Below are 57,671 nucleotides of genomic sequence, written 5' to 3' on the forward strand. Positions count from 1 at the left end.
AAGAGCTCAATCATCTGAATAAATGGTTGGAGTCAAAAAGTTCTCATCTTAAGTTTGTTCTGCACGATGAATTAAACAAATATTATGTGCAAGTAATAAACGATAGCACCAATGAAGTGATCAAGGAAATTCCTTCGAAAAAAATTATGGACATTGTCGCTAATTTTTACGAAAAACTAGGATTCATTGTAGATAGAAAAATTTAAAAATCCCCCAATGGGGGTTTTTCTTTCTCCAGATCAAGAAAGGGATTGATCCTGTGCACGTACTCTTTCGGGTTGATGCTTCTGTACAGATCGGAAGCGGACATGTCATGCGGTGTTTAACTCTGGCTGACGAGTTGAGACGGAAAGGTGCCTCCATCCGGATTATAAGCCGTGAACATCCAGGGCACCTGTGTGAATTCATTGAGCAAAAGGGGTTTCTTGTTAATAGGTTGCCTGACATGCCGGAACGTTCTTCGGACGAATGGTGGGAAATCGATGTTGATCAGACGAATGATCAGTTGAGAAACCAAAAGGTGGATTGGTTGATCGTCGATCATTATGGGATTGATTACAGATGGGAAAAAAAAGCACGCAGGTTCGCAGCCAATATTATGGTGATTGATGATTTGGCAGACCGTGCGCATGATTGCGATATTTTACTGGATCAAAACTTGTATGAAAAGATGGAAACACGTTACGATGGTTTAGTGCCTCATCAGTGCCTGCAATTGATAGGGCCGCGCTATGCGATGTTACGGGAGGAGTTTCGAGAGGCACGCAAGCTTGTTCGAAAAAGAGGTGGACGGGTTCGTCGGGTTCTACTCTTTTTTGGCGGGAGTGATCCGACGAATGAAACAATAAAAGCCATCGAGGCGATTAAGATTCTAAGGCTGAAGGATGTAATGGTTGATGTCGTAGTCGGCACATCAAATCCGTACCGAGGACAGATTGCCGAGCTGTGTGCAAACATGCCAAACACGAGGTTTCATTGCCAAATAACTTATATGGCGGAATTGATGTTACAGGCCGACTTGGCTATTGGTGCGGGCGGCTCCACAACATGGGAACGATGTGCGCTCGGTTTGCCCGCGATTACGGTGACTACTGCTGAAAACCAGATTCAAGTAACCCGAACGGTCGCTAAAACCGGGTGTATCATAGATGTGGGAACACATCAGGATGTATCCTCGGAAAAATTGGCGAGTGTACTTCAGACGCTGCAGCAGAACCCCGAAATGATTGCATCGATGAGTGAGGCATGTATCAGGGTCATGGGGGACATTGAGTCTGAAGGAGTGACTTCTGTCGCACAGGCCATTTTGAAGGGAGTAAACTACTAATGCCGCGTTTATCGGAATATAGCCTTCGAGCTTTCGTAGAAGCGGATCTGGAGCAGGTGTTACTGTGGAGAAACTCGGATAGAGTCAGACAGCATATGTATTCCGATCATCTGATCTCCTGGGAAGAACATGTCAATTGGTTTCACAGGATGCGCAATGACCACACGCATGAATGTTTGATCTTTGAATATCAGAATCGCCCGGTTGGAGTGGTTAGTTTTTCGAATATAGATACGAAACATATGAGGTGTACGTGGGGTTTTTATTTGGGAGAGACGGATATTCCCAAAGGCTCCGGACTGGCGATGGGGTTACTCGGTTTAAGCTACGGATTTGAAACGATAGGCTCAAGAAAAATTTGTGGAGAAGTGCTTGCAAGCAACGATGCCAGTATCAGATTTCATCAGAAGCTGGGTTTCGTTCAAGAAGGCCATTTTGTGAATCATATTTACAAGAATGGACATTTTGAAGATGTCTTGTCATTCGCCTGTTTTTCCGAAGACTGGGGAAAACACAGAGAAAATATCATGCAAAGATACTTTGTTGAAGAAAAGTAATGTTTCAATACTTTTGAAAAGGGGTCCCAGCATGCGAGAAATCAATGTAGCGCATAGGAGAATTGGTTCTGCGTATCCCCCCTTCATCATTGCCGAGATGTCCGGCAACCACAACCAGTCTCTGGAACGAGCATTGGAAATTGTGGAGGCGGCTGCCAAAGCGGGAGCACACGCCTTGAAAATTCAAACGTACACGGCGGATACGATGACAATCGACTACCAAAAAGGAGAGTTCTTTATTAACGACCCGAACAGCTTGTGGAAAGGAAAGTCCCTCTACGAGCTGTATCAGGAAGCCTACACCCCATGGGAATGGCACAAGCCAATTTTCGATCGGTGTCGTGAACTGGGGATGATCGGATTCAGTACGCCGTTTGACGAGTCTGCGGTAGATTTTTTGGAAAGTCTGGACGTGCCGCTTTATAAAATTGCCTCTTTTGAAAACATTGACATTCCGTTGATACGCAGAGTGGCTCGAACCGGAAAACCAATCATTATCTCCACGGGAATGGCGACAATCGCGGAAATCGACGAAGCGGTGCGGGCAGCAAGAGAAGAGGGGTGCGAAGATCTTGTCTTGTTAAAGTGCACCAGTACCTATCCGGCGTCTCCCGAAAACTCGAACCTCCTCACGATTCCGCACATGCGTCAGTTGTTCGATGTAGAAGTTGGCTTGTCCGATCATACGATGGGAGTGGGCGTTGCTGTTGCCAGCGTAGCGCTCGGAGCAACTGTGATTGAAAAGCACTTTACCTTGCGGAGAGCGGATGGAGGGGTTGACTCCGCGTTTTCTTTGGAACCGGAAGAGTTTCACAGTCTGGTCGTTGAAACAGAGAGAGCATGGCAAGGCTTGGGTAGAGTGAGCTACGGGCCGACTGAAAAAGAGAAGAACTCGCTTGTGTTTCGTCGATCCTTGTATGTGGTGGAAGACGTGAAGGCAGGCGAACCGCTGACGAAACAAAATCTTCGGGCCATTCGTCCGGGGCATGGGCTTCCGCCCAAGTACTATGATGTCCTGTTGGGAAAAAGAGTGAAGAGAGATATTCCGAAAGGTACGCCGGCAAGCTGGGATTTGTTCGACGAATAGGGAAAGGATGAAGAATGATGAACGTACTCGTTACAGGTGGAGCAGGGTTTATTGGACGATGGGTGGTAAAGCGATTGCTTGAGGACGGGCATCAGGTCTGGGTGTTGGATGATCTCTCAAATGGTCGTCGTGAAAATATTGCCGATCTGGAATCCCATCCCGGTTTTCGAGCATTCGTGCATGGTGACATAAAAGACGAGGGAACATTGGAAGAGCTTTTCCGGAACCAGTTCTCCATTTGCTATCACTTGGGAGCCAGCATCAATGTCCAAGACAGTATCGATGATCCACGTACCGCGTTTAACAATGATACGGTGGGGACGTTTTACGTATTGGAACAATGCCGCAAACACAACGTAAAAATGGTCTTCATGAGTACGTGCATGGTGTATGACCGCTGCACCGATGAAAAAGGCATTACGGAAGAGCATCCGATCAAACCTGCTTCGCCTTATGCCGGGGCGAAAATTGCGGGTGAAAATATGGTTCTCTCCTACTACTTTGCTTATGGCTTGCCAACGGTAGTGATTCGCCCGTTTAATACATACGGCCCGTTTCAAAAGACTGGTGGCGAAGGTGGGGTTGTCGCCGTTTTCCTCAAACGGAAATTAAGTGGGGAAACACTGAATATTTACGGAGACGGTACGCAAACTCGCGACCTGTTGTATGTGGAAGACTGCGCCCGGTTCGTTGTACAAGCGGGGTATTCTGACGCCGTTAACGGTCACATTGTCAACGCGGGGCTTGGGCGTGACATCAGTATCAATGATCTGGCGCTCATGATTGTGCAAGACCCCAAGAGCATTCAGCATGTGGAACATATCCACCCGCAGTCGGAAATTCAGAAACTGCTGTGCAACTATGAGAAAGCAACGCGGTTGCTCGGATGGAAACCGGAAGTTACCCTGGAAGAGGGAATTCGCCGGACGGAAGAATGGATTGCGTCTACCAACTTAATCTAGGGGGACGACCAGATGCTTAAGCAAGGGACTTTAGCCATTCACGGAGGAAAGCCGGTCCGAGACAGCTATCTGTCGTACGGGAGACAATGGATTGACGAAGAAGATATCCATGCGGTGGTAGAGACGCTCCGTTCTCCGTTTTTAACGCAAGGCCCCAAAATCAAGGAGTTCGAAGATCAGATAGCGAAGTCGACCGGAGCCAAGTACGCGGTTGCCTTTTCCAATGGAACTGCCGCTTTACATGCTGCTTGCTATGCAGCGGGAATCCGGCAGGGCGACGAGGTAATTACGTCTCCGATGACGTTTTCTGCGAGTGCGAACTGTGTGCGGTATTGTGGCGGGACGGTTGTTTTTGCGGATATTCACCCGGACACGTACAATATCGATCCCGCAAAGGTCCGCTCCCTGATCACCGAACGAACAAAAGCGATTATTCCTGTTGACTATACAGGGCAGCCGGCTGACCTGGATGAAATCATGGCAATGGCCAAGGAACATCATTTGGTGGTCATTGAAGATGCCGCCCATTCGCTTGGGGCCAGCTACAAGGGAAAACCCGTGGGAAGCATCGCCGATATGACCATGTTCAGCTTCCATCCGGTCAAGCACGTAACAACGGGAGAGGGCGGAGTCATTACTACGAATTCTGACGAATACTATCAGCGTTTGCTCTTGTTTCGAAGTCATGGAATTACGCGTGATCAGGCTCTCATGCAACATTCGCTTGAGGGACCATGGTATTATGAAATGGTAGACCTCGGCTACAATTACCGGATGACGGACATGCAAGCCGCACTCGGAATAACGCAACTGCAAAAGCTGGACAAGTTTGTCGCCCGGCGCAGGGAAATCGCAGAACGGTATAACAGCCAGTTCAACCGTCACCCTTTGACTACGATTCCATATCAAGCCGATGATCGGAACTCCAGTTGGCATCTCTACGTGATTCAACTGGAGTTGGAAAAGCTGAACGCGACCCGGAAAGAGATCTTTGATGCATTGGTTGCAGAAAACATTGGGGTAAACGTTCACTATATTCCCGTCCACTTCCATCCGTACTATCAAGCACAGGGATATCGGAAAGGGTTGGCACCGGAAGCTGAACGACTGTATGATCGAATTCTGACCTTGCCTCTCTTTCCGGCAATGAGCGATGATGACGTCAATGACGTTGTGGAAGCAGTTGAAAAGGTCCTTGCAGCTTACTCCTGATGTTCGTAAGAGAAAAGACGGCCTAGCACTCCACTAGACCGTCTTTCTTCTTCCTCTTTCACTCTACACCCTCACATCCAACCGCTGCCCCAGCGTCGGATGCGGAGCCCCCTGCACACCTGCCTGAGCCTTGGCGAAGTCCTCCAGCATGACCGTTGCCCCTGCCGCCTGGGTGGTCTGTGCCATATTCATGACACTGAGACTGACGGCGTGCTGAAGCGACGCCAGCTGAGCCCCCATGTAATTGCTGATATTCATCCACAACACCTCCTCCCAAATGATTCCTTATTCTTATCGGATTGGAATCACTTTTCTATGATTCAAGATTTTTTTGCCCCACTCCCCCTGCTATAATGAAAAGACAAAGGGAAGGTGTGGTCGGATGCAGGACGAAATTCTTTCATTGCTGTACGCCATTCGGGAAAATCAGGAAGTGACGAACTCCAAGCTGGATGCGTTGACATTGGATGTGCGTCGGTTGGAGGGGGAAGTTCTACAGCTGAAGGCAGATGTCGCCGAGCTGAAGCAGGACGTGGCAGTACTGAAGGCAGATGTAGCCGAACTGAAGCAAGACGTAGCGATTCTGAAACAAGACGTTGCGTCCTTTCAAACAGACATGGCTGAAACGAAAGAGGAACTCATCAGATTCAGTAATCGTTTTGAACGTTTCGAAAAACGCTTTGATGACATGGAAGCTGACTTCAAGGTATTGTATCAGGACTACCGCTTTCAAAAGCGGGACATCCAAAAATGGAAGGACGTGCAAGGAATCCTGTAACCGCCTGATCAGATAGTTTAGATACGATTGAAACGAGGAGAAGCATGTTTCCAGGCGGAGCGACTAGCGAAGCCCAGCCTAGCGGAACGGCGATTTCACGGGAAAAAGAAGCGCCACCTCTGAATAAAATGCGTAGCGAAGCGGCTTTGGCGCTTCCCCGTGAATCGTTGAGGAGCGAACCGTGTGCGCATCTTTGCAGGGCGTAGACCGGAGCGAAGATCGGGAACATGTTTCTTCCCACTGCATCAAATTTATCCACCCCTTGACGGTCGAGCAATCGGCCGTTTTTTTCTGTTTTCACTCTGTTATAATAAAGAACATTGGAACTTTTAAACATTTTTGTGGTGGTGAAAAAGAATTCATGCAGCTTTCAACAAACCGTCGTTCCCTCTTGCTGATCGGAGCCGTGCTGCTCATCTTTGTGCACGCCGTCTACCTGAACGGCAGCTTGACTGACTTGCTAAACATCACGGCCATCGAGTTGGTGGCGCTCTCCATCATCATTTCCTATGCGATCAAACGAAAGCACATCGACCTGCGCTCCCTGGCCCGCCTGCTGATCCACGGCCGGGAGGGCAATGTGGAGGAGACGATCAAGCGTTTCTACTACTACGCGCTCGTGCAGAAAGAGCAGGGCTATCTGGCGCTGGAGAAGGAGCTGCAGAACGAGAAAGACTCGTTCGTGCGTCGGGGCAGTCTGCTGGCAATCGAAGGGATGCAGGAGGACGAGCTTCGTCTCGTGCTGGAAAATGAGCTGAAGGGAGAGCAGTACCGCTACCAGCAGGCCGCAGGCTTTTTCCGCCTGATCAGCCTGTTGGCTCCGGGCATGGGGCTGGTGGGGACGCTGCTGGGGATGACGGGGGTGCTGGAGACGCTGTCCGACTTCACACGGACGGGGCACAGCCTGAGCTCGGCCGTCGTCGCGACGCTGTACGGGGCGCTTTTGGCCAACCTGTTTGCGCTTCCTTGCTACTACCGGCTGATGGACATCTTCGACCAGGAGATGTTCGAAAAGCGGCTGTATATCGAAGGCTGCATCAGCCTGCAGCGGATGGAGACGCCGCGCTTGCTCTTTGAAAAACTGAATTCGTTCCTGCCGGGGGACCAAAAAATGGTGCTGATCCGGGAACCGGGCAGCATGAAGGGGACGATCGAAAGGCAGAGCGAGTATGCAGGATGAACGCCTTTACGACGAGAAGGAACTGGAGAAAAGCTGGCTGATCAGCTACAGCGACTTGTTTACCTTGTTGTTTGTCATCATCGTGATCATTGCGGCGGCCCACTCGGCCAAGATCCAGGTGAAGCTGGACGAGGTGAAAAAGGCGGAGGCGGACCAGCAGGCCACCCTGGAAGAAAGCCACAAGACGGTGGATCTTCTTACGCTGCAAAAGCTGCAGCTGGAGCGGGAGATTCACCTGCTGGAAGCGAAGCGGAGGGAGCTGGTTTCCTCTATCGAGGCCATCGGGAACCGCCCGGACGAAGCCCAGCGCGACATGGATACGGTGAAGACGCAGCTGTCTTCCGCCCTGCAGGAATTGAACATCGACTTTGAGGAAACAGGTGAGGGCCTGATGGTTCGGCTGCCGGAGAGCGTGCTGTTTGCAAGCGGTTCGGCCGAACTCGAAGAAAAGGGGAAGAGCATCGTCGGCACGATCGCCGGAGTTCTTGAGCGATTCTCCCATCGGGTGCGCATCGAAGGCTACACCGACGACGTACCGGTCGTGCACAGCCCGTACCGTTCCAACTGGGAGTTGTCCTCGGCCCGGGCGATTGCGGTGATGCGTGAGATGGTAGACGGCCACGGTTTGCCTGCCTCCCGCTTTACGGTTGCCGGCATGGGGGAGTATAACCCGCTGTTGGACAATTCAAACGAACAAAACCGGGCACGCAACCGACGGGTGGAGATCGTGATTTTGGCTGACAAGGTGGAATAACCAGAATTTTTATCCTATAAAAACTTTTTTGGCGGAAGGATTCTTTCAGGATAGAGGAGAACTATCTCAGTTAGGATCTTTCCTTTTTCTTTTCGGGCATACTGGTTCCACTACTGCTAAAATTTACCATGATAGGCAAGGAACGGACCCGGTGTGACGAATAAGAAAAGTTATTCCCAGCTTGTGCACAAGCGCCTGTGGATAATGTGGACAACTTTGTGGAGAACGCAATTCACATGCTGTTTCCGTGTGGACAGGTCTGGGGAAAATGAACTACAAAACAAACACAGAAAGAAGTAAGGGGGTTTTTGCAAAGATGAAATTGGGTAAAAAGTGGTTTACCTCTTTGGTGCTTACCGTAGGGATCGGTTTGGTGGTCTCCGCTTGCGGAACATCTGGCGGTCAACAGTCCTCGGTAGGCGGAGCAGCTGGCCAAGGCGCCTCTGACAAGGTATACGTAGTGGGTACCGACGCGGCATATCCTCCTTTCCAGATGATGGAGGCGGATAAAATTTCCGGTCATGACATCGATGTAATGAACGCCATCGCGGAAGCCGCAGGCATCAAAATCGAATGGAAAAACACCGGCTGGGATCCGCTTTTTGACGGACTGGACAAAGGAACCGTGGATATCGGAATTTCCTCCATCACGATCACCGAGAAGCGCAAGGAAAAATACGACTTTTCTGAACCGTACTTTGAGGCAAACCAGCTGATCCTGGTTGCGGAAGACTCCCCGGTGAACAAGCTGGCTGATCTGCAGGGCAAGAAAATCGGCGTACAGTCGGCTACTACCGGTGAAGAAGTGGTGAAAAAGGCCTTCGGTGATACCTATGAGGGCATCAAGGGTTATGACGACATGCCGTCTGCTGTGGACGACTTCTTCAACGGCCGAGTGGATGCGGTGGTAGCGGACAACGGCGTGCTGCAGTACTACGCTAAAAAGATGACCGGCAAAAAGTACAAGCTGATCAAGGACGATTCCTTTGAGAAGGAATTCTACGGCATCATGCTCAAGAAAGGGAATACCGAGCTGCTGAACAAAATCAACCAAGGCCTGAAGACCATCAAGGACAACGGAAAACTGCAGGAAATCTACAAACAGTACTTCGGTCAACAATAGTCACTCGTCCAGTGCGGGTACGTCGAAGGACGTACCCGTTTCAATTACCAGCAGGAGTAAGGGGGAATCGTTCTGGATTGGAGTGTAATCTACGAATATCGGGAATTATTTATTCGAGGCATTATTAATACCATCCTATTGACCAGTGTCGCTACAATCTGCGGTACCATATTGGGCTTGTTCATCGGGCTGGGCAAGTTGTCCAGCAACAAGCTTCTCAGCATCCCCAGCGCGATTTACGTGGAGCTGTTCCGGGGAACCCCGATGTTTGTCCAAATCCTTTTGATACACTTTGCCGTGATTCCATCCATTTGGCAAACGTTTTTTCCGCAAGCGGAAATCCCTTCCGCCATCTTTTCCGGTTTTGTCGCCCTGTCGCTCAACGCAGCGGCGTACATTGCCGAGATTTTCCGCGCCGGAATCCAGTCGATTGATCCAGGGCAAATGGAAGCGGCTCGCTCCCTCGGGATGACCAAAGGACTGGCGATGCGCTTGATCGTGATCCCGCAGGCGTTTTTGCGCATGCTCCCGGCACTCGGGAACGAGTTCATCGCGCTCCTGAAGGACTCTTCGCTGCTGGCGGTGATTGCCACGCCAGAGCTGGGGTATGCGGCTTTCAGCGTGGCCAAGAACACGTTTGAACGCTATCCTCCATACCTGACGTCCGCGGCCGTCTATCTCATTCTCACCCTGTTCCTTTCCCGAGTGGTGGTCAGAGGTCTGGAGAAGAGATATTCACCCAAATAAGGGTAAATTTGACTTTGCGTGAAATGTAGTGATATATTCGATTCATGGGACGTCTATCTCAAGTTTGTGAATAGAAAGGGATGTATGTTACATGCAAGGAAAAGTGAAATGGTTTAACGCAGAAAAAGGCTATGGCTTCATCGAGCGCGAGGACGGCGGCGACGTATTCGTGCACTACTCCGCTATTAAATCAGAGGGCTTCAAAACGCTCGACGAAGGACAAGCGGTTGAGTTCGACATCGTCGATGGCGATCGTGGTCCTCAAGCAGCAAACGTCGTCAAGATGTAAACGCTTTCTCTCCCGATAAAACAAACACCCCCTGCGGATTTGAAAAAACGCAGGGGGTTTTCTTAGGGCCCCGCCCGGCGAAGCGTTAGCTAATGCCGGGTGGGTTTTCTTATTTAGCCGATCATTCTTTCGATAGACAACGAACGGTGCTGGCGCAAATCGATATATTCCTCGCCCATATGCACCAAAGGCCGCATGGGTTCGTCCGTGTGGATCAGCACGACTTTCACATGCTGTCCGCTGTTTAAGACGGCTGTCGCCCCTACAAACAACAGGGCGATGTAGTGGACGAGGCGTGTTACGATTTCCGCATTCAACTTTCCATCACAAGCTGACTCCCACAGTACTCTGGCAGCATCAAACGGAGAGGTGCCCCTTTTATACACACGATCTGTACAAATGGCGTCAAACACATCAGCTACGCTCAAGATCTGGCATTCGAGCGGAATTGTGTCCCACTTGCGTCCTTCCGGGTACCCGGAACCATCCAAACGCTCATGGTGCAGAAGCGCTCCCAGGGTGAAAAGGTCGTGACTGTCTTCTGCCTTAAGCAACAGGTCCGCACCGAACACCGTGTGCTGTTTCATGATCTCAAATTCGTGACTCGTCAGCTTGTCCGGTTTCATCAAGATGTCGTACGGTACGACCATCTTCCCGACGTCGTGCAATAGACCGGCTTGTCCCAACAGAATCACTTGCTCAGGGGAGTAGTTCATAAGTTTGCCGATGATGGCTGCGAGAATTCCGACATTGATGGAATGCCGGTAAGTATAATCCGTCGAACCTTCCCGTAGATACATATACTGGAGGATACCGTTGCGATTCAGTACCTTGTCAAGAATCGGAAAAAAAGCTTCCTGAAACTGGTTGAGTGGAGGGATATACACCTCGGTAATCTTCCGGAAGAGATCTCGCGTTTGATCGAGAGTGGCGAGATACTGTCTGGCCGCTTCCCGATCGTTCCAGCTGTCGAACGGTTTTTCCAGCGGGGAAACCTCGGCCGGCTTTGAGACAGACACCGATTCAACCCGATGTTTTTGCAGCAAGATAATATCTTCATACTGAAGCATTTTCTGAGCCGGCAGCAGAAAAAGCCCGTATGGATTAAAGACGTCCCGTTCCAGAACGGTTCCGACCAGCGAGAAAGAGGGTTTGCTCTCAGCCATTCATATTCCTCCACTGTCAATGTAAAACGATCATTGAAACAACTGGGTAATTATGCCTATTATAACACGGCAATGAACAATCTTTTTGAGATCTATTGTCGGAAGCTGACGAATTGTAAAGTTTTTGTAAATTATTTATCAGTACGCGGGAAGGATTTTTTACGGAAGAACGGAATAGTTATAGCATAGACGGAAGGAGGTTATGAACCATGAAGTTTAACATTCGTGGTGAGAACATTCATGTTACTGCAGCACTTCGCGAGTATGTGGAGAAAAAAGTAGGCCGTCTTGAAAAATACTTCGACACTCCTCAACCCACGGACGTACATGTGACGTTGCGTGTTCTGCGGGGTGAAGGAACGATTGAGGTGACAATCCCGCTAACCGGCGTGATTATCCGGGCGGAGGAGACACATGAAGACATGTACGCAGCAATCGACCTCGTTGTCGAAAAACTGGAACGTCAAATCCGCAAGCATAAAACCAAACTGATGCGCAAGATTCGCATTGAACCCAACAACCGGGCGTTGGTCCGCGACGCAGCACCGGTTGCCGTTCTTGCCGATGATGAAGAAATTGACATTAGCATCGTGCGCAACAAGCGATTTGATTTAAAACCGATGGATGCGGAAGAAGCCGTTCTGCAAATGGATATGCTGGGCCACAGCTTCTTCGTCTTCCAGAACAGTGAAACCAATGACGTCAATGTCGTGTATCGCCGCAACGACGGCCGATACGGCTTGATTGAACCGAAATAAAATCGTAACCGGTTATTGTAAGGGAGTTGTCTTCTTCTGGCAACTCCCTTTGCTTGTGTTTGTTTACAATCATTTGTTAAAATAGTTTGTTAGAGAATGTCGAGGTAGATTCAACCTGCGGGGACCTGGGTGTGGCTTTTGCAAAGAAGTAGATTGGGGTGGTTTTGCCACTAGGAAGGGGTGTCCTTATGTTAGGACTTGTAAAAAAGATATTTGGTGACAGCAGCGAACGCGAAGTAAAAAAGATGTTTAAACGCGTGGAAAAGATCAATGCGCTGGAGCCGCAGATTTCCGCTCTCTCCGACGAGCAGTTGAAACAAAAGACAGAGGAGTTCAAGTCTCGCCTGGCTCAGGGAGAGACGCTGGACGACATTTTGAACGAGGCGTTTGCGGTTGTCCGTGAAGCATCCAAGCGGGTGCTGGGCATGCGCCACTTTGACGTGCAGCTGATTGGCGGTATGGTGCTGCAGGAAGGCCGCATCGCCGAGATGAAAACCGGGGAAGGGAAGACCCTGGTGGCCACATTGGCTACCTATCTGAACGCACTGCTGGGAAAAGGCGTTCACGTCGTTACCGTGAACGAATACCTTGCTGAACGCGACTCGACGACCATGGGCAAGCTGTACAACTTCCTCGGACTGACCGTAGGGCTCAACAAGCACGGTATGAGCTCGGAGGAAAAGCGGGCTGCGTACCAATGCGACATTACCTACGGAACGAACAACGAGTTTGGCTTCGATTATTTGCGCGACAACATGGTGCTGTACAAAGAGCAGATGGTGCAGCGTCCGCTGTTCTACGCGATTATTGACGAGGTGGACAGCATCCTGATTGACGAAGCGCGTACGCCGTTGATCATTTCCGGTGCGGCGAACCGCTCCACCGAGCTCTATTATATCTGTGCCCATTTTGTCAAGCGCCTGGAAGCGGAAAAAGACTACACCGTGGACGAGAAGCTGAAAATCGTGACCCTCACGGACGAGGGCGTCGCCAAGGTGGAGAAGGCGTTCAACATCGACAACCTGTACGATACGGCGCACATGACGCTCAACCATCACATCAATGCGGCGTTGAAGGCGCAAGTGCTGTTTCACCGCGATGTGGACTACGTCGTTCAGGACGGCGAGGTCGTGATCGTCGACGAATTTACCGGCCGTCTGATGGTGGGCCGCCGCTACAGTGAGGGCCTGCACCAGGCCATCGAAGCGAAGGAAGGCCTGCGCGTGCAAAGCGAGAGCATGACGCTCGCTACCATCACCCTGCAAAACTACTTCCGGATGTATCAGAAGCTGGCCGGCATGACCGGTACCGCAAAGACGGAAGAAGAAGAGTTCAAAAAAATCTACGGCATGGACGTGGTCGTCATTCCGACGAACCGCCCGGTTATCCGCAAAGACCTGCCGGACTTGATCTTCAAAACGGAAGCGGCGAAGTACCGAGCCGTTGTGAACGACATTGTAGAACGCCACAAAAAAGGGCAGCCGGTGCTGGTGGGAACCATCTCCATCGAAAACTCCGAGCGCCTGTCTCACATGCTGAAACAAAAAGGCGTGCCGCATAACGTATTGAATGCAAAGCACCATGAACGGGAAGCGGAAATCGTAGCGCGTGCCGGCCAATACGGAGCGGTTACCATCGCGACCAACATGGCGGGCCGCGGTACCGACATCCAGCTGGGCGAAGGCGTAGCGGAAGTGGGCGGCTTGCACATTCTCGGTACGGAGCGCCATGAGAGCCGACGGATTGACAACCAGCTGCGCGGTCGTGCCGGACGTCAAGGGGACCCGGGTTCTTCCCAGTTCTTCCTTTCCCTGCAGGATGAGCTGATGCGTCGTTTTGGCGCAGAGAACATCATGAACATGATGGATCGTCTGGGTATGGAAGAAGACATGCCGATCGAGAGCCGCCTGGTCACACGCGCCGTCGAGTCTGCGCAGAAGCGGGTTGAGGGGGCGAACTTCGACGCCCGTAAAGTGGTTCTGCAGTACGACGACGTCATGAACCAGCAGCGCGAAGTCATCTACAAGCAGCGCCGCGATATTCTGGAGAAAGACAATCTTCGTGAGGTTGTGCTGGGCATGCTGTACAGCGTGATTGAACGCAATGTGGAAGCGCACTGCCCGAAGGAAGAGGTTCCGGAGGAGTGGAACCTGCAGGGTCTCCTGGAAGTGGCGAACAACACCTTCCTGCACGACGAGACACTGACCTTGCAGGATCTGAAAGGCAAGGAAGCCGAGGAGATTGTGGAACTCCTGAAAAACGAAGTGGAGAAGCAGTATGCGAAGCGCGAAGAAGAAATCGGCGAAATGATGCGCGAGTTCGAAAAAGTGGTCGTCCTGCGTGCGGTCGACAGCAAATGGATGGACCACATCGACGCGATGGAGCAGCTGCGCCAGGGTATTCACCTCCGGGCCTACGGCCAGAACGACCCGCTGCGTGAGTACCAGTTCGAAGGCTTCGAGATGTTCCAGGCGATGATTGCCGCCATCGAGGAAGAAGTGGCCATGTACGTCATGAAGGCGGAAGTAAGCCAGAACCTGGAGCGTCAGGAGGTGATCCGCGGTCAGGCTGCCGACCAGTCCCAATTGCAGACCTCCGGACCGTCGGAGCGCCCCAACAGCGCAACCTCCGGCGATGCCGAGCCGAAAAACCGCGCACAGCGCCGCGCCGAAGAGCAGGAGCGTAAACGACAACTGAAGCGGACCTAGTCAATTTGAATCAACATTACCAGGACACCATCTTCCCCCGAGCCAGGGGAGGATGGTGTTATTTTTTTGTAGGACAACATTCCGTCCCCTTCAACAAGGTTCGTCGAGTCCAGCGCGTGTCAATAGGAAAATCACTGACCAATCTGTCTATCTCTATCATTTTGAATCGAACGGTTTTGCTAGCAAAAATTTACCAATTCGATAGAATCGGAAGTGAAGGTGATTCTTAACTAATCATAACGGGGGATTGACGATGAAAAAAACGTTTACCTTGATGGGGATCAGCACTACCTTGGTTCTGACGATTATGGCTGGGGTTCTTTCCGGCGTTCAGGCGCCGTCGGCTATCGCTAAGGAAAAAGAAACGTCCTATCTCATCGCTTTCAAAGGAAAAGATCTCCCGAATGATTTTGAAGAGATCATTGAAGAAGCAGGCGGTGAAGTGGAGCGGGCCATTGAGGAAGTCGGCATTGTGTCTGCCACTTCCAACGAGCCTGATTTTCTTGACAAGATACTGGAAAACAATGAAATACAGGTGGCGGAAGAGGAGCTGGAGATCTTTCTGGAGGAAGATCCGGGCGGGGCTGACGGCCAACCGATCACCGATGTTCCCGAGCCGGATTGGGACGATCCGGATCAAAACTACCACGATCTGCAGTGGGATATTCATAAGGTAACGAATCACTTTAAATCCCATGAAATCAGCAAGGGGAATCACAACACCGTCGTCGGCGTGATTGATACGGGATTGGACTTCGACCATCCGGATTTAAAGGACAACGCCGATGAGGCAGGCAGCAGGACGTTCGTTCCCGGAACCTCTGATGCCTGGGATGAAAACGGACATGGCACCCACGTCGCCGGTTCCATTGCCGCCAACGGCAAAGTGCTGGGCGTCGGGCCCAATTTGACAGTGCGGGCGTACCGCGTATTCGGCGCAACCGGCGGGGCCTATCAGTCCTGGATTACGGACGCTCTGGTAGCGGCGGCAAACGATGAGGTGGACGTCGTTAACATGAGTATCGGCGGCTGGCGCTGGATGGCGCAAAACTACGGGGAAAAAGGCGATTCCGCTTCCATGGTGGCGTACCATCGCGCCGTGCAGTACGCCATTCAAAAAGGAGTAACCGTCGTGGTTTCCGCCGGCAACGACTCGAAAAACCTGGGAAGCCTCCACGACATGCAGCAGTACTGGAAGGATACCTACGGTCTGGATATCAAGGGACCTTCCCGGGTCGTACCCGCACAAATTCCTGGTGTCATCACCGTATCGTCCTCCAACGAGTGGTCGGACGATCTGATCGCCTTTTACTCCAACTACGGCAATCCGATCGATGTGGCGGGGCCGGGCGGAGACAACGGACCGGTTTACGACGCGCTCTATCGTGAAGATCCGAAAGGCAATTATCTGGACAAGCGGGACTTCAAATACCGTGCGCTGTCTACCTGGCCGACCTACCTGCCCCCGTATTTTACCTCCAACCTGACGGGCTATGCATGGCTGCACGGCACATCCATGGCTGCTCCAAAGGTAGCGGGCATCGCAGCCGTGATCAAGTCTGAGCACCCGGACTACAGCCCGTCCCAGGTGGCCGCGCTGATCAGGAAAACGGCCGAAGACCTCGGGAAAAACGGGCAGGACAAATTGTTTGGCGCAGGCGAAGCCAACATCTACAACGCCCTTACCGATTAAATAATCAGACCTCCTGGAGCCGGAAAAAGGACCAGGGGGTGTTCGGGGCCCCGCCCGGCGCAGCGCTAGCAATTGCCGGGTGGGTTTTCTTAGTTGCGCGATATCTATTTTTCGTTACAATGAAACTTACAGGACACAATGAGAAAGGTGATTTGGCTCATGGCTTTAATTGATATTGCCGACATCAAGCAAGAGATGTCCAGTATGGCTAAACGTTTAGCGGATATCAGGGGGTCTCTTTGACCTCCCTGTGAAGCAGGAGCGGATCGGAGAACTGGAAGAGCGCATGCTGGCGCCGGACTTCTGGGATGACAACGATGCCGCCCAAAAGACCATCAGCGAGTTGAACGCATTAAAATCACTGGTGGAAACCATGTCCAGACTGGACTCGCAGTACGAAGACCTGCAGGTGATGCTTGAACTGATTATCGAAGAGGGCGACGAGTCGCTGATATCCGATCTTTACGACAGCACGCAGGAATTGAAAAAAGAGTTTGAGAGCTTTGAGCTCCAACTCCTTCTGAGTGATCAATATGACAAAAACAACGCCATTCTCGAGCTCCACCCGGGGGCCGGCGGAACGGAGTCGCAGGACTGGGCGTCGATGCTCTTGCGCATGTATACGCGCTGGGCGGAAGCCAAAGGCTTTAAAGTGGAAACGCTTGACTATCTTCCGGGTGACGAAGCCGGTGTGAAGAGTGTGACGCTGTTGATTAAAGGGCACAACGCATACGGTTATCTCAAATCGGAAAAAGGCGTTCACCGCTTGGTGCGGATCTCGCCGTTTGACGCGTCGGGTCGCCGGCACACGTCATTCGTCTCCTGCAATGTTCTCCCGGAGATTGAAGACGATACGGATGTGGAAATTCGCTCCGAAGATTTGAAAATCGACACCTACCGCTCCAGCGGCGCCGGGGGCCAGCACATCAACACCACCGACTCTGCTGTCCGGATCACCCACTTGCCAACGGGAATCGTCGTCACCTGCCAAACCGAGCGTTCCCAGATTAAAAACCGCGAGCGGGCGATGAAAATGCTGGCGGCCCGCTTGTTTGAACGCAAACGGGAAGAACAAGAAAAGACGCTGGCAGCGATTCAGGGCGAGCAAAAGGATATCGCCTGGGGCAGCCAGATTCGTTCATACGTGTTCCACCCGTACAGTCTGGTAAAAGATCATCGCACCAACACCGAAGTGGGCAACGTCCAGGCCGTGATGGACGGGGAGATTGACGTTTTCATTGACGCGTATCTGCGTTCACAAATTAATCGATGAGGAGTACCCATAGGTTCGAGAGGCATCCGCTTCTCGAACTGTTTTTTTTTTTTGGAGAGGATGGTTCTCTGCGTCTGGAAAACAGTTACTCTCTGGCTATCGGCATCCGGATCTCTACCGTTGTGCCTTGACCGATGGAGCTGCTGATGGCAATACGGCCGCGGTGGTCGCGGATGATTTTGTAGCTGACCATCAGACCGAGCCCCGTGCCTTTTTCCTTCGTACTGTAAAACGGTTCCCCCAGCTTCGGGATGACCTCTTTCGGAATTCCGTTCCCCTCATCGATAAAGCGGATCATGACCTCGTCAGCTTCCACACGGACGTCGATCGTCAAAATGCCGCCAGAGGGCATGGCTTCTATGCCGTTTTTGATGATGTTGATAAAAACCTGCTTGATTTGGTACTCCTCGCAGGTAATGAACAGACTGTCAGCGGAAAAACAAATGTGAAATCGAATATTTTTTAAATTGGCCTGCGGCTCCAAAAGCTTCATGACGCTTTGCAGAATGGGCAGGAGTGCGTGTTGCCGGTAGTGGAGGGCCTGAGGCTTTGCCAGCAGCAGCAGCTCACTGGTGATAAAGGTGATGCGGTCGATTTCGGACAGCATAATCTGCAGGTAATGCTCATTGGCTGATCGCTCAGACTGCAGCAGCTGAATAAAACCTTTTAGCGACGTAAGAGGATTGCGGATCTCATGGGCAATCCCCGCGGCCAATTCCCCCAGGACGGACAGCTTGTCGGAGTTGCGCAGCAAATCCTCCGCTCTCCTTCGTTCGGTCACATCCCGGGCGACAACCACCACATGCTCTACCTCGCCGTTGTCGCCAACCACCGGGCGTCCCTTTACGGCAAACAAAAGTGTATCGCCGTTTGCGTGAACATAATGATACTCATGTTCGCACGGTTTCTTTTCCTGAATCATCGCGTGCAAATCGGCCGTCGCTTTTTGTTGCTCATCCGGATGGATGAACGACAGGCAGGATTTGGAAAGCAATTCGTCCGGATTCATTCCCATTACGGTGACGTGAGAGGGAGAGGCATACTGAATGACTCCGTTGATATCGATAACCCGAATCAAATCAAGAACATTCTCACTAATCAGGCGATAATGCGACTCGGTCTTGCGCAGCGCTTCTTCCGTCCGCTTCTGCATGGTAATGTCTTTCGCAATCGCGTAACGGCCCGTCATTTCTCCGTTCTCCATGATGGGGAAACTGGTGACGCTTACTTCCAATACGTGACCCAGCTTGTGACGGATAAAGAAGTGTCGATTCTTTCGTACTCCCTCAAACATGCCGCCGATCAGGTCGTTTATGTTGTTTTCACAGCTCTCTTCCGTGAGAATATCCCATATGCTCATCCCAAGCAGTTCTTCTGCCTTGTAACCGGACAACTCTTCTGCAGCAGCGTTAATGCTGGTAAACCTGCCTTGTGTATCAATGGAATATACGGCGTCCAGATTGTTTTTGAACAGGTATGCATACATCTGTGTCTGAGTTCCCATAGCATCTCCGCCTTTTTCGGGTGATCCCGTGTGCTATACTCATCATGATACCAAATGACGGAAATGGAGGAGAAGCATTTGCTGTACGTAGCCATGTTGCCAATTATCGATCAGGAGTTGAACGCGAGGTTTCGACCTGCTCACCTGGAATACCTCAACAAGCTGTTCTTGGAGGGAAAAGTGGTAATGGCCGGCCCCTTCACAGACAAACAGGGGGGAATGGTCATTTACAAGGCAGATTCGCTGGAAGAGGCGAAACAACTGGCTGAAGCCGATCCGGCTGTGGCGGAGGGGGCACGCACCCTGCAGCTGCGGGAGTGGAGTCCGCTTTCGCTGCCGCTGGAGTAAGGTGGAACAGCCAGTTCCACGTCCAAGAATGATGGCTGCCATTTGGAGGCATACTTAACGAAGAATATCCAATCAACAAAGGAGGAAACAGCATGAAGCGTTTCCCACTGACAGTAATGGCAATCGCTCTTGTATTTTTCGCAAGTGGCTGTCTGAACGCAGACGGCGATGAGCCGCAAGCGCAACCGCCTGCAAACCAGCCAGCAGCCGAACAGCCGGCAGGGCAGACCGGCGCCTACGATGCGACTGCAGCCGAAACGGCATTTAAAAACAATTGTGCAGCCTGCCACGGACAAAATCTGGAGGGTATCGCCGGCCCCAATCTGCAAAAAGTGGGGGGCAAATACAGCAAGGAGCAAATCGAGCAGATTTTGGCCAACGGGAAAGGCGCCATGCCGGGCGGTCTCGTGAAGGGTTCCGATGCAAAAAACATCGCGGCCTGGTTGGCGGATAAAAAATAACTGAAGGGAAGCGTCCGAACGAATGTGGTTCGGGCGTTTTTTCTTTGCTGTATGGGTTGTGTTTTTATTGAATTTTTATTATTATTCTTGTATAAAAATACAAATAAGGGAGAGTGCCATGATCCGGGTCGGAATTGTTGGGGCGACGGGCTACGGTGGCGTGGAGCTGATCCGCTTGCTTGCCGCTCATCCTCATGTACAGGTGACAAACATGTATTCCAGTTCAGCGGAAGGGGAATGGCTGGCCAGCGTATTCCCCCATCTCAATGGGCATACGCTGCCCGCCTTGGAAGCCATTGATGCGAAAAAGATAAGCGAAGCAAACGACATTGTTTTCCTGGCAACGCCGGCTGGCGTAAGCGCCGGGCTTTCCCCTCAACTTTTGGAGCATGGAACGAAGATCGTGGATTTGTCGGGCGATTTTCGCCTGCAATCTGCGGAGGCTTACCGTCAATGGTATAAACATGAACCGGCTCCGGAAGCGCTGCTTTCCCAAGCGGTATACGGGCTGACAGAGTGGAGGCGGGAACAGGTGGCGGGCGCCCGTCTGGTGGCCAACCCCGGCTGCTATCCGACAGCGACATTGCTTGCTTTGCTGCCGCTGGTAAAAACGGGCTGGGTCAATCCGCGCAGTTGGATCGTCGACGCCAAGTCGGGGGTCTCCGGTGCCGGCAGGGGCGTATCTTTGGGGGTTCATTACAGCGAGGTAAACGAGAGCATCGGCGCATATAAAGTGGCTCTGCACCAGCATACGCCGGAGATTGAGCAGGAGCTTCGCAGCCAAAGCGAAACGAATGTGCTGGTCCAGTTTACCCCTCATCTCGTACCGATGACACGCGGTATCTTGATAACTGCATACGGACAGCTGGAAACAGACGTCACACTCGACGACCTGCAGGAGCTGTACCTGTCCGCTTATGCCGAAGAAACCTTTGTGCGCATTCGAAAGCCGGGATCCCACCCCCGAACCAAAGAGGTGTACGGCTCCAACTACTGCGACATTGCGCTGCATCTTGATCAGCGCACCGGCAGAGTCATCCTCCTCTCTGTTATTGACAACATGGTAAAGGGAGCGGCGGGGCAAGCCGTCCAAAATATGAACGTGATGTTCGGATGGGCGGAAACGGCAGGCCTGCCGATCCTTCCGCTTTATCCGTAGGGAGGTGGCAGCGATGAAAGGTGTGACGGTAATCAAATGCGGGGGAAGTACGATGGAACAGCTTCCCTTCCCCTTTTTTCAGACGCTTGCGAACCTGCAGCGAGACGGGAAGCCAATCGTCATCGTACACGGCGGCGGACCGGCGATCAACGCCATGCTGCAAAAGCTGAACATAACGCCACAGTTTGTCGACGGTCTTCGCATTACCTGCGAAGAGACGATGGGCGTGGTAGAAATGGTGTTGGGCGGAACGATCAACAAGGAACTGGTACGCAGGCTGACCCAGGCTGGGGCAAAAGCGTGGGGAGTAAGCGGGATCGACGGTGCGATGCTGACAGCGAAGCAAACGGAAAAGCCGCTCGGTCTGGTGGGAGAGATCGTTCAGGTGGATTCATCCATTCCGCAAAGCATCCTGGCAAGCGGATATGTGCCGGTCATTGCTCCGTTGGCCGTAACGGAGAATGGCAAGCAGCCTCTGAACGTCAATGCGGACGTCGCGGCAGGCGCGATCGCAGCGGCGCTGGGAGCGGACCGGCTGGTGATGGTGACGGATGTTCCAGGCATTCTGAAGCCCGGTCCCGACGGGCAGCAGACATTGGTAACGGAAACGGACTCCGCTCAGATCAAACAGTGGATCGACGCGGGCGTCATCTACGGCGGAATGATTCCCAAAGTGCAGTCGGCGATGGACGCGCTGGCACAGGGAGTTCAAAATGTTGTGATTTGCCGGGGAACGGCGGATGATCTGGTCAGCGTTTGCAACGGCCAACCGGCAGGCACAACGATTAGAGGAGGGAGAGACAATCCATGAGCACGGAAACAGCCGTCATGCACGTGATGAATACCTATGCAAAGTGGCCTGTCCGCCTGGTGAAAGGACAGGGGAATCAGGTTTGGGACGATCAGGGAAAGGAGTATCTGGATTTTACCTCCGGCATCGCTGTAACCTCGCTTGGGCATGTGCCGCCGCGAGTTGCCAGGCGGCTGCACGAACAGATTGACACCTTGTGGCACTGCTCCAACCTGTTTCACATTCCTCAGCAAGAGGAGCTTGCAGGAAAACTGAGCCGCCTCTCCGGATTGGATCGGGTCTTTTTCTGCAACAGCGGAGCGGAAGCGAACGAAGCGCTGATCAAAATAGCCAGACGGTACGCGCAGAAGATAAAGGGCACTGACCGCTACGAAATCATTACGTTCCAGCAGTCGTTTCACGGGCGTACGCTGGCAACGCTGACTGCGACAGGACAGGACAAGGTGAAGGACGGGTTCGCGCCGCTGCCGGAAGGCTTCGTGACCGTTCCCTACAACGACAGTGAAGCAGTGAAAAAGGCCATCTCCGACAAGACCTGCGCGATACTTTTGGAACTGGTTCAGGGAGAGGGCGGTGTACATCCGGCGGACGCTTCCTGGGTAAAAGAACTGCGTCAGCTGTGCGACGAAAACGGTATCCTGCTGCTGGTGGATGAAATCCAGACGGGGATCGGCCGCACGGGCAGCTGGTTTGCTTTCCAGCAATACGGCGTGATTCCGGACGCGTTTTCACTGGCCAAAGGACTCGGCAGCGGCTTCCCCATCGGGGCCATCGTCGCCAGCGAAGAGGTCGCCGAAGCGTTTGCGCCTGGTACACACGGGACCACGTTTGGCGGCAATCCGCTGGCCATGGCGGCAGGGATCGCCACGCTGGAGACGATGGAAGAAGAAGGGATCATCGAGCGGGTTGGTCAACTGCACCAGCTCCTGCTGCAGCATCTTGAGAAGCTGAAGCAGGAACATCCGGACAAGGTCGTTGCCGTCCGGGGAAAAGGCCTCCTGCTTGGTGTTGAGCTGACACAGCCGGCAGCGGATATTGTGGCGTATGCGCGCGAACACGGTTTGCTCATTCTTCAGGCCGGGCCGAATGTACTCCGGCTGCTGCCTTCGTTTGTCACCACTGACAAAGAGGTGGAACAGGCGATGGCGGTATTGTCCGCAGCACTTACGAACGAATAAGGGGAAAAAGATGCAACGAGTGCAACAAGCCAAAAAACTCGTTGCATTTTTATAATTTCAAATGTATATTAATACATGAAGTTGCATAAATTTTCGTCAGAGAGTTGCCTCATGGAGAGGAGTGGAGCTAGAGATGACTGTTCAGAAAAAAGGAAACGGAGTCGGCTACTTGACGCTGGAGACCGGAGAAGTGTTTGCCGGCACACTGCACGGCGCACCGCTGCTCAGTTACGGAGAAGTGGTTTTTCATACAGGAATGACAGGATACCAGGAGGTGATGACCGATCCCTCCTTTGCCGGACAAATCGTTACCTTTACCTATCCGTTGATCGGCAACTACGGTATCAACGACAGCGATTACGAGGCGGCGCAGCCCGCCCTTTCGGGAATGATCGTCAGCGAGCTGTGCGAGCAGCCGAGCCATTATCGCGCGAAGCACTCGCTTGCGGAAGCAGCGGAGCGGTTTGGTTTTCCCATTCTCGCCGGCATCGACACCCGGACCATTACCAAGCTGGTACGTAAATCGGGAGACCTGTTCGGGGTCATCGCAGATCGGCCGCTCGGCGCGGAGGAGGTGCTGGCATTCCGCTGCAAACACGCGAAAAAGTCTCTGGTTGCCAACGTCTCCTGCAGCCAGATTCAGCGCTACCCGGGTCACCGGGAACACATCGTTTTGGTCGATCTGGGGATGAAACAGTCCATTTTGCACAATCTGCTGGAGCTGGGCTGCCGTGTAACTGTGGTGCCGTTTGACACGCCATTTTCCCAAATCCAATCGCTGCAGCCGGACGGTTTGCTGTTCTCCAACGGGCCGGGCGATCCCTCCGAACTGATAGCCTATTGCAGCGAATGGCGGAAGGCGGCCGAGAAATACCCGACGCTTGGGATTTGCCTGGGTCATCAGGTGCTCGCCCTGATGTTCGGCGGCGGAACGGAAAAGCTGGCTTACGGACATCGCGGCAGCAATCATCCCGTGAAGGAGTTGACGACGGGCAAGGTGTACATGACCTCCCAAAACCATGGGTACGTCGTCAAGGAGGAAACATTGGACAAACGGCAGCTGGCTGTCACGTACCGGAACGTCAACGACGGTTCCGTCGAGGGGCTGCGGCATGTCAGCCTGCCGATCATGAGCGTGCAGTTTCACCCCGAAGCACATCCGGGTCCGAACGATACATCCCACATTTTTCATCAATTTTTGCAGTCGATGCGCGTAATAGGAGCGAAGCATTATGCCTAAAATGAAGAACATTCAGAAAGTGCTGGTCATCGGTTCCGGCCCAATCGTCATCGGGCAGGCGGCAGAGTTCGACTACGCGGGGGCGCAGGCGTGCCTGTCCCTGCGAGAGGCAGGTGTGCAGGTCGTTCTGGTCAACAACAACCCGGCGACCATCATGACCGACGAACAGGTGGCCGACAAGGTGTATCTGGAGCCGTTGACCGTGGAATCCGTTGCCAGAATCATCGAAAAGGAGCGTCCCGACGGCCTGCTCCCTACGCTGGGCGGGCAGACCGGATTAAATCTGGCGGTGGATCTGGCCGAGGCGGGCGTCCTTTCCCAATACGGGGTCTCCCTGCTGGGAACGCCTCTCGCCGCGATCAAAAACGGCGAAGACCGCGAATTGTTCAAGCAGCTGATGAAGCAAATCGGTGAACCGGTGCCGGAGAGTTCCACCGTGGAGTCGGTGGAGGCGGCAGTCGCTTTTGCCGACCAGATCGGCTACCCGGTGATCGTACGCCCTGCCTACACACTGGGCGGCGCGGGCGGCGGCATCGCCGAAGATGAACCGACGCTGCGGGCGGTAGCGGCCAAAGGAATTGCCGCAAGTCCCATCGGCCAGGTGTTGATCGAGCGGAGCGTCAAGGGTTGGAAGGAAATCGAATACGAAGTGATGCGCGACGACAGCGACACCTGCATCATTGTCTGCAATATGGAAAACCTCGATCCGGTGGGAATTCACACCGGGGACAGCATTGTCGTGGCGCCGTCGCAGACGCTGACAGACCGGCAGTACCAAATGCTGCGCAGCGTGTCGACCAAAGTGATCCGTGCGCTCGGCGTCGTCGGCGGCTGCAACATTCAATTTGCCCTCGATCCGCATTCCGACAAGTATTACTTGATTGAGGTAAACCCGCGGGTAAGCCGTTCCAGTGCGCTGGCATCCAAAGCGACCGGTTATCCGATCGCCCGAATTGCCGCCAAGCTGGCGTTGGGGTATCGCCTGGACGAAGTGATGAACCCGATCACAGGTTACACCTATGCCAGTTTTGAGCCTACGCTGGATTACGTCGTCGTCAAAATCCCGCGCTGGCCATTCGATAAATTCCCGCTCGCCGACCGTCTGCTCGGCACGCAGATGAAGGCAACCGGAGAAGTGATGTCGATCGCCCGCAACCTGGAAGCAGGGCTCTTAAAGGCGGTCCGTTCCCTTGAGCTGGGCTGTACGCATCTGTATCGTCCGGAAGTCGCCGCCCTCTCGAGGGAGGAACTGGTCGATTTGCTCCAGCACGCTACCGACATCCGCCTGTTCGCGCTGGCGGAAGCGCTCCGTTCCGGCTTTACGGAAGAAGAGCTGCATGCACTGACGGGGATTGATCCATTTTTCCTGCGCAGCCTGGAACGCATCGTCGGATTGGAGAAGCAGCTGGCAAAGAGCGAAGCCCTGACGACGGAGCTCTTGCAGGAAGCGAAGCACCGCGGCTTTGCCGACCAGACGATCGCCGAGCTTACCGGGCTGACGGTGGAGCAGGTGAAGGAAATGCGCAAGCAAGCCGGAATTCAGCCGGTCTATAAAATTGTCGACACGTGCGCGGCGGAGTTCGACGCACAGACGCCCTATTACTACTCCTCCTGGCAGGGAGCCGATGAGGTGGAGAACCTCGCCGGGAAGAAGGTGCTGGTGCTCGGATCCGGCCCCATCCGCATCGGACAGGGTATCGAATTTGACTACTGCTCCGTGCATGCGGCCAAAGCCCTGCAGTCCAAAGGCATCGCCGCCATCGTGGTCAACAACAACCCGGAGACCGTCAGCACCGACTATGAAACGGCCAACCACTTGTACTTCGAGCCGCTGCACGTGGAGGACGTCCTGAACGTGGCGGAGCGTGAACAGGTGGACGGCGTGATGGTGCAGTTCGGCGGGCAGACGGCGATCAATCTGGCCGTTCCGCTGGCAGAAGCGGGCTTGCACATCCTCGGCACCTCGCTTGCGGCGATTCACCGGGCGGAGGACCGCGAACTGTTCTACGAGATGCTGCGCAAGCTGGACATTCCGCACATCCCGGGGCAGGGCGTCTCCTCGCTGGAGGAAGCCGTTTCCGTTGCAGGCGCTATCGGTTATCCGGTGCTGCTTCGTCCCTCTTACGTCATCGGCGGGCAGGGCATGATGCTGATTCAGGGCGAGGAAGAGTTGAAAGCGACCATCTCCGGCCTGCTGGCCCATCCCAACAGCAGCGCGTTCTTCCCGCTGTTGGTAGACAAATACGTCCCAGGCATGGAGGCAGAGGTTGACGCCGTTTGCGACGGTGAATCGGTATTGATCCCCGGCATTTTTCAGCATGTGGAAAAAGCGGGGATTCACTCCGGCGACAGCATTGCGCTGTTCCCCGCTCCCGGCTTGACGGATGCATTGAAACAGACGATTGCTTTATATACCGAAAAAATAGCCCGCGAGATGAAAGCGGTCGGTCTGATCAATATACAATTCGTGATCAGCGGCGATACGGTGTACGTGCTGGAGGTAAACCCGCGTGCGTCCCGAACCGTGCCGATCACCAGCAAGGTGACCAACGTACCCATGGTGGAGCTGGCCGTACGCGCCCAGCTGGGAGAAAAACTGAGCAGCATGGGATTTGGCACCGGTCTTTTGCCGGACATTCCGTTTGCCGTCGTAAAGGCGCCGGTTTTCTCCACGGTGAAGCTGGATGGCGTCGATCCGGTTCTCGGACCGGAGATGAAATCGACCGGCGAGGTGTTGGGGCTGGGACGTACATTCGCCGAAGCGGCTGGCAAGGCATTTGCGTTTAAAGATCATGTGCACAACGGCCTGCGCCAAGGAGATACCTGCTTTGTCTCCCTGTCCGACAAGGATAAGACTGCCGTGGCAGTCGGGTTGTTTGCCGCGATTGAAAGACAGGGTGCGCAAATGGCGGCGACGCAGGGAACGGCGGATTGGTTGCGCGAAAACGGCGTGGAGGTCGCCCGCGTGATCGCCGATGAGGGGGATTTTATCAAGCTGCTTCAAGCGGAAACCATCTCCCTGGCCGTCATCACCGCGACCAAAGGGAATCGTCAAGGGCGAATCGGTTTTGCCCTTCGCAGTTTGGCCGTACAAAAAGGGATACCGTTGTTTACGGCTGTGGAGACGCTTGACTTGTACTTGCAAGCGATTATGGAAAAGGGGAGTGACGGGCATGCAGCCTGCGAAGATATTGGAACGCTTTCCAAGCGCACAGTTGGCCACGTTTAAGGGGAAAGACCTGCTCCGAGTCGACGAGTTTACCGGCGAGGAATTGACCTGTCTGTTAGACCTGGCTGCTCACATGAAGCTGCTGCACAAGAGCGGAAAGAGCTATCAGCCGCTGCAGGGAAAAACGTTGGGCATGATCTTTGACAAGGCTTCCACGCGTACTCGCGTTTCGTTTGAGGTGGGCATGTACCAGCTTGGCGGCATGAGCATGTTTTTGAGCGGAAAAGAACTGCAGCTGGGGCGCGGGGAACCGATCAGCGACACGGCCAAGGTGTTGTCCCGCTATGTTGACGCCATCATGATCCGCACCTTTTCCCACACCGGTGTGGAGGAGTTGGCCAAGCACGCCGACATACCGATCATCAACGGCCTCACCGATCAGTTCCATCCCTGCCAGGCGCTGGCCGATATGCTCACGATTCAGGAGCACAAAGGCAAGTTGAAAGGTGTGAAGCTGGCCTACGTGGGCGACGGCAACAACGTGGCCAATTCCCTGGTGCTGGCAGCGGTGCTGCTCGGAATGGACGTCCGCGTGGCTGCGCCTGAGGGTTACGAAATGGATCAACAGATTGTTCAAACGGCAAAAGCGTATGCGCTTCAGAACGGCGGGCAGCTGCTGGTTACCCACGATCCGGTGGAGGCCGTACAGGGGGCGGACGTCGTCTACACCGACGTTTGGACCAGCATGGGGTTTGAGGCGGAAAACGAGCAGCGCCTCAAAGCGTTCGCACCTTATCAGGTAAACGATCAGTTGACCAGCCACGCCAGCCCGTCCTACCTGTTCATGCACTGCTTGCCGGCACATCGCGGCGAAGAAGTGTCGAGCAGTGTCATTGACGGCCCGCATTCTGTCGTTTTTGACCAGGCAGAAAACCGCCTGCATGCGCAAAAAGCCGTACTGGCAGCGCTTGTGTGAATATGGTTCTAGGTATTAATACCTATTAAGAATTGAAGCTAATAGACTATGAATCTCTCATTGCCGAATTTTGTCATTTAAGTGTAAAATATAGGCAGGAAGAGCGATGAAGTATGGACTGTATCTGGTCGCTTGGTCCATATGGAGCAAGTAGCGAAACCGCACTTTCCTACTAGATTAGGAAACGTGAAGGACCCACAGGCCGTATTTGGTCGCTTAGCCTGTGCGGATCAAACTAGCGAAACCGACTTCTCCACTAATGACAAGAGGGGGGGATCGAGAGATGAAAAAATGGTTCGTAGCTGTTCTCTTGGTTGCAGGTATCGTTGCTGCGACTTCTGCTAACTGGCATATCGGTTAAGGAAACAAGAAACACCGCTTCGTTGTAAGTGGTGTTTTTTCACAGCTTTAGTGGAGGTAAGTAATCGTGTTACTTGATGTCATATTACTCTCGTTTTTGTTTGGCTATCTACGAGGTGGCCGTATAAATAAAATACCTACATTTCATAAGCTAAGTTTCTTGTTGGTTAGCATATTACTTCAACTAGCTTCGGTTTTTTTGTCAGAATTGGGAGGCGTCTTAGTATCTATTGCATATGTCTCAATTCTTGCATTTTTCTATGCGAATCGCGAGCATGAAGATGTAAGAATATTTATGATTGGATGGTTTTTAAACGCTCTAGTAATATGGGCGAATCTAGGACGAATGCCAGTTGATTTAGAGCAGGCCGAAAAACTCCCTTTTTCAGTAGAACCAATCGTAAACGGGACAGATTTTAAACATACTCTTCTCACGGATGATACTTTATTACCTTTTTTGGCAGACATTATGTATATGCCATTCCCTATTCCTCGTGTAATCAGTATAGGCGATTTATTCATCATGCTTGGTGCATTTTTGCTTGTTCAACGTATAATGAATAAGCCAATATCTCTAATTCGGCTACGTGAAGGTAAAAACTATGCTGCGAAACATTAAACTTCCACAAGTTGCAAAGCATCTCTTTATTGAATATGTACTTCCGATGGTGGCAATTGGTATATTCTTCACGACGCTACCTGATTGGGAACCACGTGATCATTGGAGTATATTATTCATTTTTACCATGCTTACAATTATCGGCGCGTTTGCTCCAGTTAGCACGTTTAACGCCAGACTTACAGTAAATAATGCGGTCTTTGTTTCGGGAATTCTCCTTTATGGAACATGGGTTGCAGTATGGGCTGCAGTTGTAGAACTCTTAATTGTAGCTTTTTTATTTAGATATTCTACAAAAAAGGCTCTGGTGAATAGTGGTCAAATTTTGTTAACACTGTGGATAGTAGGTCACATGTATTCGTGGTTAAAAGGGTATTCGATCCCTTGGATGTTTACTGATCTTGTGTTGATATCAGTATATTGGTTTACAAACACATGGTTGGCTGCTATCGGCATCTCTCATTTTTTTAATGTAAAATGGTACATAACATTCAATAGCATGGTAAAAGGTGGCACCTCTACTTACCTTATGCTCATGATAATTGGAGTAATTGGTACTAGACTTGTTGAAGTATATGGCTTTTTTGCAATTATTCCTTTAATCGCAGCTTTTATTACATTAAACATCGTCTTCCGCCAATACTACGACAGCCTCAACAAACTCCAGCAAAAAGTTGAAGAAGTCAAATCCTTCAACCATAAATTCCTCACTGCTATGGCCGCCTCCATCGATGCGCGGGACCACTACACGAGCGGCCACTCGCAGCGGGTGGCGCATTGGGGACGAGAGATCGCCATGTCAATCGGCCTTCCCAAAGAGAAAGTGGACGAGGTTTACTTCGGCGGGATTTTGCACGATATCGGAAAAATTGGAATCGAAGATGAGATCCTGAATAAAGAGGGAAAATTAACACCGGAGGAATACGATAAGATTAAACAGCATACGGTGATTGGATATGAAATCATGCAGCAGGCGGGATTGTTCAACGAGCTGCTGCCCGCCATCCGTTCCCATCACGAGCGGATTGACGGGAGGGGCTATCCGGACGGCCTGTGCGGAGAAGAGATTCCGCTGGTTGCCCGCATCCTCGCCATCTCTGATGCGTTTGATGCCATGGTGGCTGACCGACCTTATCGCAAAGGTCTGCCGATCGAAAAAGCCCTGGAGGAAATCAAGAAGGGGGCTGGCACGCAATTTGACCAATCGCTGGCGCATCACTTTATTTCGATTATTGACCGCCTCCCAAAAGAGGAGCTGGAGGCATTTATTCATCAAGACGAACAAAAAAGGCAGCTGCAAGAGGCATTCAATTAAGAGTGCCTCTTGTTTTTGCTCGCAACGGGATTCCACAAACGCTCCATATGGATGTCGTCGATCTCATACTTCACTTCCGAAAAGTTGCGGATGATGAGCTCCTCCGACACCTTGTTTCCCGTTCGTTTGTCAATGACGATTCGCCAGATTTCATTCTTGCGGTAGTTCTTCCCCTCTTGTTTGAGAAAGACATGGTTTCGCTCTTCCAGATGGTAGGCGCAAGGCCAGTCCTCGTTACAAAATATTGCGCCTTTGAGATGCTTGTCGGTGACCCGCATGCGAATCTGGAAGGTCCGGTCCGTCGGATTGAAAAAGCGCAGGTCAACGTAGTTATAAAAGACGCTCGCCCCGCTGCCAAACGGCAAAACCCGATGGTCGTCGGGAAACGGATCAAATTGGTGGTGGTGGCGCTCCGCTACTTGCATGGGAGTGTGCAGTCCCATCCAAAACAACAGGTTTGCGAGCTGACAGAGACCTCCGCCTACACCCGTTTTCACTTCCCCTTGAGAAAGCAGCAGCCCCTCCAGATATCCTTTGCCCGCTGTCGTCTTACCGACCTGTTTCCAAAACGAAAAGGTTTCGCCGGGACGAATCAACAGCCCATCCATCGTGGCAATCGCAATGCGCAAATTGACAATCTTGTTTTCCTGCAGCTGCGGTTCTGTGCTTCCCAGCTTTCGGCGCAGAAGCGATTGGTGCCGCTTGCAGGTGTACGGCAGATCACGGGCAGAGCGAATGCGTGCAAATCGCTGCCTGCCAAACGTGTCAGCCAGACGCCGGGTAAGTCTCTTTTGGGCAACGCGCGCGTGATAGAAGAACGGGTGAATCCGAGACCGTTGCATGATGGTTTCCCCTCGCATCATTTTTCCTGCGTTCCCTTTATTTGTAACACGGGAATCGTGAAGGCGAAACAAAGAAATGGTTGTATTTTTATAAATCTGTTTGTATAATTACTCATGAAAAAACCTTCATGCAGGGAGAGAGAAACATGGCAAAAGAAAAAATCGTGTTGGCATACTCAGGCGGTTTAGATACATCTGTGGCAATCAAATGGTTGCAGGAAACCTATAACTACGACGTGATTGCGGTCGCACTGGATGTAGGCGAAGGGAAGGACCTCGACTTCGTTCAGAAAAAAGCGCTTCAGGTAGGAGCGTTAAAATCAATCGTGGTAGATGCGAAGGAAGCATTTGCCCAGGAGTTCGTTCTTCCGGCACTGCAAGCGAACGCCATGTACGAAGGGAAATACCCGTTGGTGTCTGCGCTGTCCCGTTACCTGATTTCCCGCGTGCTTGTGGAAATCGCAGAAAAAGAAGGGGCGGTTGCGGTTGCTCACGGCTGCACAGGAAAAGGTAACGACCAGGTTCGCTTTGACGTCTCTTTCACCTCGCTCAATCCGAATCTCAAGATCGTAGCGCCCGTGCGTGAGTGGGGCTGGTCCCGCGACGAAGAGATCGAGTACGCGAAAAAGCACAACATTCCGATCCCGATCGATCTCGACAACCCGTACAGCATTGACCAAAACCTTTGGGGCAGAAGCTGCGAATGCGGCATCCTGGAAGATCCTTGGGCCGCTCCGCCGGAGGGGGCTTACGATCTGACCAAATCCATTGCCGACGCTCCGGAACAACCGGAAGAAATCGAAATCACCTTTGTCAAGGGTGTGCCGACAGCGCTGAACGGCGAAGAGCTGTCGCTGTCCGAGCTGATTCTCAAGCTGAACAAAATCGCCGGCAACCACGGCGTAGGCCGCATCGACCACGTGGAAAACCGTCTGGTCGGCATCAAGTCCCGTGAAGTGTACGAAACACCGGCAGCGACTACGCTGATTCTCGCGCACCGTGAACTGGAGTTCCTGACACAGCCTCGTGAAGTGGCGCAGTTCAAACCGATTATCGAGCAAAAAATGGCGCAGGTGATTTACGAAGGCCTCTGGTATTCGCCGATTCGCAACGCCCTGCAAGCGTTCATCGAAGAGACACAGCAGCACGTCACCGGCGTTGTGCGCGTGAAGCTGCACAAGGGGCACGCGATCGTGGTGGGCAGAAAATCTGCTTCTTCCCTCTACAGCCACGAGCTCGCTACCTATGCAGCGGGTGACCAGTTTGACCACAAGGCGGCGCTCGGTTTCATCAAGCTGTGGGGTCTGCCGACCAAGGTATACGCGCAAGTGAACGAAGGAGTTCTGCATAAAGAGAACAAGACCAGCATCAAGATCCTGGATGAAAAGGATGCGATCGTGCAATGAAACTGTGGGGAGGGCGCTTCACCAAACCGACGAACCAACTCGTAGATGAATATACAGCTTCGATTTCGTTCGATCAGCAGATGTGGCGGCAAGATATCGTCGGTAGCCTGGCTCACGTAGCCATGCTTGGTAAGTGTGGCATCCTGCCGATGGACGAAGTGAAGCAAATTATCGCCGGTCTGAAAAAAGTGAAGGAAAAGATCGAGCGTGGACAGGCAGAGTTTCTCGTTGCGCATGAAGATGTGCACATGAACATCGAAAAGATGCTGATCGAGGAGATCGGACCGGTAGGGGGCAAACTGCATACCGGGCGCAGCCGCAACGACCAGGTGGCGCTCGACATGCACCTCTATCTAAGAGAAAAGCTGATGGAAATCATCCAGCTGGCGATGTACCTGCAGGAAGCGCTATTGGAGCAGGCAGGGCAGCACCTGGACACAGTCATGCCGGGGTACACGCACCTGCAGCGGGCGCAGCCGGTATTGTTCGGCTACCACCTGATGGCCTACGTCTCCATGCTGCAGCGCGACATTGAGCGCATGCAGGAGTGCTGGAAGCGGGTCAACGTGATGCCGCTTGGCGCCGGCGCGCTGGCTGGGACTACCTTCCCGATCGACCGCGAATTCGTCGCCGAGATGCTGCAGTTCGACGGGGTGTACCTGAACAGCATGGATGCAGTGAGCGACCGCGACTTTATCGTGGAGTTTCTGGCTGATTCCTCGCTGCTCATGGCTCACCTGTCCCGACTCTGCGAAGAGCTGGTCATCTGGAGCAGTCAGGAGTTTTCTTTTGTGGAGCTGGACGACGCCTTCTGCACGGGTTCCAGCATCATGCCGCAGAAGAAAAATCCCGACGTGGCCGAACTGGTGCGGGGAAAAACGGGGCGTGTGTACGGCAACCTGATCGGTCTGTTGACGGTACTGAAAGGTTTGCCGCTGGCCTACAACAAAGACATGCAGGAAGACAAGGAAGGCATGTTTGACACCGTAGCCACCCTGCACGGCGCACTTGCCCTGTTAACCCCGATGATTCAGACCATGCAGGTGAGAACGGAGCGCATGCGTCAGGCGGTCACACAGGACTTTTCAAACGCAACTGATCTGGCAGACTACCTGGTGCGCAAAAACCTGCCGTTCCGTCAGGCGCATGAAGTGGTGGGCAGAACCGTTCTGTACTGCATCGAACAGAACAAATACCTGCTTGATTTGACCCTGGAAGAATTCCAAAGCTTCTCGCCTGCGATCGAAGCAGACGTGTACGACATTCTGGCAGTTGAAACGGTCGTTAATGCGCGCAATGTCCTGGGCGGTACCGCCCGCAATCAGGTGGAGGCGCAAATCGCAGCCTTCCGCGGACGTCTGTCCCAAACGTCGGCGTGGGTCGAGAAAAACAGTCAAAAAGTCATGATTGAATCGCTGGTGGATGTAGGTTCGCCGGCGTAACCGTGAAACCACCGAGCCTTCCATGGCTGCGGTGGTTTTTCTGTAACGTTTTTCCCGCTTGCCGCATCGAAAGGGTCATCCATTAACATGATGAGCAAGGAGGATTATCTGAGATGATTCGACAAATCGTCCCCCTGCTGTTGGCGGTCATACTGGCAGTCGGCTGTGTGTCACCAGTGGAGCATCACGGTGAAGGGGTGAATTCGTCAACGCACAATGCGGCGCAAGCCCTTTTGATTACTGACGCTTCGGAACCGCTTCGGGGAAAACTCGTCCATTCGCAAACCCTGCAGGACCTGCCGGGAGACGTTTCTCTCCATTTTGGGCATCATTACAGCTATGCTGTAAGGCCGGACGGGAAGCAAATGGCGGCTATCGTTTGGCCAAGCGGGGAACACAATCGGAACGGTGAGCTTCATCTCATTGAGCTCGGCGGAGGTTGGAAAGATACAGTCGCGGAAGGCATTTTGCTCGACGACGCAAGCGATCTCTGTTACAGCAACGATGGAACTCTGCTTTACTGGACGGAGCCTGTTTCAACCGGTAAGCAGCCTGTCTTTCAGCTGAAACAGTACGATCAGAAGGGAAAGCAGGCAAGGGTCATCGTTGCATTTCCGCAAGCGTTTATCCCGCTGCAGCTGCGGGAGCTTCAACATGGGGAAAGACTGGCTGTCTACGGCATTCTGAGCTCAGAAAACGATCATGGTGGGAGCGATTGATTGACTGGATTCTTCCCCGAGCCCAGGCAAAAATCATGGCGGGGACGGAGCGGCGTGTGGTTCTTGGCGCAGATGGAGAGCACCTCTACCTGACGGGCATGCGGCGCGATATCCGCAAGCAGGAGGACGGCAGGGTTCAGCTGAGCGAGACGCCCCTGGGACTGACGGTAGTGGCAACGGACACCCTTGCTGTTGTGGATCGGTTTGACCTGCCGGTTGATGACGCGGCTCTATCCCATGACGGCAAGCATCTTCTGCTGACAGGAGGCTGGCTTCAGCAGACTTCGGGAACGGGCGACACGCAGGAGAAAAAAGGCAGCGGGCTGTACGTTTTTGATGCGGAGCGAATGATGCAGATCGCTCATCTCGAGCCGGAAAAAGCGTTCTACTTGAGGGGTTTTTCCATTGATGGAACACTGGCATACGTCAGTCATGACGAGGAACAGAAGGAGGCATGGTCTGTCGTGGATGTATCCGCTCAAAAGATGACAGCTACACGAAAGGCTGATAAATGGTTTATGGACGTCGTGCCAATCGTCCGCGGCCGACAATAATAAGAAAACCCACCCAGCATTAGCTAACGCTTCGCCGGGCGGGGCCCCGAACACTTTTCTAGCGGCTGTATGGGATGTCCAAATTTATAAATTCTTATACACTAAAAAAGACAGCCGTCGCGAGATACCATCGCGGCGGCTGCTTTTCTGTTGGCGGGGGTTACAGGCACATGCGCAAAATCTCGGCGACATCTTCGCTCGTGAGCTTTTTGAATTTCCCGATCGGCCCGAACGGCACCGCTTTTTGCGCCATCAGCTCCAGGTTTTCATCGCCGATCTGATAGTCAGCCAGTCGGCTCGGCGCACCGATTCTCCGGAAGAATGCCTCCGTTGCAGCGATCCCTTCCAGAGCGATCTCATCGTCCGATTTTCCGGACGGATCGACACCCCATACCTCTACGGCAAACCGTTTGAAGCGCTCCGCGTTTTCGCGGTAGACGTATCTCATCCAATTGGGGAAGATAATGGCCAAGCCGCCGCCGTGGGGAATGTCGTACACGGCGCTGACCGCGTGCTCGATGGAGTGGGTGGCCCAATCGGTTTCTACGCCCATCGGCAGTGTGCCGTTCAAGGCCATTGTCCCGCAATACAGGATATTGGCGCGCGCGTCGTAGTCTTCCGGGTTCGCCAGCACACGCTCCGCATTTTCCACTACCGTTTTCATGATGGACTCGGCAAAGCGGGTTTGGAGCGGAATCTCCGGCGTATGGGTGAAGTACTGTTCAAACACATGGGACATGATGTCGCAGATGCCGTAAACGGTTTGGTCGCGGGGAACCGAGAATGTATTCTCCGGATCGAGAATGGAGAACGCCGGGAAGGTCGTACCCGCCCCGTACTTTTCTTTTGTCTCCCAGTTGGTGACGACGCTGCCCCGGTTCATTTCCGAGCCGGTTGCGGCCAGCGTCAAAATGGTGCCAAGCGTAAGCGCTTTTTCGGGAACCGCCTTGCGCGTGTAAAAGTCCCACACGTCTCCTTCGTACGGAACGCCGACCGCAACAGCTTTCGCGGCATCGATTACACTGCCGCCGCCGACCGCAAGAATCCAGTCGACGTTTTCCTGACGGCACAGTTCAATCCCTTTTTTCACGGTGGAGAGACGCGGGTTGGGCTCCACTCCGGGCAGCTCCGTCACTTTGCAGCTTTGTTCATTCAGGATGGACATTACCTTGTCGTACAGGCCGAAGCGTTTGATGCTCCCGCCTCCATACACCAGCAGAATGTTTTTGCCGTACTGCTCCACCTTTTCTTTCAGGTGGGAGATTTGTCCTCGTCCGAAAATCAGCTCGGTCGGGTTATGGTAAACGAAATTGTTCATGTCACTCGCTCCCTTTCTATGTACAGATCCCTTTTCATTTTATCCGATCCAGCGGGTATCAACCAGTTGGCGATGTGCTTCCGTGCACTTATGACCAATGCTGCGGTCGGGTCTGCAGTGGGTTCCAGCTGTCGGAAGGAGCCGTATAGTCTGCAGTTGCGTACAGGACGTTGCGGGAAATAATCGCAGCTTTGGAGCGAATCATCTCATCCAGCAGGGGCTGAACAAAAGCGGCAGGCTCTGTTTGGAAGGAATGTCTGCTGAAGTCATGAAACCAGTCGCAGCTCAGCAGATACGAGTGAGCTTCCGCTACAGGCAAACCGTTCTTGATGATCAGGGCGTAGGCAAAAATACGCTTGCAGGCGTGCCAGGCCAGCTTTTCCGGTTGAGTGCTCCAGCTTTCCAGCCGCCTTCTGACTTCGTCGATTGACACCTGTGGCTGCTCAATCGCGGGACCGTGGCCGGAGTAGGCGAAGTCGATCGGCAGAGCGGCCAGCCGGTCAAGCGTGTCCTGCAAAATGGCAAGGGCGCCGGCTCCTTCCCGAAACATGTTGAGCCATCCTACATCGTTGCGATGAAAGGCATCTCCGCAAATCAGCAAGCGGTGCTCGGGCAGGTACAAGGAGATGTGGCCAAGCGTATGGCCGGGTGTGTGAATGACCTGGAGAACCGTGTCGCCGGCCGGCAGCTCGTCGCCATCGGTGAGTGTGATGTCCACGCGGTAGGGCTCGACGGGCTGATCCAGCCAGTTGGCGCAGCATGCCTCACGATCGCGGCGATTTACCAGTGCCGCCTCCCAGCTGTGGGCCGCGATGGGAATGCCGTACGTTTGCTGCAACCCCCAGTTGCCCCCGACGTGATCGCTGTGGTAATGGGTGTTCACGATCAGGGAAAGCGTCTCCGGAGGTACGCCTGCTGCATGAAGCAGGTGTTTTGTTTCGTCGAAATCGCTGCCGAATCCTGTATCGACGAGAACCGGCTTCGCTCCCTTGATCAGTACGCTGTTGGCGCTGGGAAATCGACGCTGCCAAAAAACAATGTCTTTTTGTTCCATGTAACTCCCTCTTTTTCGTTCGACTTTCCACATCACTCCTACTCTTTTTATGCAAGAAAACCCCGAATCCCTCCAAGTATGATCTTCTTATTTTCCGCAACTTTTTACCGAATCCAAGGAGAATCGACAAGAATTGAGAGATTTGGGGGATACATTGACGATTTGGGGGTGTTATAATAGGAGGGACGGTTTGGGCCGCTGTATTTCTACATTTTTTGCCGCTGCTGCCATCCGGGCGCTTTTCCATGATGAAAAAAGCTTCCGTGTAATGAAGACTAGGATGTGATTTTATTGATCGAAATGTTTGACGTGTGGAAGACCTACCAAAATGGAACAAATGCTCTGAAAGGCATCAACATTCGCATTGAAAAGGGAGAATTTGTCTATGTCGTGGGACCGAGCGGGGCAGGTAAATCTACTTTTATTAAACTGATGTACCGCGAAGAAAAACCGACGAAGGGACAAATCTTCCTTGGCGGTTTCAACGTCAGCCGCATTAAGGAAAGACAGATTCCGCTCGTGCGCCGGAGCATCGGCGTCGTGTTCCAGGACTTCAAGCTGCTGCCGACGCTTACCGTTTACGAAAATGTGGCGTTCGCCATGGAAGTAATCGAAACACCGACCAAGCTGATTAAGCCCCGCGTTATGGACGTATTGGGGCTGGTCAAATTAAAGCACAAGGCAAAAATGCTGCCGAGCGAGCTGTCCGGAGGCGAGCAGCAGCGGGTGGCGCTGGCAAGGGCGCTGGTGAACAACCCAGGCATTATTATTGCTGACGAACCTACCGGAAACCTCGATCCGGAAACCTCGTGGGAAATCATGAAGCTGTTTGAGGAGATTAACCAGCGGGGAACCACGGTGGTCATGGCCACACATAACCGCGAGATTGTCAACACGATGAGAAAACGGGTAGTCGCCATCGAAGCGGGACAGATTGTCCGTGACGAGCAGAGAGGGGAATACGGTTATGAAGATTAGAACGCTTGGGCGCCATGTCCGCGAAGGGGTGAAAAACCTCGGTCGGAACGGTTGGATGACCTTTGCTTCCATCAGCGCCGTAGCCATTACCCTGTTGATTTTGGGTGTGTTTCTCATCCTTGCGTTAAACGTCAACCATTTTGCCCAGTCAGTCGAAAAGCAGGTGGAAATCCGTGTCTTCCTGGACGTGCTGGCAAACAAGGATAACATTCAACAAGTAGAACATAACATTCGGGCGATTCCCAAAGTGGAAAGTGTTGTGTTTATTCCCAAGGATGAGGGCTTGAAACAGTTTAAAGAAAGCTTGGGAGAACAGGCGAAACTGTTTGAGGGGCTGGAAGAGGACAACCCGCTGCCCGACATGTTTGTGGTGAAAACCAAGCTTCCGCAGGATACCGCAGCCGTTGCCAAGCAAATCAAGACGATAGAATTCGTGAACAAGGTGAACTACGGCGAAGGCACGGTTGAAAAACTGTTCGCCTGGACCGGCACGATTCGCAACGTGGGTATCGCCTTTATCCTCGGCCTCGGCTTTACCGCCATGTTTTTGATTGCCAACACGATCAAGCTGACAATCGTCGCCCGTCGCCGGGAGATCGAGATCATGAAGCTGGTGGGAGCGACCAACTGGTTCATCCGTTGGCCGTACTTCGTGGAAGGGCTGATGATGGGCGTCATTGGCGCAGTGATCCCGATCGTGCTGTTGGGTATCAGTTACCACTATTTGCTGGACGCAATCAACGCAAGCTTGCCAACTGCGCAGCTGTTCAAACTGTTGCCGCTGTTCCCGCTTGCGAACCAGGTGGCGCTTACCTTGATCGCCATCGGCGCGTTCATTGGCATTTGGGGAAGTCTTGTGTCGGTTCGCCGATTCCTGAAAGTATAGAGAAGAACTAGGGAGGAGTCGTATGAGGAAGAAAATCCTGCTATCCGTTTTGCTTACCAGCCTGTTGGCTGGAACCGTGGCACCCACGACGGTCGGTTGGGCAGCAAGTAAAGCGTCCCTAGAGAAGATTAACCGAGAGCTGGCCGAAATCAAGAGACAGAAAAAGGCGCAGCAGCAGCAAATCAAAGCGATTGAGAACAAAATTTCCTCCATTAAGCGGCAGCGGGCCGATCTGGAAAACGAACTGATGGCGATAGACCTTCGCCGCAACGAAACCCAGAAAAAATTGGACAAGCTTGAAGGGCAGATGGAGGATACCAAGCTGAAAGCGGCCGAAGCCCAGGACCAGCTCGATCAGGCGGAAGAACGCGTGGCGAAGCGGGAAAGTCTCTTGAAAACCCGCGTGAAATCGATGTACGAACGCGGCTCCATTTCCTATGTAGAGGTCTTGATGGGTTCGTCCAGCTTCGGCGATTTTCTCACCCGCATGCAGGGTCTGCAGCTGATTTTGGAGCAGGATACGCGAATCCTGGAGGACAATATCCGCGACAAAGAACTGATCGCCAAGAAGAAACAAGAGATCGAGCATCAGCTGAAGGTTTTTGCCAACATGTATGCCGAGGCGGAAAACCTCAAGGAGCAGCTCGATCAGCAGTTTAAGCGCAGCACCGTTGTAAAGGCGGAACTGCAGGAGCAGGAAAATCAGCTGCACGAGATCGAAGAAGAAGAAGAACAAAAACTGATTGCATTGGCTCAGCAGGAAGCGGCCAAGGTCGCGGAGAAGTCACGTTTGGAAAGTGTAAGCAAATACCGCGGAGGCAAGCTGGGCTTGCCGATTGCGGAGGGCAGCTTCCGTTTTACATCCGGCTTTGGCATGCGCCGCGACCCGTTTACGGGACGTTCAGCTGGGCATAATGGATTAGACATGGCTGCGCCGAAAGGAACGCCAATTTTGGCGGCAGAGGACGGCATCGTCATTTTCGCCGGCTACAACAGAGGCTTCGGAAACACGGTAATGATCAAGCACAACCAGGAGATTACCACGCTCTACGCGCACATCCGCGAGGGCGGCATCAAAGTGAAAGTGGGACAAGCCGTCAAGCGTGGCCAGAAAATCGCCGAAGTTGGCTCTACGGGCCGTTCTACGGGCAATCACCTGCACTTTACCGTGTATCGCAACGACGTCGCCGTCAATCCAGCGCCGTTCCTTCGATAGGCAGACCAGGCAAATATTGTGTTCCAGGTTTGCATACACTAGCTGCATATGTTTTCCACCGGGAGCACAAAGGATGGTGTCATGACAATGAAATGGAATGGACGTTCCGTGCTTGCGATCGTGCTTGTCTCCATGATTGCCAGCAGCTTTCTCACGATGGCAATGATGAAACCGGCAGCGGACAGCGGTCCGGCAGGGGCTGTCACCGCAGCTGCCAAGCAGCTGTTTTCCCCGGGGAGCAAGGATGAGTACCCGCAGGAGTTTCACAAACTGTATGAAGCGTTTTCGGCAATTAAAAAAGAATACATTCAGAACGTTTCCAACGATCAGTTGATCGAAGGGGCGATTGACGGCATGGTCGGTTCGCTGGAGGATCCCTACAGCGATTACATGGATCCGACGTCTGCCGAGGAATTTAACTCGACGCTTCACTCCACCTTCCAGGGGATCGGTGCGGAAGTCACTTTGCAAAATGGTCGGATTACCATCGTTTCTCCGTTTAAGGACTCCCCGGCGGAGCGTGCGGGCTTGCGGCCCAACGACCAAATCCTCAGCGTAAACGGCGAGTCCCTGGATGGATTGGACGTTCATCAGGCTGTGATGAAGATTCGCGGTCCCAAAGGAACCAAGGCCGTCTTGAAAATCATGCGTCCCGGCATCGCGGAGCCGATGACCGTCACTTGCATTCGCGACGATATCCCGATTGAAACGGTTCGGAGTGAAATTATCAAGAAGGATGGCGTCAATGTGGGGAAAATTGAGATTTCCCAATTCTCATCGGAGACGGCAGCGCATTTCAAGGATCAGCTGGCCAACCTGGAGAAACAGGGAATCGGCGGCCTGATTATCGACGTCCGCGGCAACCCGGGAGGATATCTGCTGGCCGTCAAGGAGATCGGCGAGATTCTCGTTCCGAAAAAAGGCCTGATTGTCAAAATCGTCTACGGCTCTCAGTCCCGTGAGCAGGAAGAATTCCGTTCTACCACGGAAGCGGCCAAACCGTATCCGATTGTTGTCCTGATCAACGATGGCAGCGCGAGCGCTTCCGAAATTCTCGCCGGCGCTTTGCGAGACAGCGGCGGATACAAGCTGGTTGGTACGAAAACCTTCGGAAAAGGCACCGTCCAAAGCACCATGGAGATGGATGACAAGAGCCAGCTGAAGCTGACCATCGCCAAGTGGCTGACGCCAAAAGGTGAATGGGTCCATCAAAAGGGCATCGAGCCTGACGTAAAAGTGGAACAGCCGGCTTACTTCAATGCCGCCCAACTGCCCGCAGACAAGGAGCTGGCCCGAGATATGGCAGGCAGCGAAGTGAAAAATCTGCAGTTGATTCTGGAAGGGTTGGGCATCAATCCCGATCGAAACGACGGTTACTTTGATGAAAAAACGGAAGCGGCCGTCAAGCGATTCCAGGCGGCGAAGAAGCTTCCGCAAACCGGAAAGGTCGACCAGGCAACGAGGGCGGCGATGGAGGACAGTCTCCGGGAAAAAATTCGCGATCCGAAGAATGACTTGCAGCTGCAAAAAGCGTTGGAAGTCGTCGTGCAGCAGGCAAAAGTAAAATAAACCAACCGAGCCAGGCAGGGAATCCCCTGCAGGTTGTAGAAATGGTAACCACGGCAGTCTCAATAAAGACTACCGTGGTTCTTTTTTTCCCGGGGTGATGCAATTGGCGTTCAATGGAGAACTGTTTCTCACTATCTTGTACGGTTTTGGCCGTTTTTTTCTCAATCCGTTGCTCTATGTCTTTGTGCTTTTCATATATCTGCATTACCGCAGACAGATGAATTTGGAACGACAGCTGTTTGCCGTTCGGATTCAGTCCCCTTTGCTGCAAACACTGCGTTCGCTCGGCATGGGAGCGGCAGGGGGGCTGGCCGTCTCCGTTCTGGCTATAGCACTGGGCGTCGTGATTCAAGTCCAGGACTTGTGGCTTTTGTGGGGGATCGCCGTCTGCCTCGCGCTGGTAAACCTGCGCTTCCTCTGCTTTGCTTACGCGGCAGGCATACTTGCTCTCCTGCACGGTTTGGCGCAACTTGCACCCGGTGTAACGCAGGTGGCAGGAATTGGTACGGTTTGGAGCTGGCTGCTGCAGGCGAAGCCTGTTCCTTTGCTGGCCCTGGTCGCGGTGATGCATTTGATTGAAGCCTGGCTGATTCGTTGGAATGCCGGTCGGGACGCATCTCCGCTGTTTGTGGAAGGCAAACGCGGCCGCATCGTCGGCGCCTACCTGCTTCACTCCTTTTGGCTGACACCGTTGGCGGTGCTGGTGGAGACCGCCCCGGGCGGCGGTTTTTCGGGGACACTTTTTCCAGGCTGGCCGTTCTTTGCCGCTGAGGGCTTAACCTTTGGACTGCTGCTTTTGCCCACCGTCACAGGCTTTTCCGACTTGACCCAGACGCTGACTCCGAAGCGCAAAACCCGCCATATCGCCAAGCAGCTGGCATGGTACGCGGTTGTGCTCCTCGCGCTCACGTACGCGGCCGTACTGCTTCCGCCGCTCGTTGTGCTGGCGGCGTTGTTCGCCCTGATCGGTCATGAAGGGTTGTTCTGGTTGAGCCAGTGGCAGGAACGCCAGCAGCCGCCTTACTTTATCCAGACTCCGGCTGGCGTCAAGATCATGGCTGTGATTCCGGGGACACCCGCGGAAGAAATCGGCCTTTTGCCCGGTGAGATTGTCGTCAAGGTGAACGGATTGTCCGTCCGCAGCAAGGAAGAGCTGTACCCGGCGATGCAAGCCAATCCGGCTTTCTGCAAGATGGAGGTACTCACACATGGCGGCGAATTGAAATTCGTCCAGTGCGCCGTGTACGCAGGAAACCATCATCAGCTTGGCATCATCGTGGTGCCGGACGCATTCACGCGGGTCTATGTGGATTTGCAGAAGTCCAGCATCGTTCAGCTGTTGAAGCAGAAGCTGGAGAAATTGAATATCGGCGCGTAAACGATGTGGGAAAGAAGAAGCCTGCTTGATCTGAAAATCAAGCAGGCTTTACTAGGTGTATAAGAATTTATAAATTTGGACATCCCATACAGCCGCTAGAAAAGTGTTCGGGGCCCCGCCCGGCGAAGAAAGGGACCCCACTCGGCTCAGCGATAACGCCGAGTGGGTTGAGGATAGCTAATGCCGGGTGGGTTTTCTTGTTTGGTTATGTCCCCGGTGCCTCGAAGCCGATAATCTCGCTCAGCTTCAACTTTTTGTTGTCTTCCAGGATCAACTCTACCAGGCCGTTTTTCATGCTGACGGATTGAATCACGCCGTTTTTCTCATGATCGGCGGTACTGCCGTCCGTGTTTGTGGCTTTTTCCAGATAGGTAACGCGATAGCCGATCATCTGGGCGTATTTCAGCGCGTTGTCCATCAGATTGTCGCCGGACGGTCCTTTGGACTCGATGCCATCAATTTTGTCACGTGGGATCAGCGCATCCTCGCCGATCTGGAAGTAGATTCTGCCTTTTTCCATCTTGACGGACTGGATCACGCCTTCCTTCTGTTCACGGGTAACCTCACCGGTCAGTTCGTCCATCGTCTCCTTTTCGTAGGAGGCGGTCTTGCCGATCAAATCCTCGTATTGGCGCACGCTCAGCAGGCTGCTGTTTGATTCTTCCATCAAGCTGGCCATGCGGGTCAGTTTTTCCACCATGGTCATCATCGACGTCTGCTGGATGAACTGAGAGTTGTCCATCGGAGACATCGGATCCTGGTGTTTCAGCTGTTCCAGCATCAACTTCATGAAAGCGTTCTGATCCAGTTCGGAAGAGAACTCTCTTTTATTCTTATAGCTTAAATGAGCGGGAATGCTGTTGGTATTGTTCACGGATGATGCCATTGTGGGTACCTCCCTGTGGTCGCAGGCTACGTTCCTTTTATCGGCAATACGGCGGAAGTGCAATAGACAAACATTTGTTCGAATCGCTGGCTTATTTTTGAAAAGTTTGTGTTATAATGGGAGTGATAGTGATACAAGGAGATGAACGGTGGAATGGATCGTTTTCAATTGGTATCCGAGTATCAGCCGTCCGGTGACCAGCCGACTGCCATTGCTGAACTGGTAGCGGGCGTCAAAGCGAACAAGCGGCACCAGACGCTGCTCGGAGCGACCGGCACGGGAAAAACCTTCACGGCTGCCCAGGTGATCGCCCAGGTGAACAAGCCGACGCTTGTCATCGCCCACAACAAGACGCTGGCAGCCCAGCTGGCAGCCGAGTTCAAGGAATTTTTCCCCAACAATGCCGTTGAGTACTTCGTCAGCTACTACGATTATTATCAGCCGGAAGCGTACATTCCGCAATCAGATACGTACATCGAAAAGGATGCGAGCATCAACGAGGAGATCGACAAGCTGCGGCACTCTGCCACCAGCGCCTTGTTTGAGCGCCGCGACGTGATTATTGTCGCCTCCGTTTCCTGCATATACGGTTTGGGTTCTCCCGAAGAGTACCGGGAGCTCCTGCTTTCCCTGCGCGTTGGCATGGAGAGAAGCAGGGATGAAATCCTGCACCGTCTGGTCGATATCCAGTACGACCGCAACGACATCAATTTTACCCGCGGTACCTTTCGCGTGCGCGGAGACGTAGTGGAGATTTTTCCTGCGTCCCACAGCGAACAGGCGATCCGTGTGGAATTTTTCGGCGACGAGATTGAGCGCATTACAGAGATCGACGTGCTGACCGGTGAGATCCTGGGGCAGCGGGACCACGTGGCGATTTTTCCGGCATCCCACTACGTCACCCGCGAAGAGAAGATGAAACGGGCCATCCAAAGCATCCAGGCTGAGCTGGAAGAGAGGCTGGCGGAGCTGCGGGAAGCGGGCAAACTGCTGGAAGCGCAGCGGTTGGAGCAGCGTACCCGCTACGACATCGAAATGATGATGGAGATGGGCTTCTGCTCCGGCATTGAAAACTATTCCCGTCACCTTACCGGATTGCCGCCCGGCCATGCGCCCTATACCCTGCTCGATTACTTCCCCGATGATTTTTTGGTGGTGATCGACGAGTCGCACATGACATTGCCGCAAATTCGCGGAATGTACAATGGCGACCGTGCCCGCAAGGACGTTCTTGTGGAGCACGGCTTCCGTCTGCCATCTGCGCGGGATAACCGTCCGTTGAAGTTTGAGGAATTTGAGCAAAAGGTTAAGCAGGCGATATACATTTCTGCAACGCCCGGCCCGTATGAACTGGAACACTGTCCGCAAGTGGTGCAGCAGGTGATCCGTCCGACCGGTCTGGTCGACCCGACCATTTCCGTTCGCCCGATCAAAGGGCAGATCGATGATTTGATCGGCGAGATTCAGGCCACGATTGCCAAGAATGAGCGCGTCCTGGTGACGACACTCACCAAAAAGATGGCGGAGGATTTGACCGATTACCTGAAAGAGATCGGCATCAAGGTACGCTACCTGCACTCCGACATCAAAACCATCGAGCGCATGCAGATTTTGCGTTCCCTGCGGCTGGGGGAGTTTGACGTTCTGATTGGGATCAACCTGCTGCGAGAGGGCTTGGACCTGCCGGAGGTATCGCTGGTCGCCATTCTCGACGCGGACAAGGAAGGGTTCCTGCGCAACGAGCGTTCCCTCATCCAGACGATTGGGCGTGCCGCGCGCAACGCCGAAGGGCGCGTCATCATGTATGCCGACAAGATGACCGATTCCATGAAAGCTGCCATTCGCGAGACAGAGCGCCGCCGCTCCATCCAGTTGGCCTACAACGAAAAACACGGCATTACGCCGCAAACGGTGAAAAAAGCGGTTCGCGAAGTCATCGAGGCCACTCGGGCGGCGGAGGAGAAGGCGGACTACCTGCCGCATGCGGAGTTTAAGAAGATGCCGAAGAAGGACCGCCTCCTGGTCATTGAGCGGATGGAAGAAGAGATGAAGGAAGCGGCGCGCAATCTCATGTTTGAACGTGCAGCCGAGCTGCGCGACCTGATACTCGAGCTGAAGGCTGAGCTATAAAGAAGGGTTGATATTTTCATGCCATTGGAACACATCGTGGTAAAAGGCGCTCGCGCCCATAACCTGAAAAATGTCGACGTGGTCATCCCGCGCGACAAGTTCGTCGTGCTGACGGGCTTGTCCGGTTCGGGAAAATCGTCACTCGCGTTTGATACGATCTACGCCGAGGGACAGCGGCGCTATGTGGAGTCTCTTTCTGCCTACGCCCGCCAGTTCCTGGGGCAAATGGACAAGCCGGACGTGGATTCCATCGAAGGTTTGTCGCCGGCCATATCCATCGATCAGAAGACGACCAGCCGCAACCCTCGTTCCACTGTGGGGACGGTAACGGAAATTTACGACTACCTGCGTCTGCTTTATGCGCGTGTAGGAAAAGCGGTATGCCCCGAGCACGGCATAGAAATTCAGTCGCAGACTATCGAGCAGATGGTGGATCGCGTCATGGAATATCCGGAGCGCACCCGATTGCAAATTCTCGCTCCGCTCGTACAGGGACGCAAAGGAGAGCATGCCAAGCTGCTGGAGGACATCCGCAAACAAGGCTATGTGCGGGTTCGAGTCGACGGGGAGATACGAGACCTGTCGGAAGAGATCAAGCTGGAGAAGAACAAAAAGCACAGCATTGAAGTCGTTGTTGACCGGATCGTGGTTAAGCCCGACGTAACCACACGTCTTGCGGACTCGCTGGAAACAGCGTTGCGACTTGCTGACGGCAAGGTGATCGTCGACGTGATGGAGCAGGAGGAGCTTCTCTTCAGCGAGAAGCACGCCTGCCCGATCTGCGGCTTTTCCATCGGCGAGCTGGAACCGCGGATCTTTTCCTTTAACAGCCCGTACGGAGCTTGCCCCGAGTGCGACGGTCTGGGAATCAAACTGGAGGTCGACGCTGATCTGGTAGTGCCGGACGTGACCAAAACGCTCTCGGACGGAGCGATTGAGGCGTGGGAGCCGAAGTCCTCCACCTACTATCAGCAGCTGCTGGAGTCGGCCTGCCGACACTTCGGGATCCGTATGGACATCCCGTACGAAGAGCTGCCGCCGGAACAGGTGCAGATTCTCATGTATGGTAGCCGGGACGAAAAGATCCAGTTCCGGTATGAAAACGAATTCGGCCAGGTGCGGGAAGCGATCGTTCCCTTTGAAGGAGTGATTCCCAACCTGCAGCGTCGTCACGTTGAGACCAGCTCCGACTATATTCGCGAGCAGATTGAAGGCTACATGAGCCAGAAGCCGTGCCCGGTCTGCAAAGGGCAGCGTCTTCGTCAGGAAAGCCTGGCTGTGCGGGTAGGCGGTCGCAGCATTTCGGACCTGACGGATCTGTCGATCACGGATGCATACCAGTTTGTCGACAGTTTGGAGCTGAATGAAAAAGAGACGAAGATCGCGAATCTGATTCTCAAAGAAATCAAATCCCGTCTTCATTTCCTGATTGACGTAGGCTTGGATTATCTGACCCTTAGCCGTGCGGCCGGTACCCTGTCAGGCGGCGAAGCGCAGCGGATCCGCCTGGCTACGCAAATCGGCTCCAGTCTGATGGGCGTCCTGTACATCCTGGACGAGCCGAGTATCGGTCTGCATCAGCGGGACAACGCCCGCCTGATCAAAACCCTGGAGCACATGACCAAGCTGGGCAATACCCTGATTGTGGTGGAGCACGACGAGGATACGATGCTCGCCTGCGACTACATCATCGATATCGGTCCGGGTGCAGGCATTCACGGCGGGCAGATCGTGGCCGCCGGTACCCCGGAAGAAGTGATGAAGAATCCGAACTCGCTCACAGGTGCCTACCTGAGCGGGCGCAAGTTCATCCCCGTTCCGCTGGAGCGGCGCAAACCAAACGGCAAGTGGGTCACCATCGAAGGGGCGAAGGAAAACAACCTGAAAAACGTCACCGTAAAAGTACCGTTGGGGCTGTTTACGGCCGTGACCGGTGTGTCCGGTTCGGGTAAAAGTACGCTGATCAACGAAATCCTGCACAAGGCGCTGGCCCGCGAACTGAACGGAGCCAAGGCCAAACCGGGTGAACACCGCCGTATCACCGGACTGGAGCATCTGGACAAGGTGATCGACATCGACCAGTCGCCGATCGGGCGCACCCCGCGCTCCAACCCGGCTACCTACACCGGTGTCTTTGACGACATCCGCGACCTGTTTGCGTCTACGAACGAGGCGAAAGTGCGCGGGTACAAAAAGGGGCGCTTCAGCTTCAACGTCAAAGGGGGGCGATGTGAAGCTTGCAGCGGCGACGGGATCATCAAGATCGAGATGCACTTCCTCCCTGACGTGTACGTACCGTGCGAGATTTGCCACGGGAAGCGCTACAATCGGGAGACACTGGAAGTGAAGTACAAGGGCAAAAACATTGCCGATGTGCTGGAAATGACGATTGAAGACGCCCTGGAGTACTTCCGGAACCTGCCGAGAATTGAGCGGAAGCTGCAGACGCTGGTCGATGTCGGTCTCGGCTACATGAAGCTGGGTCAGCCGGCGACAACTCTGTCAGGAGGCGAAGCACAGCGCGTGAAGCTGGCTTCCGAGCTGTACCGCCGCAGTTCGGGACGAACGCTGTACATCCTCGACGAGCCGACGACCGGTCTGCATACCGATGACATCGACCGTTTGTTGAAAGTGCTGCAGCGCCTCGTGGAGAACGGGGATACGGTACTGGTCATAGAGCACAATCTGGACGTGATCAAGACAGTCGACTACATTATCGACCTCGGTCCGGAGGGCGGGACGCGCGGAGGGGAAATTGTCGCCACCGGAACGCCGGAAGAGGTCGTGAAAGTGGAAGGCTCCTACACCGGTCAGTTCCTCGGGCCGATTTTGGAACGGGATCGTGCGCGTACGCTGGCCAAGCTGGACCAGCTGGTTTCCAAATAAAGAACCATTTAAAAACGGAAGGCGGATGGGAGATGGATTACGCGGCTTTGGCACTGGAAGCGCTCCCGGAGCAGCTGGTGGAGAAAGCAAAGAGATATTTCGACGGGCAGGATCCTGCCCATGACTGGCAGCACAATCTGAGAGTCATGTCCCTGTGCGAGCGCATCGGGAGAGAGGAGGGAGCCGACATGCAGGTGCTGCGGCTGGCTGCTCTCCTGCATGACATCGGAAGGGCGGAAGAGCGGCAGACGAAGCAGTGCCATGCGGAAATCAGCGCGCGGGAGGCTGAAGTCCTGCTTCAAGCGGAAGGATATCCGACCGAATTGATCGCCGTCGTGCAAAAAGCCATTCTGACCCACCGCTTCCGTAAAAACAACCCGCCGACGACAAGGGAAGAGCAAATCCTGTTTGACGCAGACAAACTGGATTCCATCGGGGCGATCGGCGTTGCCCGGGCCTTCACCTATTCCGGTGTAATCGGTCAGCCGATCCACACCGACGATCCGGAGCAGCATACACCGTTCAGGGAGTTTGCAATGAAACTAAGCCGCTGCAAAGACAAGTTGATGACTGCAACGGCACAAAGCATTGCCGCGGAACGTCACCGCTTTATGGTGCAATTCTTCGAGCAGTGGGAAAGAGAAATGCAAGGCGTTTCCTAGGGGGGGACAGGATGATTCGCTGGGTTGTCAAGCTTCTGTTGAATGGAGCGGCCCTGTTGTTGATCAGCAGTTGGTTTGAATCGGTTCAGGTGGAGAATTTTTCTGTGGCGGTTCTCGCCGCATTTATCCTGGGGCTGGTAAACAGCTTGATTCGACCGGTCTTGATGTTTCTCACCCTGCCGCTTCGATTTATGACCCTGGGATTGTTTTGGTTTGTGGTAAACGCCGTGACATTTGTCCTGACGGCTTACCTGATTGACGGCTTTGAACTGGGAGCATGGCCCGCCTCTTTGGGCACGATTATTCTAGCGGCAGCTGCCATGAGTCTATTCAGTTGGTTGATTGATTGGGTTGTCAGAAAAAAGAAGAAAGGGTAGAAGACAGAAAAAATGACCACCCGATGAGGAGTGGTCATTTTTTCTAGCTATCATGTTATTCGCCGCGCATATGAGGCGGTTTCGGTTCGTGGAGGTTGGAGATACACATAATACCGGCAAGGTTCATGGAAGACAGCATGGCAAAGAACCCGCAAGACAAGACCGCTAACTTCTTCAACATTTTCAATCAACCCTTTCTTGAAAATGATTTTTCGTATTGCTCCATCGCCCGGTAGGCCAAAGGGTGGAGCAGTAACGATTGAAGCAATACGGCAATACTGTACGCATGGCCTAGTTGTTTATAGTCAAAATATACCAGAATTTGGGAGATTGCGCAACCGGCAATTAGGATTAATAGAATGGTTTTTCTATTTCTTCTACGAATGTGTTCATCGATCTGCACATAGGTATGCGGGGCCGGAGCGTATCGAAGGTTTATCCAAAAAGAAAGAACCGTTGAAGAGAGGACAAACCAGAAGGAGAACCAGCCATGATCAGCCGGGAGCTGTTTTGCCAACAGCGCCGCTGCCAGCATGAGAACATTTCCGGTGATGAAGCAGGCCAGAGCACCCTTGAAATGTACGCCGCCTGTAAAATTGCGCAACAGCATATAGATCCCGGAAACCGTAATTGCTTCCACGACACAATCGAACAGTGTGGAAATGGCAATCAAGGAAACGGCGCCAAGCACCTGCCATAAAAAAATCTCAATCCCGTGGGAAACTTGTCCGACTGTGTAAGAATCTCCTGCAGGTACGATTTTTCTGGCAATGCGGATGGACAACTTCTCAGCCCAACTCATGATGACGACCTCCTTGCGATTTTAAATCGAAAAGACGATGCGAAAACGAGTGACGCCATCTTTTGATTCAACGTAGATGTTCCCGTTGTATTTTGAGATCACTTTTTTTACAACGGCCAATCCGACACCCCCTTCTCCATTGGTTTTGGTGGTGTACCTCAAATCAAATATTTCTTCCAGTTTATCGGGAGGAATAGTAGGACCGCTGTTTTCGATGATGAGTGATTCTACCTGGTTATCCTGTGTCCACTGCAATCGTATGTAACGGTTGCTGTCCGGCTCGTGAAGGGTTGCCCGAATGGCGTTGTCCAGCAGATTTCCCAGTACTTTAATGAAGTCATTGGTTTTGATAAACGAAAACTGCGACTCGGATTCGATTTCAATGGAGAAGGAGATGTGATTGGCGACACAGATGGCCATTTTGGAATGGAGCAGAGCAGAAACGGCTGGGCTGTTCACTCCTTCCACCACTTGTACGATGTTGGTTGCCTCTTCCAACAGCATTTTGACGTAATCCGTTGCATGGTCATACATTTTCTTTTTCAGGAAACCATCGATTGCGGTATAGTGATTCACGGCATCATGCTTGATGGAGCGGATGGCCGTTACCAGGTCCTGGATGTTCTGCAAATAAGGAGTCTCTGTCTCTGCTTCAACCCGGTGAATCGTCAACTGCAAATAGACTCGAAACAGCCAGATCATGATAATGAACAGAGCGAGGATCAGCCATAATAACAGAGGCACATTTTCGAGCAGGAACATATCCATCGAGTTTGATTTCGCCAGAAAGAGTCGGGTGCTGATTGTCAAAATGAGGAGAAACTCAATTGCTCCTACTACGATGAGCATCGAGAGATATTGGTTTGTCTTTGTTTCGGGCAATAATTTTTGCAAGTCGAAGCGATTGCGGCGCAAAACGTATGTAAGTCCGAGCAAGGTCAGAAGGTAAAGCCATACGGCCGAGTATAAATACAATCGGTTGTTCAATATTTGTTCCAGATTGATGGAGAATAGATTAAAGAATGTGATGATAAAGGATTCTGCCAGCATAATGCACCCGAAGCTGCTCGCACTGATAATCACTGTCTGCAAGGCACGTTTTTGAAACAATAGGGTGACGAGCAGATTCATATAGGTGAACAGGGCAAGAATCTTGAATTCATACGTGACTTGAAAGGTGGTCAGTAAAAAACTGCCTATGCCGAACAGTACGCTAAACAATAGCCCTCGTTTCAGCATGGGAAGGATGGAAACGTTGAACACAGCCAGCCCAAGGGCCAGGACGATGAACGCTTCCGGTACATCAATCAGGATGAAGTTGAGAAGCAAGTCCAAAATGGTGTTCCCCCTCTTTCTACACGAAGAAGATAACGTCAGCAATGTATTTCTGTCACGGGAACGTTTCAATAATTGATGAAATTGTTAGAAATCAAACTAATTCTATCTTACTGTAATTACAAAAAAAAAGGTAGGGATATTCGAAGCGGCGCAGTTGAGAGGACAGGTTGTCTCCGCAGGCGTCTGTTCGCTACAATGGAAGTAGTTTGAAAAAACGGACTTGAACATGACCGCTGGGGGAGGAAGAAACGCTTGCGCAAAACAAAAGTAAGTCATCTCGTGGAACATTTTCAAATGAAAGTCCTGAGCGGTGAAGAAGGATTGGGCCGGGAAATTACCGTAACGGATCTGAGCAGACCAGGCCTCCAGCTGGCTGGATACTATTCCTACTATCCGGAAGAGCGGATCCAATTGTTAGGGCTGACGGAGATCCATTTTTTTGAAACGTTGAGCCGCGAAGAACGACTGGAACGGATGAGGTTTCTCATGCACGAACGGACGCCGTGCTTCTGTGTGGCACGGAATCAAACCGTGCCCGACGAGGTGCTGGCGATCTCCAATGAACGTTCCGTACCAGTCCTGCAGTCGCCGCTTGCGACAACCTCGCTGGTGAGCAAGCTGACCAACTACCTGGAGAACCGGCTGGCACCGACTACCACGATTCACGGCGTACTGACAGACATTTACGGGGTAGGCGTCCTCATCATGGGATCGAGCGGTATCGGGAAAAGCGAAGCGGCTTTGGAGCTTGTAAAGCGCGGACACCGGTTGGTTGCGGACGATGCTGTGGAAATCAGGCAGACACAGGGCGGACAGCTGGTAGGCAGTGCGCCGGAACTGATTCAACATCTGCTGGAGATCCGCGGTGTCGGGATCATCAACGTCATGACCATGTTTGGCGCAGGGGCGGTACGCAACGTGAAAAACATTGCCATGGTGGTCCAGCTGGAGCTGTGGGAGCCGCACAAGCAGTACGAGCGACTGGGATTGGACGAAGAGCGGATTAAAATCATGGATACGGAGATCCCGGTGATAACCGTGCCTGTTCGTCCCGGCCGCAACCTGGCTGTCATTATCGAAGTGGCCGCGATGAACTTCCGCCTGAAACGAATGGGCTACAATGCCGCCGTTCACTTTTCCAAAAAGCAGATGGACGCCATCCTGGAAGACAGCGATTCCGATCTCTAGACGGCTGACAAGAAGGAGCAGACGAGCAGATGAGGCAGACCAGACGTTATTCCGTGAACGGCGCCAATCCGTTGTGGCAGCTGTATCAAACGGTGAGCTTTTGGAAAGTGGTGAAAAATTTTGCTGTGATACAAATTGCCCGCTATACGCCGTTTCTCTCTTGGAAAAACTGGCTGTATCGCACTTTTCTGCGCATGGAAGTGGGAGAACAGACGGCAGTGGCGCTGATGGTGATGATGGATATCATGTTTCCCGAGTTGATCAAAATCGGTCGAAACTGCGTCATCGGCTACAACACCACCATCCTGGCCCACGAGTACCTGGTGGATGAATACCGGCTGGGGGAGGTGCGTATCGGGGATCGTGTACTGATAGGGGCAAACTCTACCATTTTGCCGGGCGTGACGATCGGCGAGGGTGCCGTGGTAGCAGCGGGAACGGTTGTGCATAAGGACGTTCCGGCCGGCGCATTTGTCGGGGGAAACCCCATGCAGATTATCAGGGAGGCAGGCTCCGCCGAATAGATCGGCGAGCCTTTTTGTTTTAGTATATGAGAATTAATAACATTGGGACATCGAATACAGCCACAAGGAAAGGGTTCGGGGCCCCAGCCGACACCAGCGTTAGCTGTCGCCGGGTGGGTATGTAAAAATAGTTCGACTATTTCGCTTCCGGTTGACCGTATCCGGTTTCCGTGATACTCTTCTACATAACGCTTTAGTTTATTAGCATATTAGCAGAGTAAAGCATTTGGAGGGAAGAGCAATGTCGAAGCCGTTGGGATTTGAAAAACCGCTGGGGATGCGGGACATATTGCCGGAATCACTGGCGAAACAACGGCATTTGGAGCTTGCGCTGCGCCGTTGCATTGAGCAATGGGGATACGATGAAATCTGTACCCCCTCGCTGGAGTACTATGACACGGTTGGTGCAGCCAGCGCCACTTTGACGGATCGGATGTTCAAACTCCTTGACAAGCAGGGGCATACGGTCGTGCTGCGTCCCGACATGACGACACCGATTGCCCGTGTGGTTTCTTCTTTATATAAAGATGTGTCACTGCCCATCCGGCTGTTTTACCAGGCAAACGTGTTCCGTGCCCAGGAAAAGGAGGCGGGCCGCAATGCCGAGTTTTTCCAGACAGGGATAGAACTGATCGGGGATGCGACCGTAGACGCTGATGCTGAGGCGATCGCACTGGCTGTATTCTGTCTGCAGGCGGCAGAGGTTTCCACTTTCCGCATCGCCATCGGGCATGTTGATTTCATTGACGGCCTGCTGGAGGAAATCGTGCCGGAGACGGAGGCGCAGGCTCAGTTTCGCCGCTATCTCTACGAGCGGGACTTCGTCGGCTACCGTCAATTGGCCGATCAGCTTGACATTGCTGAAGAAGCAAAGAGGCGCCTGCACGCGCTGCTGCGTCTGCGGGGAGGAAAAGGCAAAATCGCCGAAGCCCGCGAGCTTACGATCAACGGGAAAGCCCGCAAGGCCGTTGAGACTATCGCCTCGCTATGGGAAGCTCTGGAAGCGTACGGTGTAACCGAGTACTTGCTGCTCGATTTCAACCTGATCAGCAACTTGAACTACTACACGGGTATCGTGTTTGAAGGATATGCAGCCGATCTGGGCTCGCCGCTGGTTGGAGGTGGCCGGTATGACGGCCTGCTGGCACAGTTCGGACGACCCGCACCGGCGACAGGTTTTGCCATCAAGATGGACCGGCTGATGCAGGTGACGGCTGCGACTGTGGAACAGGAGCGGCCGCGGACGCTGCTCTGCTACGCGCCGTCACGCCGGCGGGAAGCGCTGCAGGAGGCGCAGCGGCTGCGTGAGGAAGGCATCGTCGTTGTAACACGTTGTATTCTGGATCAGGCGGAATGGAAGGCGTGCCGTGCGGAAGCGGATGGCAACGCGTTATTCCTGACCGAGCAGGAGGAGTCAAGATGAGCTATTCCGATCAACCGCAAAAACTGACCATTGCCATGCCAAAGGGGCGCATTTTTGAAGAGTCCGTCCACTTTTTGCAGCAGGCCGGTCTGCAGGTCACGAGCGACTTGAAGGAATCCCGGAAGCTGATCATTCCGGTGGAAAACGCCCATCTGGAGTTTATCCTGGCGAAGCCGACGGATGTCCCCACCTATGTGGAGTACGGAGTGGCCGATGTCGGAGTGGTGGGCAAGGACGTGCTGCTGGAGGAAGAGCGGGACGTGTATGAACTGCTCAATCTGCAGATCGGGTACTGCCGCATGACAGTAGCCGGTCTACCGGACTGGAAACCGACAGAGGCGCCGCGTGTGGCCACCAAATATCCGCGAATTGCGTCCCGATACTTCCGTGAGCAGGGGCAGCAGGTGGAAGTGATCAAGTTAAACGGTTCTGTGGAACTGGCTCCGCTGATCGGATTGGCGGACCGTATCGTCGATATCGTCTCTACCGGCCAGACGCTTCGGGAAAACGGTCTGGTGGAGCTGGAGCATATTTGTGAAATCACGACGCGGCTGATTGCCAATCGGGCCAGCTACCGGATGAAAAGCGAAGCGGTAGACGACATCGCCAACAAATTTTTGCAGGCCATCCCGAAGGAATAGGTGAGAGGTGTGACAGACGTGATCCGATTGGTCAAAGCCGATGAATACGATACCAAGCGAAATATAGAAGCCGGCACCCGCCAACAGCAGGAAGCGGTCCGCGAAATTTTGGCGCATGTACGCGCAGAAGGCGACCAAGCTCTGCGTGTCTATACGGAGAAGTTTGACCGCGTTGCGCTGACTTCGTTTCGCGTCAGTGAAGGGGAGTACAAGGAAGCGGAGGGGCTGGTGTCACCGGACGTTATTTCGGCCCTCAAAGAAGCGGCTGCCAACATCCACGATTTTCACCAACGCCAGGTTCGTCAATCGTGGTTTACCACCAAGGAGAGCGGCACGCTGCTCGGACAGATCGTTCGGCCGCTGAAACGCGTCGGTCTGTATGTGCCGGGCGGGACGGCAGCGTATCCCTCCAGCGTACTGATGAACGCGATTCCGGCCAAGATTGCGGGGGTAAAAGAAGTGGTGATCACCACGCCTCCGGGACCGGACGGAAAAGTAAACCCGGCCATTCTCGTCGCTGCCAAAATCGCCGGGGTCAATGAGATTTACAAGGTAGGCGGGGCCCAGGCGATTGCGGCGCTTACGTATGGTACCGAGCAGATTCCGGCCGTCGACAAGATCGTCGGTCCGGGAAACATCTACGTCGCTTTGGCGAAGCGGGAAGTATTCGGACTGGTCAGCATTGACATGGTGGCAGG

The 57,671-nt window shown here is 53.2% G+C and carries 53 protein-coding genes (2 of these 53 cut by a window edge); 44 read left to right on the forward strand and 9 right to left on the reverse strand.

Annotation, left to right across the window (positions count from 1 at the left end; translation table 11 throughout):
- The 6 genes in view from flaG to pseC are tightly spaced (at most 53 nt apart) and all read left to right on the forward strand, a layout consistent with a single transcriptional unit that may run on beyond the window.
- On the forward strand, positions 1 to 206 hold the 3' portion of the coding sequence (gene flaG / locus ACE99V_RS03335; protein ID WP_400489732.1) for a flagellar protein FlaG. 145 nt of this gene lie to the left of the window's left edge; the window shows 206 of its 351 coding nt (coding positions 146-351); the start codon falls outside the window, past its left edge; it ends in the stop codon at positions 204 to 206.
- A 53-nt stretch (positions 207 to 259) separates the two neighbouring features.
- Complete coding sequence (gene pseG / locus ACE99V_RS03340) at positions 260 to 1,327, forward strand: UDP-2,4-diacetamido-2,4,6-trideoxy-beta-L-altropyranose hydrolase (RefSeq protein WP_400489734.1); 1,068 nt, start codon at positions 260 to 262, stop codon at positions 1,325 to 1,327.
- On the forward strand, positions 1,327 to 1,884 hold the full coding sequence (pseH, locus tag ACE99V_RS03345) for a UDP-4-amino-4,6-dideoxy-N-acetyl-beta-L-altrosamine N-acetyltransferase (protein WP_400489735.1): 558 nt from the start codon (positions 1,327 to 1,329) through the stop codon (positions 1,882 to 1,884). Before pseG ends, pseH begins: the two co-directional genes overlap by 1 nt.
- 31 nt (positions 1,885 to 1,915) lie before the next feature.
- Entirely contained in the window at positions 1,916 to 2,971 is a 1,056-nt protein-coding gene (gene pseI, locus ACE99V_RS03350; RefSeq protein WP_400489736.1) for a pseudaminic acid synthase, read from the forward strand.
- Positions 2,972 to 2,988: 17 nt separating this feature from the next.
- The gene (locus ACE99V_RS03355) at positions 2,989 to 3,933 is read left to right on the forward strand and encodes a dTDP-glucose 4,6-dehydratase (RefSeq protein WP_400489789.1); all 945 of its coding nucleotides are present in this window, start codon (positions 2,989 to 2,991) and stop codon (positions 3,931 to 3,933) included.
- Between the two features lie 12 nt (positions 3,934 to 3,945).
- On the forward strand, positions 3,946 to 5,145 hold the full coding sequence (pseC, locus tag ACE99V_RS03360) for a UDP-4-amino-4,6-dideoxy-N-acetyl-beta-L-altrosamine transaminase (protein ID WP_400489737.1): 1,200 nt from the start codon (positions 3,946 to 3,948) through the stop codon (positions 5,143 to 5,145).
- Positions 5,146 to 5,208: 63 nt separating this feature from the next.
- Here pseC and ACE99V_RS03365 read toward each other — a convergent pair whose 3' ends face one another.
- On the reverse strand, positions 5,209 to 5,403 hold the full coding sequence (locus tag ACE99V_RS03365) for a putative motility protein (protein WP_400489738.1): 195 nt from the start codon (positions 5,401 to 5,403) through the stop codon (positions 5,209 to 5,211).
- A 124-nt stretch (positions 5,404 to 5,527) separates the two neighbouring features.
- Here ACE99V_RS03365 and ACE99V_RS03370 point away from each other — a divergent pair, with 124 nt between their 5' ends.
- The 6 genes from ACE99V_RS03370 to ACE99V_RS03395 all read left to right on the forward strand — a co-directional run bounded on the left by ACE99V_RS03370 (position 5,528) and on the right by ACE99V_RS03395 (position 10,016).
- Positions 5,528 to 5,923 (forward strand): hypothetical protein, encoded by a 396-nt coding sequence (locus ACE99V_RS03370; protein ID WP_400489739.1) that lies wholly within the window; start codon positions 5,528 to 5,530, stop codon positions 5,921 to 5,923.
- Positions 5,924 to 6,284: 361 nt separating this feature from the next.
- The gene (locus ACE99V_RS03375) at positions 6,285 to 7,103 is read left to right on the forward strand and encodes a motility protein A (protein WP_400489740.1); all 819 of its coding nucleotides are present in this window, start codon (positions 6,285 to 6,287) and stop codon (positions 7,101 to 7,103) included.
- Positions 7,093 to 7,857 (forward strand): OmpA family protein, encoded by a 765-nt coding sequence (locus ACE99V_RS03380; protein ID WP_400489741.1) that lies wholly within the window; start codon positions 7,093 to 7,095, stop codon positions 7,855 to 7,857. Before ACE99V_RS03375 ends, ACE99V_RS03380 begins: the two co-directional genes overlap by 11 nt.
- 316 nt (positions 7,858 to 8,173) lie before the next feature.
- Positions 8,174 to 8,980: a basic amino acid ABC transporter substrate-binding protein gene (locus ACE99V_RS03385; protein ID WP_400489742.1), complete on the forward strand. Its 807-nt coding sequence runs from the start codon at positions 8,174 to 8,176 to the stop codon at positions 8,978 to 8,980.
- Between the two features lie 72 nt (positions 8,981 to 9,052).
- Positions 9,053 to 9,727 (forward strand): amino acid ABC transporter permease, encoded by a 675-nt coding sequence (locus ACE99V_RS03390; RefSeq protein ID WP_400489790.1) that lies wholly within the window; start codon positions 9,053 to 9,055, stop codon positions 9,725 to 9,727.
- Between the two features lie 91 nt (positions 9,728 to 9,818).
- Positions 9,819 to 10,016 carry a cold shock domain-containing protein gene (locus tag ACE99V_RS03395; protein WP_400489743.1) on the forward strand — a complete coding sequence of 66 codons (198 nt, stop codon included), beginning with the start codon at positions 9,819 to 9,821 and terminating at the stop codon, positions 10,014 to 10,016.
- A 113-nt stretch (positions 10,017 to 10,129) separates the two neighbouring features.
- Here ACE99V_RS03395 and ACE99V_RS03400 read toward each other — a convergent pair whose 3' ends face one another.
- A complete protein-coding gene (locus tag ACE99V_RS03400; RefSeq protein WP_400489744.1) occupies positions 10,130 to 11,182 on the reverse strand; it encodes an HD-GYP domain-containing protein in 1,053 nt (350 codons plus the stop codon).
- 209 nt (positions 11,183 to 11,391) lie between these two features.
- Between ACE99V_RS03400 and hpf the strand changes: the two genes are divergently transcribed.
- The 4 genes from hpf (at position 11,392) to prfB (ending at position 17,614) form a co-directional block, all read left to right on the forward strand.
- Positions 11,392 to 11,940 (forward strand): ribosome hibernation-promoting factor, HPF/YfiA family, encoded by a 549-nt coding sequence (hpf, locus tag ACE99V_RS03405; protein WP_400489745.1) that lies wholly within the window; start codon positions 11,392 to 11,394, stop codon positions 11,938 to 11,940.
- 188 nt (positions 11,941 to 12,128) lie between these two features.
- Positions 12,129 to 14,648 carry an accessory Sec system translocase SecA2 gene (gene secA2, locus ACE99V_RS03410; RefSeq protein WP_400489746.1) on the forward strand — a complete coding sequence of 840 codons (2,520 nt, stop codon included), beginning with the start codon at positions 12,129 to 12,131 and terminating at the stop codon, positions 14,646 to 14,648.
- A 253-nt stretch (positions 14,649 to 14,901) separates the two neighbouring features.
- A complete protein-coding gene (locus tag ACE99V_RS03415; RefSeq protein ID WP_400489747.1) occupies positions 14,902 to 16,341 on the forward strand; it encodes a S8 family serine peptidase in 1,440 nt (479 codons plus the stop codon).
- 159 nt (positions 16,342 to 16,500) lie between these two features.
- A protein-coding gene (gene prfB / locus ACE99V_RS03420) for a peptide chain release factor 2 (protein ID WP_400489748.1) occupies positions 16,501 to 17,614 on the forward strand; the annotation gives its coding sequence in 2 pieces (ribosomal slippage) (positions 16,501 to 16,581 and positions 16,583 to 17,614; 1,113 coding nt in all).
- 85 nt (positions 17,615 to 17,699) lie between these two features.
- On the opposite strand, the gene ACE99V_RS03425 is transcribed toward prfB, so the two are convergent.
- On the reverse strand, positions 17,700 to 19,118 hold the full coding sequence (locus ACE99V_RS03425; protein WP_400489749.1) for a PAS domain-containing sensor histidine kinase: 1,419 nt from the start codon (positions 19,116 to 19,118) through the stop codon (positions 17,700 to 17,702).
- Positions 19,119 to 19,196: 78 nt separating this feature from the next.
- Between ACE99V_RS03425 and ACE99V_RS03430 the strand changes: the two genes are divergently transcribed.
- The 10 genes from ACE99V_RS03430 to ACE99V_RS03475 all read left to right on the forward strand — a co-directional run bounded on the left by ACE99V_RS03430 (position 19,197) and on the right by ACE99V_RS03475 (position 30,754).
- Positions 19,197 to 19,466: a YciI family protein gene (locus ACE99V_RS03430; protein ID WP_400489750.1), complete on the forward strand. Its 270-nt coding sequence runs from the start codon at positions 19,197 to 19,199 to the stop codon at positions 19,464 to 19,466.
- A gap of 92 nt (positions 19,467 to 19,558) precedes the next feature.
- Entirely contained in the window at positions 19,559 to 19,927 is a 369-nt protein-coding gene (locus ACE99V_RS03435; protein ID WP_400489751.1) for a c-type cytochrome, read from the forward strand.
- Positions 19,928 to 20,045: 118 nt separating this feature from the next.
- Entirely contained in the window at positions 20,046 to 21,086 is a 1,041-nt protein-coding gene (argC, locus tag ACE99V_RS03440; RefSeq protein WP_400489752.1) for an N-acetyl-gamma-glutamyl-phosphate reductase, read from the forward strand.
- A 13-nt stretch (positions 21,087 to 21,099) separates the two neighbouring features.
- Positions 21,100 to 21,897, forward strand: a complete 798-nt coding sequence (gene argB, locus ACE99V_RS03445; protein ID WP_400489753.1) for an acetylglutamate kinase — start codon at positions 21,100 to 21,102, stop codon at positions 21,895 to 21,897.
- Positions 21,894 to 23,075 carry an aspartate aminotransferase family protein gene (locus ACE99V_RS03450; RefSeq protein WP_400489754.1) on the forward strand — a complete coding sequence of 394 codons (1,182 nt, stop codon included), beginning with the start codon at positions 21,894 to 21,896 and terminating at the stop codon, positions 23,073 to 23,075. The genes argB and ACE99V_RS03450 overlap by 4 nt, the downstream gene beginning before the upstream one ends.
- Positions 23,076 to 23,208: 133 nt before the next feature.
- Complete coding sequence (locus ACE99V_RS03455) at positions 23,209 to 24,315, forward strand: carbamoyl phosphate synthase small subunit (RefSeq protein WP_400489755.1); 1,107 nt, start codon at positions 23,209 to 23,211, stop codon at positions 24,313 to 24,315.
- Positions 24,308 to 27,544, forward strand: a complete 3,237-nt coding sequence (carB, locus tag ACE99V_RS03460; RefSeq protein ID WP_400489756.1) for a carbamoyl-phosphate synthase (glutamine-hydrolyzing) large subunit — start codon at positions 24,308 to 24,310, stop codon at positions 27,542 to 27,544. The genes ACE99V_RS03455 and carB overlap by 8 nt, the downstream gene beginning before the upstream one ends.
- On the forward strand, positions 27,489 to 28,460 hold the full coding sequence (gene argF, locus ACE99V_RS03465) for an ornithine carbamoyltransferase (protein WP_400489757.1): 972 nt from the start codon (positions 27,489 to 27,491) through the stop codon (positions 28,458 to 28,460). The genes carB and argF overlap by 56 nt, the downstream gene beginning before the upstream one ends.
- Before the next feature lie 427 nt (positions 28,461 to 28,887).
- Positions 28,888 to 29,439, forward strand: coding sequence for a DUF5317 domain-containing protein (locus ACE99V_RS03470; RefSeq protein WP_400489758.1), 552 nt, complete (start codon positions 28,888 to 28,890; stop codon positions 29,437 to 29,439).
- Complete coding sequence (locus ACE99V_RS03475) at positions 29,423 to 30,754, forward strand: HD-GYP domain-containing protein (RefSeq protein ID WP_400489759.1); 1,332 nt, start codon at positions 29,423 to 29,425, stop codon at positions 30,752 to 30,754. Before ACE99V_RS03470 ends, ACE99V_RS03475 begins: the two co-directional genes overlap by 17 nt.
- Here the strand turns inward: ACE99V_RS03475 and ACE99V_RS03480 are convergent.
- On the reverse strand, positions 30,751 to 31,596 hold the full coding sequence (locus ACE99V_RS03480) for a VanW family protein (protein WP_400489760.1): 846 nt from the start codon (positions 31,594 to 31,596) through the stop codon (positions 30,751 to 30,753). The two genes, ACE99V_RS03475 and ACE99V_RS03480, sit on opposite strands and share 4 nt — an antisense overlap.
- 146 nt (positions 31,597 to 31,742) lie before the next feature.
- Between ACE99V_RS03480 and ACE99V_RS03485 the strand changes: the two genes are divergently transcribed.
- From ACE99V_RS03485 to ACE99V_RS03500, 4 genes are all read left to right on the forward strand, one after another.
- Entirely contained in the window at positions 31,743 to 33,002 is a 1,260-nt protein-coding gene (locus ACE99V_RS03485; RefSeq protein WP_400489761.1) for an argininosuccinate synthase, read from the forward strand.
- On the forward strand, positions 32,999 to 34,444 hold the full coding sequence (argH, locus tag ACE99V_RS03490; protein WP_400489762.1) for an argininosuccinate lyase: 1,446 nt from the start codon (positions 32,999 to 33,001) through the stop codon (positions 34,442 to 34,444). The genes ACE99V_RS03485 and argH overlap by 4 nt, the downstream gene beginning before the upstream one ends.
- 113 nt (positions 34,445 to 34,557) lie before the next feature.
- Positions 34,558 to 35,163 carry a hypothetical protein gene (locus ACE99V_RS03495; RefSeq protein ID WP_400489763.1) on the forward strand — a complete coding sequence of 202 codons (606 nt, stop codon included), beginning with the start codon at positions 34,558 to 34,560 and terminating at the stop codon, positions 35,161 to 35,163.
- Positions 35,160 to 35,717: a hypothetical protein gene (locus tag ACE99V_RS03500; protein WP_400489764.1), complete on the forward strand. Its 558-nt coding sequence runs from the start codon at positions 35,160 to 35,162 to the stop codon at positions 35,715 to 35,717. The genes ACE99V_RS03495 and ACE99V_RS03500 overlap by 4 nt, the downstream gene beginning before the upstream one ends.
- A 160-nt stretch (positions 35,718 to 35,877) precedes the next feature.
- Here the strand turns inward: ACE99V_RS03500 and ACE99V_RS03505 are convergent, their stop codons facing one another.
- Both ACE99V_RS03505 and ACE99V_RS03510 read right to left on the reverse strand, forming a co-directional pair.
- Positions 35,878 to 37,035: an iron-containing alcohol dehydrogenase gene (locus tag ACE99V_RS03505; RefSeq protein ID WP_400489765.1), complete on the reverse strand. Its 1,158-nt coding sequence runs from the start codon at positions 37,033 to 37,035 to the stop codon at positions 35,878 to 35,880.
- 88 nt (positions 37,036 to 37,123) lie between these two features.
- The gene (locus tag ACE99V_RS03510; RefSeq protein WP_400489766.1) at positions 37,124 to 38,089 is read right to left on the reverse strand and encodes an MBL fold metallo-hydrolase; all 966 of its coding nucleotides are present in this window, start codon (positions 38,087 to 38,089) and stop codon (positions 37,124 to 37,126) included.
- Between the two features lie 291 nt (positions 38,090 to 38,380).
- On the opposite strand from ACE99V_RS03510, the gene ftsE reads away from it, so the two are divergent.
- The 5 genes from ftsE (at position 38,381) to ACE99V_RS03535 (ending at position 44,116) form a co-directional block, all read left to right on the forward strand.
- Positions 38,381 to 39,067 (forward strand): cell division ATP-binding protein FtsE, encoded by a 687-nt coding sequence (gene ftsE / locus ACE99V_RS03515; RefSeq protein WP_400489791.1) that lies wholly within the window; start codon positions 38,381 to 38,383, stop codon positions 39,065 to 39,067.
- A complete protein-coding gene (gene ftsX / locus ACE99V_RS03520; protein ID WP_400489767.1) occupies positions 39,057 to 39,953 on the forward strand; it encodes a permease-like cell division protein FtsX in 897 nt (298 codons plus the stop codon). Before ftsE ends, ftsX begins: the two co-directional genes overlap by 11 nt.
- A gap of 22 nt (positions 39,954 to 39,975) precedes the next feature.
- Positions 39,976 to 41,169, forward strand: coding sequence for a murein hydrolase activator EnvC family protein (locus ACE99V_RS03525; protein WP_400489768.1), 1,194 nt, complete (start codon positions 39,976 to 39,978; stop codon positions 41,167 to 41,169).
- 87 nt (positions 41,170 to 41,256) lie between these two features.
- The gene (locus ACE99V_RS03530; protein WP_400489792.1) at positions 41,257 to 42,738 is read left to right on the forward strand and encodes a S41 family peptidase; all 1,482 of its coding nucleotides are present in this window, start codon (positions 41,257 to 41,259) and stop codon (positions 42,736 to 42,738) included.
- A 97-nt stretch (positions 42,739 to 42,835) separates the two neighbouring features.
- Positions 42,836 to 44,116, forward strand: a complete 1,281-nt coding sequence (locus tag ACE99V_RS03535) for a PDZ domain-containing protein (RefSeq protein WP_400489769.1) — start codon at positions 42,836 to 42,838, stop codon at positions 44,114 to 44,116.
- Positions 44,117 to 44,321: 205 nt separating this feature from the next.
- Here the strand turns inward: ACE99V_RS03535 and ACE99V_RS03540 are convergent, their stop codons facing one another.
- Complete coding sequence (locus ACE99V_RS03540; protein ID WP_400489770.1) at positions 44,322 to 45,002, reverse strand: flagellar hook assembly protein FlgD; 681 nt, start codon at positions 45,000 to 45,002, stop codon at positions 44,322 to 44,324.
- Between the two features lie 153 nt (positions 45,003 to 45,155).
- Here ACE99V_RS03540 and uvrB point away from each other — a divergent pair, with 153 nt between their 5' ends.
- From uvrB to ACE99V_RS03560, 4 genes are read left to right on the forward strand one after another with little or no spacing between them, the layout of a single operon-like run.
- Positions 45,156 to 47,132: an excinuclease ABC subunit UvrB gene (gene uvrB, locus ACE99V_RS03545; RefSeq protein WP_400489771.1), complete on the forward strand. Its 1,977-nt coding sequence runs from the start codon at positions 45,156 to 45,158 to the stop codon at positions 47,130 to 47,132.
- 18 nt (positions 47,133 to 47,150) lie between these two features.
- Positions 47,151 to 50,018 (forward strand): excinuclease ABC subunit UvrA, encoded by a 2,868-nt coding sequence (gene uvrA / locus ACE99V_RS03550; RefSeq protein ID WP_400489772.1) that lies wholly within the window; start codon positions 47,151 to 47,153, stop codon positions 50,016 to 50,018.
- A 32-nt stretch (positions 50,019 to 50,050) separates the two neighbouring features.
- Entirely contained in the window at positions 50,051 to 50,680 is a 630-nt protein-coding gene (locus ACE99V_RS03555) for an HD domain-containing protein (protein ID WP_400489773.1), read from the forward strand.
- A gap of 11 nt (positions 50,681 to 50,691) precedes the next feature.
- Entirely contained in the window at positions 50,692 to 51,057 is a 366-nt protein-coding gene (locus ACE99V_RS03560; RefSeq protein WP_400489774.1) for a phage holin family protein, read from the forward strand.
- Between the two features lie 187 nt (positions 51,058 to 51,244).
- Here the strand turns inward: ACE99V_RS03560 and ACE99V_RS03565 are convergent, their stop codons facing one another.
- Positions 51,245 to 51,859 carry an accessory gene regulator B family protein gene (locus tag ACE99V_RS03565; RefSeq protein WP_400489775.1) on the reverse strand — a complete coding sequence of 205 codons (615 nt, stop codon included), beginning with the start codon at positions 51,857 to 51,859 and terminating at the stop codon, positions 51,245 to 51,247.
- A gap of 21 nt (positions 51,860 to 51,880) precedes the next feature.
- Positions 51,881 to 53,194 (reverse strand): sensor histidine kinase, encoded by a 1,314-nt coding sequence (locus ACE99V_RS03570; protein WP_400489776.1) that lies wholly within the window; start codon positions 53,192 to 53,194, stop codon positions 51,881 to 51,883.
- Between the two features lie 255 nt (positions 53,195 to 53,449).
- Between ACE99V_RS03570 and hprK the strand changes: the two genes are divergently transcribed.
- The 5 genes from hprK to hisD form a co-directional block, all read left to right on the forward strand.
- Positions 53,450 to 54,385, forward strand: coding sequence for an HPr(Ser) kinase/phosphatase (hprK, locus tag ACE99V_RS03575; protein WP_400489777.1), 936 nt, complete (start codon positions 53,450 to 53,452; stop codon positions 54,383 to 54,385).
- A 29-nt stretch (positions 54,386 to 54,414) separates the two neighbouring features.
- Positions 54,415 to 54,909, forward strand: coding sequence for an acyltransferase (locus ACE99V_RS03580; protein WP_400489778.1), 495 nt, complete (start codon positions 54,415 to 54,417; stop codon positions 54,907 to 54,909).
- Positions 54,910 to 55,150: 241 nt separating this feature from the next.
- On the forward strand, positions 55,151 to 56,332 hold the full coding sequence (locus ACE99V_RS03585) for an ATP phosphoribosyltransferase regulatory subunit (protein ID WP_400489779.1): 1,182 nt from the start codon (positions 55,151 to 55,153) through the stop codon (positions 56,330 to 56,332).
- Complete coding sequence (hisG, locus tag ACE99V_RS03590; RefSeq protein ID WP_400489780.1) at positions 56,329 to 56,973, forward strand: ATP phosphoribosyltransferase; 645 nt, start codon at positions 56,329 to 56,331, stop codon at positions 56,971 to 56,973. Before ACE99V_RS03585 ends, hisG begins: the two co-directional genes overlap by 4 nt.
- Positions 56,974 to 56,991: 18 nt before the next feature.
- Positions 56,992 to 57,671 carry the 5' portion of a histidinol dehydrogenase gene (hisD, locus tag ACE99V_RS03595; RefSeq protein WP_400489793.1) on the forward strand. Its footprint extends 622 nt past the window's final position, so 680 of the gene's 1,302 nt are visible here — the first part of the coding sequence; its start codon is at positions 56,992 to 56,994; its stop codon lies beyond the right edge, outside the window.

Origin of the sequence: Brevibacillus soli (genome assembly GCF_044759095.2) — a bacterium.
In the GTDB taxonomy this organism is placed as follows: Bacteria; Bacillota; Bacilli; order Brevibacillales; family Brevibacillaceae; genus JBIYSM02.

Bases quoted from the DNA above. Each gene is read 5' to 3' on its own strand.
- pseH (WP_400489735.1), top strand. From the start codon at position 1,327: ATGCCGCGTTTATCGGAATATAGCCTTCGAGCTTTCGTAGAAGCGGAT.
- pseI (WP_400489736.1), top strand. From the start codon at position 1,916: ATGCGAGAAATCAATGTAGCGCATAGGAGAATTGGTTCTGCGTATCCC.
- ACE99V_RS03355 (WP_400489789.1), top strand. From the start codon at position 2,989: ATGAACGTACTCGTTACAGGTGGAGCAGGGTTTATTGGACGATGGGTG.
- pseC (WP_400489737.1), top strand. From the start codon at position 3,946: ATGCTTAAGCAAGGGACTTTAGCCATTCACGGAGGAAAGCCGGTCCGA.
- ACE99V_RS03365 (WP_400489738.1), bottom strand. From the start codon at position 5,403: ATGAATATCAGCAATTACATGGGGGCTCAGCTGGCGTCGCTTCAGCAC.
- ACE99V_RS03370 (WP_400489739.1), top strand. From the start codon at position 5,528: ATGCAGGACGAAATTCTTTCATTGCTGTACGCCATTCGGGAAAATCAG.
- ACE99V_RS03375 (WP_400489740.1), top strand. From the start codon at position 6,285: ATGCAGCTTTCAACAAACCGTCGTTCCCTCTTGCTGATCGGAGCCGTG.
- ACE99V_RS03380 (WP_400489741.1), top strand. From the start codon at position 7,093: ATGCAGGATGAACGCCTTTACGACGAGAAGGAACTGGAGAAAAGCTGG.
- ACE99V_RS03385 (WP_400489742.1), top strand. From the start codon at position 8,174: ATGAAATTGGGTAAAAAGTGGTTTACCTCTTTGGTGCTTACCGTAGGG.
- ACE99V_RS03395 (WP_400489743.1), top strand. From the start codon at position 9,819: ATGCAAGGAAAAGTGAAATGGTTTAACGCAGAAAAAGGCTATGGCTTC.
- ACE99V_RS03400 (WP_400489744.1), bottom strand. From the start codon at position 11,182: ATGGCTGAGAGCAAACCCTCTTTCTCGCTGGTCGGAACCGTTCTGGAA.
- hpf (WP_400489745.1), top strand. From the start codon at position 11,392: ATGAAGTTTAACATTCGTGGTGAGAACATTCATGTTACTGCAGCACTT.
- secA2 (WP_400489746.1), top strand. From the start codon at position 12,129: ATGTTAGGACTTGTAAAAAAGATATTTGGTGACAGCAGCGAACGCGAA.
- ACE99V_RS03415 (WP_400489747.1), top strand. From the start codon at position 14,902: ATGAAAAAAACGTTTACCTTGATGGGGATCAGCACTACCTTGGTTCTG.
- ACE99V_RS03425 (WP_400489749.1), bottom strand. From the start codon at position 19,118: ATGGGAACTCAGACACAGATGTATGCATACCTGTTCAAAAACAATCTG.
- ACE99V_RS03435 (WP_400489751.1), top strand. From the start codon at position 19,559: ATGAAGCGTTTCCCACTGACAGTAATGGCAATCGCTCTTGTATTTTTC.
- argC (WP_400489752.1), top strand. From the start codon at position 20,046: ATGATCCGGGTCGGAATTGTTGGGGCGACGGGCTACGGTGGCGTGGAG.
- argB (WP_400489753.1), top strand. From the start codon at position 21,100: ATGAAAGGTGTGACGGTAATCAAATGCGGGGGAAGTACGATGGAACAG.
- ACE99V_RS03450 (WP_400489754.1), top strand. From the start codon at position 21,894: ATGAGCACGGAAACAGCCGTCATGCACGTGATGAATACCTATGCAAAG.
- ACE99V_RS03455 (WP_400489755.1), top strand. From the start codon at position 23,209: ATGACTGTTCAGAAAAAAGGAAACGGAGTCGGCTACTTGACGCTGGAG.
- carB (WP_400489756.1), top strand. From the start codon at position 24,308: ATGCCTAAAATGAAGAACATTCAGAAAGTGCTGGTCATCGGTTCCGGC.
- argF (WP_400489757.1), top strand. From the start codon at position 27,489: ATGCAGCCTGCGAAGATATTGGAACGCTTTCCAAGCGCACAGTTGGCC.
- ACE99V_RS03475 (WP_400489759.1), top strand. From the start codon at position 29,423: ATGCTGCGAAACATTAAACTTCCACAAGTTGCAAAGCATCTCTTTATT.
- ACE99V_RS03480 (WP_400489760.1), bottom strand. From the start codon at position 31,596: ATGCAACGGTCTCGGATTCACCCGTTCTTCTATCACGCGCGCGTTGCC.
- ACE99V_RS03485 (WP_400489761.1), top strand. From the start codon at position 31,743: ATGGCAAAAGAAAAAATCGTGTTGGCATACTCAGGCGGTTTAGATACA.
- argH (WP_400489762.1), top strand. From the start codon at position 32,999: ATGAAACTGTGGGGAGGGCGCTTCACCAAACCGACGAACCAACTCGTA.
- ACE99V_RS03495 (WP_400489763.1), top strand. From the start codon at position 34,558: ATGATTCGACAAATCGTCCCCCTGCTGTTGGCGGTCATACTGGCAGTC.
- ACE99V_RS03505 (WP_400489765.1), bottom strand. From the start codon at position 37,035: ATGAACAATTTCGTTTACCATAACCCGACCGAGCTGATTTTCGGACGA.
- ACE99V_RS03510 (WP_400489766.1), bottom strand. From the start codon at position 38,089: ATGGAACAAAAAGACATTGTTTTTTGGCAGCGTCGATTTCCCAGCGCC.
- ftsX (WP_400489767.1), top strand. From the start codon at position 39,057: ATGAAGATTAGAACGCTTGGGCGCCATGTCCGCGAAGGGGTGAAAAAC.
- ACE99V_RS03525 (WP_400489768.1), top strand. From the start codon at position 39,976: ATGAGGAAGAAAATCCTGCTATCCGTTTTGCTTACCAGCCTGTTGGCT.
- ACE99V_RS03530 (WP_400489792.1), top strand. From the start codon at position 41,257: ATGAAATGGAATGGACGTTCCGTGCTTGCGATCGTGCTTGTCTCCATG.
- ACE99V_RS03535 (WP_400489769.1), top strand. From the start codon at position 42,836: ATGCAATTGGCGTTCAATGGAGAACTGTTTCTCACTATCTTGTACGGT.
- ACE99V_RS03540 (WP_400489770.1), bottom strand. From the start codon at position 45,002: ATGGCATCATCCGTGAACAATACCAACAGCATTCCCGCTCATTTAAGC.
- uvrB (WP_400489771.1), top strand. From the start codon at position 45,156: ATGGATCGTTTTCAATTGGTATCCGAGTATCAGCCGTCCGGTGACCAG.
- uvrA (WP_400489772.1), top strand. From the start codon at position 47,151: ATGCCATTGGAACACATCGTGGTAAAAGGCGCTCGCGCCCATAACCTG.
- ACE99V_RS03555 (WP_400489773.1), top strand. From the start codon at position 50,051: ATGGATTACGCGGCTTTGGCACTGGAAGCGCTCCCGGAGCAGCTGGTG.
- ACE99V_RS03560 (WP_400489774.1), top strand. From the start codon at position 50,692: ATGATTCGCTGGGTTGTCAAGCTTCTGTTGAATGGAGCGGCCCTGTTG.
- ACE99V_RS03565 (WP_400489775.1), bottom strand. From the start codon at position 51,859: ATGAGTTGGGCTGAGAAGTTGTCCATCCGCATTGCCAGAAAAATCGTA.
- ACE99V_RS03580 (WP_400489778.1), top strand. From the start codon at position 54,415: ATGAGGCAGACCAGACGTTATTCCGTGAACGGCGCCAATCCGTTGTGG.
- ACE99V_RS03585 (WP_400489779.1), top strand. From the start codon at position 55,151: ATGTCGAAGCCGTTGGGATTTGAAAAACCGCTGGGGATGCGGGACATA.
- hisG (WP_400489780.1), top strand. From the start codon at position 56,329: ATGAGCTATTCCGATCAACCGCAAAAACTGACCATTGCCATGCCAAAG.